The sequence below is a fragment of the Thiocystis minor genome (assembly GCF_016653465.1).
Classification (GTDB): domain Bacteria; phylum Pseudomonadota; class Gammaproteobacteria; order Chromatiales; family Chromatiaceae; genus Chromatium; species Chromatium minus.
Window position 1 is genome coordinate 1 of record NZ_NHSQ01000061.1, and the last position, 50336, is coordinate 50336.

The following is a 50336-nucleotide window of genomic DNA, read 5'->3' on the forward strand; positions in this document are numbered from 1 at the left end:
CAGAAAGCGAGACGCCGCCTGGGTCTCCGCCCAACCATGACACGCGCCCGGAATGCTCGCCGTGGGTCGCTCGGCCAGACGCTCCACCAATTGAACCACCCGCCGATCGCGGCGCGCGTCGCCCAGAGCGATCCCGCGAAATTCGTCTTCTGCCCAGCCCATGCGATCCCCAATGAACGTGAATGCTCAAACCTATTTTACCCGCACACGGGGAGTTGTGTGTAATGGGATGGGCTTGACGTCACCCGAGTATACCCGTCTGACCCGCTCGGATGCGGTTCGTACCTCACCGCTTCCTACTTCTACTTTGTTACCTTCAAAAAATCTTTAAGTGTTTAAATTTTATGATAATAAACAAAAATACACATAAACAATAGGGTTCTAGTGGCGCGTTGAGCGCCTATAATCACCCATAAACCGCCAACATCTATCTTCAATAGGGGCATAGTAAATGAAGATTTATTGCGCCTAATAAAAAATAACTTAAAATTCATTAATTTATGCGACAGTCAAAGTTAACAAAGTAGAATTAAGCGGCCCCGCTGGAAATATCTGGCAGAATGAGTGCCGCGCTGTCTGCGGGGTCCGCTCTTTAACCGCTTGTTAGCCGTTGCTTTCAAAGATCCGATGGTTCCAGCCCCGTATATTTTGCAATTCTTGATAGCATCTTCGGGCCAATTTCCTCTCCATCATGAAAGGCAAAGGGCGTTGGTGCATAAAGAAACCGCAGGACAGTATTCCCCTTTCCCCATTTTTTCAGGACGCAGCGACCCCAACCCGCACCGAGATCGGCCTCCCCAGAGAGGTCATTTGATTCATCGCGGCGATTCGGGCGTGGACTTCGTTCACCTGGGCGTCGAACAGGCGTGAGGCGACCGCCTCCCCGACGAGCTGTTTGAGGCGGCGGTACAGGACATTTTCGGCTAGGCTGCGGCGGTGATCGCCGGCGTCCTGTTTCCACTGCACCACGCCCTTCTTCTGGATCTCGGCCAAGGCCAGCGTGCGTTTTTCAGGTTGCCAAGCAGGGTATTGACCCAGTGAAAACGCTCCAACTCGGAACTCTTGCGGACCCCGACGACCACGCGCTCATGTCCCGCCGCCCACTCGCCGGCACTGACGAAGCACGCCAATCCATCGGAGACCAGTAGCGCACTCGGCGTGAGAGCCTGTTGAGCCCATTCCAGCAACGCGGCCTTGCTGAATCCGACAGTGGGTCCAGGCGCAGGAAACGGGGTCGTTGGGATCGGTCTCGACGGCGATGACAAAAGGGACTTTGCCTTCGGCGCCGCGCCCCCGTTGGCCGGCGCGCACGCCACCCAGGTAGGCGTCATCGACTTCGACCCGGCCGTGCAGAATGCGATCCGACTCACGTTCATCCATCACTTGCATAAGCTTGTGTTTCAACCGCCAGGCCGCCTTGTAGTTCACCCCGAGCAGCCGCTTCAATTCCAGGGCCGAGACCCCGTTCTTGGCTTGTGTCAGGTGAAAGGTCGCCTGAAACCAGGTCGTCAGCGGCAGGTGCGTGGACTCGAACACCGTGCCCGCGATCAAAGAGGTCTGGTGACCACAACCGTGGCATTGCCACAGGGTCAGATAACCACGCTGAAAGCGCGACGCGACCCGTCCCTCGCAGCGCGGGCAGACGAAGCCCTCGGGCCAACGCCACCGCTCCAGCGCTGCTTCGCACGGCGCCTCGGTACCGTACTGCTCCAGGAAGGTCGTCAGCGACAACCCCGGTTGCAACTGAATGCGGTTGATGGCCATGGCGTCTCTCCGCGTCGTGCTCCGGATATCTCATTAGATACCCGGCTGGCCGTTTAGTGTCCGGATCAGGGCTTTGGCTGAGGAAGAGGGCTAATCACCTATTTTATTGTTTCCCATGCATTACAGCGTGCCGATCGGATAGGTATTCGATTTAAGCTCCGTACAGGTAGCCGGATCGATGATCACGCTGCCAAAACTATCGCGGTCGGCGCTGGCGGGCTTTTCCGCCTTAGGTTCCGCGTTCCGTGACGTTTCGCCGGAGAGTAAGCCACGACGCAAAACCCGTCAACCCATGAGGGAAAAGTCCGCCACTTCTGGAATCGATAGCTACAAAAGCTCTACGAATCAGGCATTAAACCTCCATCCGACCGCTGGATGGTGATACGTTTGGAGCAGTACATCGCGGCCTATCTAGACCGCAAACTCGCGGCTCAATCTCCCGACAACGTGGATGCCTACCTCGCCGAATTGGGACGCAAAGGTGTTTCTCTATCGGGAGGTGTTGCGGCGCGAGGATCTGAATCCGGGCGAGTTCGCGCGAGCCAAGCACCCGCGACGCCTGCCGACAGTCCTGACGCATGCGGAAGTCGCAGCCCTCCTTCAGCCTGGAATCCGCCTCACTCACCGCAAGTCATGCACCAGCACCCGTTCGCCCGTCGGGTCCAGATCCCGGGCCTGTTCGACCACCCGTTGGTGGTGCGTAAAGAGGATGACCTGGGTTCTGGCGGAAAACTCCATCAAGGCGCCAAGCGTGGCTTGGGCGCGCGCGTCGTCGAACTGGATGAGGATATCGTCGACGATGAATGGCAGCGGATCGGCATCGTTCAGATGATGATCGAGATTGGCGAGCCGCAGGGCCAGATAGAATTGATCGCGGGTGCCGGTGCTCATGCCTTCGACCCGCAGCCAGCCGCCCGTCGCGCGCTGACCGACCAGAACGGGTTGATCGGGCTCGTCGAAGTCGGTCTCGACGGCGCTGAAGGCGTGACAGGTGAGTTGGGCGAAGTAGCCGCTGGCGCGGGTCAGGATCGGGTCGCGGTGCTGACGGCGGAAACGCTCGATTTCATCGCGCAGGATGCGCGATGCCAGTTTGACCCGGACGTACTGCTCCGCCTGGGCGCGCAGGCTCGAGAGTGTCTGCTGCGCCTCCTCGGCCAAGGCCGCGGCCCGATCGTCACCGGCCATGGCGGTGAATTGACGCTCGGCATCCAGTTTGGCTTCGAGCAGGCTGGCTTGTCGCGGACGCAGTTCGTTTTCGATCCGTGCCTCGATGGCTTTCAGATCGGCGAGCACGGCGTCACGGTCGATGCGGCCGGCCTCTTCCCGCAAGGCGTCGATCCCGAGACCGTCTCCCGCGGTCATCAGCCCGGATTCGATCTCGGCGAGTTGCCGCCGCAGTTGGCGTTGCGACTGGGCGCGCTGCTCGACGGCCACCAGTTGCTCGGGGGTCTCGCAGCCGGCCTCGCGGCAAAGTTCGGCGAGGAGCGCGGTGGCAATCTGGATGTCGGCCTCGGCCCGTCGGATTTCTTCCTCGGCTCCCCGCAACTGCCGCTGCAGCTCGTCGAGTCGGCTCCGGTCTTCGCGTTGCCTGACAAGCCGCTCGTTCAATTGGTTGACGCCTTCCTCGATCGGCCGCTCCAAGAGATCGGGCGCGAGTCTCGCCAGCAGCGCGCCGGCGCGCCGCTGGAAGTCAGCCGCGTCGGCGTCGATCCCCTCGATCCGGGCGCGGAATTCCTCGGCATCCTGGATCTGTTTCAGGCTGTCATCAAGGGTCTTGAGATAATCGGAGGCATCTCCGGGGCTCGCATCGCTGGGCAAACCGAGTTCGTCCATCAGCGCCGCCCACGCCGTCGACCAGACCGCCTGCTCGTCTTCCCTGGCCTTGACCTCCAGTTCGAGGCGCATCTGACTGTCCTGAAGCTCCGCGATCGTCTTTTCCAGCAGGGCGCGCTGACGCTGGGTCTCCATGAGCGCGTCCAGATGCGTCTCGGCCTGGTTGAGCAGCAGGTTCAGCCCCGGATCCGGCACCGCCACGGTGACGGCTAACCCGAGCAGGGTCAGTGCGGCGGACAGGCTTTCGGCATGCATCTCCCGAGCCTTCCCAGCATCGATCAGATCCGCCCGGAGTTGATCGCCCTGCCCCGCCCGCTCGTTCAATCGCGATGCCTTGGCGAGCCAGTGCAGCATCTCGCGGGGCGGTAGCGGTTCGAGTCCGCTCGGCGACCAGGCCGCCCGCCAGGATTCCTGGAGGACCGTCCGGGTCTCGTTCAGCGACGCCAGCACCTGTTCAGTCTCGGCGAGCCCTTGTTCACAGGTCTCCAGCCGCGCCTGGGCCGTGGCGCGTTCATGGACCCGCTTGGTCTCGCGGCGGAGCCGGTCGGCGACCTCGTCGGCCGTCGACACCGCGGTTTCAAAGGTATCCGCCTGCGTCGCCCCGGCTCCCTGGCTCTTGAGTTCGGCGCTCATCTCCGCGCCTTCCAGCCACTGTCGTCTGATGCGTCGCCAGTCCTGGTCGCGACGGGCGCGCGCCTGGTCAAGGTCGCCCTCCGACGGCACGGCGCCGGCGAGTTGGAAGACGCGCAGCGACTCCTCGATCCGCTGGCGCTCGGCTTGCGCCTCCGCGCGGGTTTTCTCCAGGGTCCGTCTGGCCTCGTCCAGGCCCTGGAATTCCGCGACGAAGCGTTCGACGGTCTCCGCGCTTGGCAGAGGCGCGCGGCGCAGCGCGGCCAGGTCGGTCTTCCAGAGACCCAGCGCGGCCAGCTCACGCCCGCATTCCTCGTCGTGACGCTGAATCCGGGCCAAGGTCTCCGCCATCGAGCGATCCAGATCGCCCGCGCGCCGAGCCTCCTCGATGGCGCGGTGCAACCCTTCCAGCGACGGACTGGCTGGCCGTTCCGCGAGCGCCGCGCATTTGCCGGCCAGCGTGCGCGCGGTCTCGGCCAATTTGGTTCGCGCCTGCTCGACGGCGACGGCGCGGGCCTCCCGGCTCCCCCCTAGTTCGGTCACTCGGCGCCGGCGATTGAGCAAGTGAGTCAGTCCAGGCGCCTCGGACAGGGTCAGGCCGGGGCGAATCTGGGCCAGCAGCGCGGCGGCCCGCCCCTCTCCCGTGCCGCGCTTGATCACGAGCGCCGGTCGGTCCTGGGCGGCCTTGCGGTGGCTGCCCAGACGCGCGCGCAAATCGTCGATGACCACGGCCTCGGCCAGCAGATCCTCGGAGACGGCGAGGGTTGCGGCCTTGCCCTGGAGGTCGGCGCAACGCGCCCGAGCGCCTGACTGGCTCGCGGCCGCGAGCACGCGCTTGGCGATCGCGGTCTCGCGTCGCCGGGGGAAATCTTCGGACAGGTTCGGCGTCTCCCCGAGCGAGGCGAGCTGTTCGAGCAGCCCGTCGCGCCGGGCCAGGTCCGGCAAGGTGCGACGAATGCGTTCCAGACGACTGCGCTGTCGGGTCGCCTGGGCCAGTTCGTCGTCCAGCTCGGACAGGCGATGCCGGGCCTGATCGACGGCTTTACGCGTCTCGTCCCAGTCGCGGGCCGAGAGCTGTGCCGCGCGCTGCTCACGTTCGATCGCGGCCAGTCGAGTCAATCCGGCGTTGATCGACGGCTTGGATCCGCGCGGCACGAACAGGTCACCGGCCTCCTGATCGAGCCGTTTGAGAATCGCATGGAGATCGACACTCCCCAATCCGCTCCCGAACAGCGCCTCGGCCTCCCGGCCCCGCTCGGCTAACAGCGCCTGACCGCCGGAGACCAGACTCTCATGATCGATCCCGCACAGACGCTCAAACAGTCGCTCATCGACACCGCCGAGCAGGCGCGCCAGGCTGTCGTCGGCGATCGGCTTGTCCTCGCCGTTCAGGAGCGAGTTCTTGCGCTTTTTACGGCGAAAACAGAGGAGTTCGTTGCCATCCGGTCCCCGAAAACGTCCACCAACGAGCAAGTTCTGTCTGGGATGCAGAAAATCGTCCTGAGTGCGCTCCGGGATCCCGAAGAGCAGCGCCTTGAGCGCGCGTAGCGCCGAGCTTTTCCCGGCCTCGTTGGGTCCGAAGATCAGGTGCAGACCATGCTGGCCGCCGCTCAGATCCAGATGGCGATCAGTGAATGGCCCGAAGGCGCGCAGATGCAGATCCAGGATCTTCACTCGGTCCCCCCGTGATCGCCATCCTGGCCCAGGAGACGATCGAGCAGCAGCGATTTGATGTCCTCCAGGCAGGCTTGGAGGGCCGGTGTCTGAGTCGGATCGAAGGCGTCCTCCCCGGCCCGCAGCTCCGCCGGCAGCTTGGCGCCCAGTTCGGCAACGTCTTCCAGCAGGGACGCGAGGCGCTCGGGTTGCAGTTCCAGATCCCGGATCGCGCGCAACAGCCCGCCGAAGGCGTCGTTGCGCGCTAGAGAGGGCAACTCGGACAGAGTGCCCTGGGTGTCGATCTGCACTTTTTCCACCCAGAGATCGCCGGTTCCGACGCTGTCCGCCAGTGCGCGGCAGGCGTTGACCACCTGCTCCCGCTTGGCGCGGAGCCGGGCATGGATGGCGCAGGGACCGATGAGCCGGAGACGCGCCGCCAGCAGGCGGTTCCCGGCGTGACTGGCGGCGGCTCGCAAGACGGGCTCGACCCGGTCATAGACCTCGTCCAGGGTCGCGGCATCGGTCAAATCCACTGGACACGCCGCCCAGCGCACCACGTCCATCGACAGGTGCTCGATGCCGGCGACCCGTCCATCCTCGACGCGCACCAACGAACAACCCTTGGATCCGGTCTCACGGGCGTGGCGCCCCTGGAGATTCCCCGGAAAGACCACCCAGGGATCCTCCACGACGATCTCGCGCTGGTGGACATGCCCGAGCGCCCAGTACTGATAGCCACGCGACAGCAGCCCGTCAAGACCGCAGGGGGCATAGGGCTCGTGACCGGGGCGACCGTCCAGCGAGGTATGCAGCAAACCGATGTTGAACAGATCCGGATCCGCCAGGGGATAGGCGCGCGTCAGATCCTCGGTGACCGAGCGGGTCGCAAAACCCTGGCCATGCACGGCCACTCCGAGCGATTCCAGAATCAGGGTCTCGGGCTCGCGGGTCGAGAAGATCTTCACGTTCTCCGGCGGGCGCAGCATGCGGGTGATCTGACTTGCCGCGTCATGATTGCCGGCGATTACCAGCACCTGAATCCCAGCCTCGCGCAGCCGGGCCATCTGGCGCGAGAAAAAGAGACCGGTGTTGTAATCCTTCCAATCGCCATCGTAGAGATCGCCCGCGAGCAACACGAAATCGACTGCCTCGTTGAGCGCCAGGTCCGCCAGATTCTCGAAGGCCCGCCGGGTCGCCCCGCGCAAGTCTTCCACGGGAGCGCCTTCATAGCGTTCGAGTCCGCGTAACGGGCTGTCGAGATGAACGTCCGCCGCATGAATGAACTTCAACGATTCCTCCCCGCGAGGGTCTGATTGAATGTCGAACACGACGCATAATAGTGCCATCGCGCCATTCGCGCGCTATCCTAGACACCATTGAGAAATCACAATGCCATTTGGGTGCCCGCGAAACCGGGGAATCACAGCGATGACGAATGACCAGACACCAAGACATCCCTTCACCCTGAGCTTGTTCAAGGTTGCACTTGGCTCCATGCTCATCCTGACGCTGACGGCCTGCGACGGGCTCGCCCGTTTTGTCGCCAAGCCGGAACAAAAGCCAGCCGAGTCCGCGGTGGCCGAACAACCGTCTCCACCGCCGGCCGCCGAGCAGGAACCCATCGAGAAAGTCAAGCTGAAACCCAGCCCTCTTTACGAGTGGAATGGCGATGGCCGCCGGGTGACGCGGATCGTGGTCGACACCGACAAGCAAAAGGCCCGCTTCTATGCGGGCGACGATGAGATTGGCTGGAGTACGGTCGCCACGGGCGTTGCCAAATACCCAACCCCGACCGGGCAGTTTTCGGTCATCGAGAAGGTTGAGAACAAGCGTTCCAATCTCTATGGCAAGGTCGTCGGGAAAGGCGGCCAGGTGATGAAATCGAGCGTCAAGGTCGGGCGTGATTCGATCCCCGCCGGCGGCCGTTTCGAGGGTTCCAGCATGCCCTTTTTTATGCGTCTGACCCATGACGGCGTCGGTCTGCACGCGGGGCCGATCCCGCGTCCCGGACAGCCGGCGTCCCATGGTTGCATTCGCATGCCACGTAAGCTGGCACCGGTGCTGTTCAATCATGTGACCCCGGGCACCCAGGTCGCGATCGTGGGACGCGGCCCGGATTACGGCAATTATCTTGAAAAGCAGCGTGCCATCGCCGCAAAACAAGCCACCGAACAACGGCGGATCGCCGCGAAGAAGGCCACCGAGGCGACCAGGGTGCGGCCGGTCGCCGCTAACACCCAGCCAGCACCAACACCTGCGGATTCCGCGACAACCGCGCCCCTCGCCATGACGCCCGCTGGCGAAGCCATCGAGTCACAGGCCGTAGCGAAAGAGGCGACCGTCCAGCCTGCCGCGCCGCCTGCGGCAAGCGAAACCCACTTGCGTGTCGATCCCGTCTCCCCGGCATCCGGTCAGCCAGTACCGTCGGTTTCCGATGTCTCGCCAATCCCGGCGACGACCGGCTTGCCTGCGTCCGCTCTGGCACCGATTGCGCCTCCCGCTCCGCCGCCAGTCTCCCCGATCTCCCCTGCGCCGACTCAGGCGGTGTCAACCCCCGTCGCGCCGGTCGGCCCAACAGCTCCGTTACCAACCGCCGCGCCGACGGAACCGACCAGTCCCTCGCCAGCGGCACCGGCACCGGCCAATCCCGCGCAGGTCGCGCCAACGACTCCGCCGCCTGTCGCGCCGTCCGGCCCGGCGTCACCGGCGCCCACGCCCGAGCACGCGGCTCCCGCCCCGGCCCCCAGCGCACCCGTGCAAACTGCTCCAACGCCGGCATCGGTCGCCCCGGCTCCGGCCAGCACGCCGGAAAACCCAGCGGGATGAGATCAGAATTTCAGCTCGAACCCGATCTCTGCCACCTGAATCATGCCGCTGTCGGACCCTGGCCCAGACGGGCGGCGGAGGCGGTCGCGCGGTTCGCCGAGGAGAACTTCCATCAGGGGTCGCTCGACTATCCGCGCTGGCTCGTCACCGAGCAGCGACTGCGCGAGCGTCTGGCCCGGCTGATCGCGGCGGACTCGCCCGACGACATCGCGCTGGCCAAGAATACCTCGGAGGCGCTGTCGATCATCGCGCACGGGCTCCCGTGGCAAGACGGCGACAACCTGGTCGGCATCGCGCAGGAATTCCCGTCCAACCGTATCGTCTGGGAGTCATTGGCTGACCGGGGAGTGACCTGGCGTGCCCTGGATCTGGAACGGTCCAGCGATCCCGAGGCCGAGCTCATGGCGCTCTGCGACCGGCGCACGCGGATGATTGCCGTGAGTTGGGTGCAATATGGTCGCGGGCTGCGGCTCGACCTGGAGCGGATCGGGGCCTTCTGTCGCGCCAGAGACATTCTGTTCTGCGTCGACGCCATCCAGGGGCTCGGCGCCCTGCCCTTCGATCTCACGTCCAGTCAGGCGGATTTCGTGGTGGCCGACGGTCACAAATGGATGCTGGGACCAGAAGGTGTCGCCCTGCTCTATGTCCGACCCGAACGGCGCGCGACCCTGACCCTGCGTCAGTTTGGCTGGCGCATGGTCGAGCATCCCGGCGACTTCGAGCGTCCTGACTGGACACCCGCCGCCGATGCCCGGCGCTTTGAGTGCGGCAGCCCGAACCTGCTGGGCATCCATGCCCTGGAGGCCAGTCTGTCGTTGTTGGAAGAGGTCGGTCTGGAGCGGGTCTGGAGTCTGCTGCAAGCACGCACAGAACAGTTGATCGCGCTGATCGACCAGCGCGGCTTCGAGCTACTCACCCCGCGCGACCCCGATCGACGTGCCGGCATTGTCACCTTCCGCGTGCCGGGCGCGCCCGCCGACCGGCTGTATCGCGATCTTATGCAGCGACGGGTGCTTTGTGCTCAACGGGGCGGCGGGATTCGTTTTTCGCCGCACTTCCATACCCCGCTTGACGTCATCGAAAGGGCCATGACCATCGTCGACGATCTGCTGGACCTTTAATCCCAGAAAGAGCATTCAGCCGCCAGCGACCAGCCTCCAGCCATTGGTTTATCGAGGTTTTCGCTGGTTGATGCGTTCACCCAATGGGTGAACCTCGGCAGCTCTTGCCCAATGGCGAATGTGATGATTTCCAAGAGCTGGAGGCTGGAAGCTGGAAGCTCTTTTCAGGTCAATCGGTCTGATTCCGCTCTTCCTCCAGATCCTGGAGCAGGGTCAGCGGATCCATGACGATGCAGGAGCCGTCCGGCGCCGGGAACACGGCAACCAGACGGCCATCCCGGGTCATGCCGGTCAGCCAGCGTTCCATGAAGACTGCGAGCGCCAGCGGCTCCGCCTCGCAATCCGACCAGTCGTCATTGGCCAGGGCATCGGCAAACTCAGGAGCGGGCCAGAAGGGAAAACAGTCCCTGCCCTCTTCATCGCTGAAAGTCACGAAACCGCCAGCGCCCTTGAGTGTCCAGACCTTGTCTTGCAAGGTCGCCTCGGTCAGAAAAAAAGTATAGCGATCAGGAGCCGGCTGGCTGAACACGCCAGATAACTCAGAGGCGGACAATGGAGCGCTCATCGAACGGGTTACCCTTTATTGCAGGTTGCGGACGCCGTGGTCACGGCATTTGACCCCGCACTGTATCAGCCGTGCGGCACGCGAGAAAGATGAACGGACCATGCACACGTCATCCATTGCCGATCCCATCCCTTGCGCCAATCGCATCCCGAGGCTTGTCTATCCGAACCCCGGAGCCCCACAATACCGCCATCCGATCAAGAGCAAGATGAAGGTGAAGCCGTGAAATGGTATGGAATCCTGCTTGGGGCGATCCTGGGCATCCTCGTAGGAACGGTGATCGGTTATCTGCTGGTTCCTGGCATGCTCAAATAACACGTCGATGACAACATGCTGGAGCAGACACGATGAGGCTCGAAGGATACCGCGTCCGGACCGGAACCTGGGACAATGCCGGCGCCACCGTCGTTGAGGGTGGCGTCAATTTCTGTGTCTTCTCGCGCTACACCGAGACCATGGAACTCTTGCTGTTCGAGCGCGACGACAGCATCGCGCCAGCGACAATCATTCGTCTCGATCCCGAGATCAACCGCACCTTCTTTTTCTGGCACATTCTGATCGAGGATCTGCCCGACGGAATCTATTACAACTGGCGCGCGGACGGGCGCTGCGAGACCCGCGAGACCGGCTGTCGCATCGATGGCGAAAAAGCCCTGCTGGATCCCTGGGCGACGACCGTCAGCAATCGGCTGTGGAATCGGGAAGCGGCCTGTCGTCCAGGGAACAACCTGGCCACCGCGATGCGCGCGCAGGTGGTGCGCGACGATTACGATTGGGAGGGCGACCAGACAATCCATATCCCGCTCAATCATTCCATCGTCTACGAGATGCATGTCGGCGGTTTCACCCGCCATCCCTCGTCCGGCGTGACGCATCCGGGAACCTTCGCGGGAGTGATCGAGAAGATTCCTTACCTGCGGGATCTTGGCATCACGCATGTGGAACTGATGCCGGTCATGGCCTTCGATCATCAGGACGTGCCGCCCGCGACCGCCCGTCTCGGACTGGAGAATTACTGGGGTTACAGCACCCACAGTTTCTTCGCGCCACACCCCTCCTTTACCGTTACGCCTAGCCGCGCCCGCGACGAATTCAGAGACATGGTCAAGGCGTTCCACCGGGCCGGGATCGGCGTGATCCTGGACGTGGTCTTCAACCACACCGCCGAGGGCGGCGAGGACGGGCCGACCATCAGCTTCAAGGCGCTCGGCAACGAGATGTTCTACCACCTGGACTTCGAGGACCGGCGGCGCTATCGGGACTACACAGGCTGCGGTAACACGGTGAACTGCAATCACCCGATGGTCACGCGCTTTCTGGTCGATGCACTGCTCTACTGGGTGCGACGGATGCATGTGGATGGGTTCCGCTTCGATCTCGCCAGCGCGCTGGCCCGCGGCGAGGACGGTAACCCGCAGTATCATGCCCCGGTGCTCTGGGCCACCGAACTCTCGCCCAGCCTGAGCCGGGCGCACATCATCGCCGAGGCCTGGGACGCCGCCGGTCTGTACCAGGTCGGCGACTTCCCCGGCTATCGCTGGGCCGAGTGGAACGGCCGCTATCGGGATGTGATCCGCGGCTTCGTCCGGGGCGACCCCGGACTGGTTCCCGAGGTCGCCACCCGACTGACCGGCTCCAGCGACATGTACGGAAGTCGTGGACGACTCCCCCTGAATTCCATCAACTTCGTCACCTGTCACGATGGCTTCACCCTTCACGATCTGGTGAGTTATGACGAAAAACACAACGCCGCCAACGGCGAGGACAATCGCGACGGCAGCGACCACAATATCAGTTGGAACTGCGGCCAAGAGGGACCGACCGATGATCCCGCGATCCTGACCCTGCGCCGGCGCCAGGCACGCAATTTCGTCAGTCTCCTGATGCTGAGTCAGGGCGTCCCCATGCTGCTCTCCGGCGACGAAGTGATGCGCAGCAAGCTAGGCAACAACAACAGCTACTGCCAGAACAACGAACTTTCCTGGTCGGATTGGGGGCTGGTGGAAACCAACCGCGACATGCTGAAGTTCGTGCGCGCCATGATCGCCCTGCGCCGGCGCCATCCGACCCTGACCCGCAACCGTTTCCTGACCGGCAAGCCGGCCAACGGGCAGACCCTGCCTGACATTACCTGGCATGGTGTCGGACTCGAAGCGCCGAACTGGGACGACCCCGACAACCGCGCGCTGGCCTTCACCCTGGCGGGGATCGACGCGGACGAACCGCCGTTGCACATCATGATGAACATGGGGCTGAAGTCGCTGGAATTCGCGCTGCCAGCCGTGGCGGGTTTGCGCTGGTGCCTAGCGGTCGACACCGCGTCCGAACCGAGCGTCGTCGAACCGGACGCTCAGCGCCCCCTGCCGGCTGGCCGCCTCAAACTCGGTTCGCGTTCCGTTGTCGTGCTCGAAGCAAGGGATCGTGCTTAAACCGCGCCCGGCGCGGTATGCGATGTTTATGGATTGAATCGACCCCGGAAACCGCCTTAAAACCGTCTCGCAGGCAAGCGGAATTCTGCTTACTTCAGGTTCATCCACATTTCAGGAGCAACAGGCTTATGCAAATCGGAATGATCGGCCTTGGCCGGATGGGCTCGAACATGGTGCTCCGTCTGTTACGCGCGGGCCACCAGTGCGTCGTCTACGCCCGCAAGCCTGCTTCCCTGGAAGGATTGGTCGCGGAAGGCGCCATCGGCACCTCGGATCTAGCGGATTTCTGCACCAAACTGGAGAAACCGCGCCATCTCTGGATCATGGTTCCCGCCGGTGCCGTGGACTCCGTCATCAAGGGACTGCTACCTCATCTGTCGCCCGGCGACACCCTGATCGATGGCGGCAACTCCCATTATCGCGAGGATCTGGTCCGCGCCGAGCGCCTCGCGCTGGCGGGCATCCACTACGTCGACTGCGGCACCAGCGGCGGCGTCTGGGGGCTGGAGCGCGGCTACTGCCTGATGATCGGCGGCGAGATGCCGGTCGTCGAGCGGCTCGATCCCATCTTCGCGTCCCTGGCACCCGGCGCCGGCGGCATCGAGCGCACCGCGGGCCGCTCCGGACCGGTCAGCCGCTCTGAGATGGGGTATCTCCACTGTGGACCCAATGGGGCCGGACACTTCGTCAAGATGGTCCATAATGGCATCGAATACGCCCTCATGGGTGCCTATGCGGAAGGTCTCAATCTCCTCAAGCATGCCGGGGTCGGCCGACAGGATCGCGCGACCGACGCCGAGACCGCTCCGCTCAGCCATCCGGAACACTACCAATACGACCTCGATCTCGCCGAGGTCGCCGAGGTCTGGCGCCGCGGCAGCGTGGTCGCCTCCTGGCTGCTCGACCTGACCGCCAACGCACTGGCGGAGGATCCAGAACTGAAAGGCTTCGGCGGGCGCGTCTCGGACTCCGGCGAGGGTCGCTGGACCTGTCTCGCGGCACTCGAAACCGGAACTCCCGCCCCCTTGCTCACCACTGCGCTCTATGAGCGTTTCAGCTCCCGCGGCGAAGGCGATTTCGCCAATCAGATCCTGTCCGCGATGCGCTATCAGTTCGGCGGGCATCACGAGAAGCCGGCGGATTGATACAGCCCAATTTGGCGCGGCGGAAAAGAGAGATTCGGAGCGCGATCATGAATCCCATCGAAACCCTTCGGCTCGACTGTCCCTGGTGCGCCGCGCCGATCGACATCGACGTCGACCTCAGCCCCGGCAATCAAAGCTACGTGGAAGATTGTCAGGTCTGTTGCGCGCCCATCGTCGTGACTGTTCGACTCGGCGAAGATCCCGACGCGGAACTCCTGGTCACGCTCGCGCGGGAAGGTGACTGAATGCACACCACTCAACCACCGCTGGTGCTAGCCTCGACCTCTCCCTATCGCCGCGCGCTGCTCGCGCGGTTGGGCCTGACCTTTCGCACCGCCTCACCGGATGTGGATGAGCGGCGCCGACCGGACGAGCCGCCTCAGGTGCTGGTTCTGCGCTTGGCCGAGGCCAAGGCGCGCGCGGTCGCCCCGGCGCATCCGGATGCGTTCATCATCGGCTCGGATCAGGTCGCCTGTCTCGACGACGCTGTCCTTGGAAAGCCGCTCGGCCGCGACGCGGCGATCGCGCAACTTGAGCGCGCTTCGGGACGGAGCGTGCTTTTTCAAACCGGTCTCTGTCTGCTGGATGCCCGCAGTGGTCAGGCGCAAACGCTGGTCGAACCCTTCCGGGTGCATTTCCGCCCTCTCGGGCGGCAGCGGATCGAGGGCTATCTGGACCGCGAACAGCCCTACGACTGCGCGGGCAGTTTCAAATCGGAGGGGCTTGGGATCGCCTTGTTCGAGCGACTGGAAGGCGAGGATCCCAACGCGCTGATCGGACTGCCGATGATTCGCCTGATCCACTTGCTGGAGTCCGTCGGAATCTTCCCACTGGGCGCATGATTTGACGCGGCTGATTGGGGATTCACATTGCCAAACGTGGCATTGTGAACGATACTTCATGCTGCTTATGAGGGGCCCGATAGCGGGTCTTGACACCTCAAGAGGAGCCGCGAACATGCGTCCTGAATCCATTCATGCCCGTTATGCCTGGGTATTCCCCATCTCGCTTCTGGTCCTGATCGTCCTGAACGGCTGCGCCGGCTCTGGCGGCGGCGAACGCGACAATAGCGGGCGAGACACCGTTCAGATTCAGCGCGATCCGGGCGACTCGTCAACCTTCCCGGTTCCGCCGGAGATTCAGGACAACGTGGATTTCTGGCGCCACGTCTACGGCATCTGGAGCCGGGGCGAGGTCGCGATCCACGATGACGAACACCTGGGCGTGATCTACGAGGTCAGCAGGATCCCCGGACCGATCCAGGCCGGCTACAGCGCCTCCCAAAAAGCCTGGCTGGATTCGCGCACCGGCTATCACGCCAGTCGGCTCAAGATGCTGGAGGAGCGGGTGCGGACCGGCCAGACTTTGACTCCAAGCGATAAGGAATTACTCGCCAAGTACGAGAAGGACGGCGGCGTCGCCGCGCTCTACGGGGCATCGGATCGGCTGCGTGCCCAGCGCGGTCTGCGCGAGCGTTTTCGGCGGAGCGTCGAGATCAGCGGCCGTTACGAACCCGCCTTTCGCGAGATCATGAAAAGCCACGGCCTGCCCGAGGATCTGGCCTATATTCCGCATGTGGAATCGTCCTATCAAACCAATGCCAAATCCAGCGCGGGCGCTTGCGGCGTGTGGCAGTTCATGCCCGCCACCGGGCGCAGCTTCATGACCGTCAACGATCGCGTCGACGAGCGCTACGACCCCATCCTGGCCGCTGACGGCGCCGCACGTTATCTGTCGCAGGCGCATCGCAGACTGGGTAGCTGGCCCCTCGCCATCACTTCCTACAATCACGGCCAGGGCGGTATGGCGAAGGCCAGGTCGCAACACGGCAACGATATCGGTCGCATTGTCGAAAACTATGACGGCAAGGCATTCGGCTTTGCCTCGCGGAACTACTATGCCGAGTTCATCGCTGCCCGCGAAGTGGCCAGTAACGCCAAACGTTACTTCCCCGAAGGCGTCAACTATGAAGCGCCTTGGGCCTATGACCGTCTGGTTCTGCATCACAGCATGCCAGCCGAGCATGTGGCGCAGCACTATGGGGCGTCCGCCAGCCGCCTTGCGGATCTGAACCTGCATTGGCGTGGCGCGGTCCGCGATGGAAGCGCCTTCCTGCCCGCCGGCAGCACCGTCTGGCTACCGCAAGGCTCCATGAAGCGCGTTGCAAGCCAGCCTCCGCCGATCTCGGCTCCGATCCTGCTGGCGCGTGAGCCCAAGGCGGCGCCGAGGCAGGAAAAATTCCAACCCACCGTTGCGATGGCCAAAACATCTCCATCCAAAACGAAACCGACGCCCGCGACACGAACGGCGTCAAACACAAAGAAGCCCGCGCCAGAGCCACGGATCGCGGCCAACAAGGCGAAACCGAAGCCTGAGACACGGACAACCAACGAGGTCCGTTATCATGTCGTGAAACCGCAGGAAACGCTCTATCGGGTGGCGCTGCTGAACGGCCTGTCTGTCGCCGAACTGCGTCGCCTCAACAAAATGAGTTCGAACGACAACAACATTCAAGCAGGGCAGAAGCTGAAAGTCGGCATTTGAACCACGCCCACCCGACCGGCGTTAGAAACGCCTCCCTGACAAGCCTCGATTGATCGTCCGTCAGTAGATAAAGGGGCGCCTGGCGCCCCTTTATCCCGACGATCCGAATGGTGACCGGGATGGTCAGGCATCAAGATTATCGAGCGCTTTCTGGAAGCGGTTTGCATGGGAACGTTCCGCTTTCGCGAGTGTCTCGAACCAATCGGCAACTTCGTCGAAACCCTCTTCACGCGCCGTTTTGGCCATCCCTGGATACATATCGGTATATTCGTGGGTCTCTCCGGCGATCGCCGCTTTCAGGTTCGCGCCAGTGGGACCGATCGGTAAGCCGGTTGCAGGATCGCCGACGGCTTCGAGATATTCCAGATGACCATGTGCATGACCGGTTTCGCCCTCCGCCGTGGAACGGAAGACGGCAGCCACATCGTTATAGCCTTCAACATCCGCCTTCGCTGCAAAATAGAGATAACGCCGATTCGCCTGCGACTCCCCCGCGAACGCTTCTTTGAGGCTGTTCTCAGTTTTGCTGCCTTTGAGTTCCATGTTTGATTTCCTCGTGATGGACGACATTTAGGTGGCGTTGCGATGGGTACAATAGGGGTCGGCGTCGGATGAAAGAAATTGTTTGTTCCAATGACGCCGATAGACTTACTTTATAAAGCATCGAGCAACAGACTGTCCCTATCGCACCCTGGCGAATTGAACTGGAAGCACACATGTCGGAAACCAAGCCATCGCAATTGTCGCCTACTCGGGAAGCAGGCGTGCTCCAGGCTTTTCATGCCGACAAGGCTCCTCCCGCGCCTTCGCGATTGTTGCAACTGACCGACCTCCATCTATTCGCGGAACCCACGGGGCGTCTGCTTGGAATCACGACCCGGTCAAGCTTCCAGGCCGTGATGGCACTGGCGCTTTCAGGAGGGCAGGCGGCGCATGCCCTGATCCTGACTGGCGATCTCGTCCACGATGAATCCCCTGCCGGTTACCGTTATCTGCGCCAAGCTCTCGACGAAACCGGATTACCCTATTACTGCATTGCGGGAAACCATGATCGTCGGGATCTCATGAAAAAATATCTCGGCAGCGCGGCGGTGGATCCCCTTGGCATCCGGCGACTCAATTCCTGGAATCTCATCTTTCTGGATTCACTGGACCCCGGTCGCAACAGCGGGCATCTGGGTCGGGAACAACTGGACCGTCTTATCGATCTGCTATCGGACAACAAGGCACCAACACTGCTCTTTCTCCATCATCACCCGATGCCTATTCAGAGTGCCTGGATGGATACCATGGGCGCTGAAAACGGTGCCGACTTGCTCGGGATCTGCGAGCGCAACCCCCAGGTCAAGGCGGTGGTTTTCGGTCACATTCATCAGGCGTTTTCAGATTTTCGAGGCGGTTGCCGGATTCTTGGAACCCCCTCTACCTGCATTCAGTTTCTGCCGGGGAGCATTGATTTCGCAGCCGATAATCGTTCACCCGGTTATCGGGAACTGACGATCTATCCGGATGGCCGCCTCGCGACCCATGTCGAGCGACTTGCTGGATTACACGAGTTACCCCTTGCGCACGCCAAGGGGTATTGAACCGCTTTCGCACATGGAGAGTAGTGCGGATGCCGATCCCGATACAACCGCACACGAAAACCAGACGGCGTCATCGCCGAATCGTTTAATCGATCACGAACCCTGCGCGCGGATGATAATCAAGAGGCTCGCAGGCGACACCTGTCACCCTGGCTGTTGCGGGACCGGTACGCAGCCAGTCACGCAACTGCGCAACCACCGCGGCATCTCCACAGAGAAGCACTTCCACTCGCCCATCCGCAAGATTCTGGGCATATCCAGTCACCCCAAGTCGCATCGCCTGCTCGCGGGTCGCGGCTCGAAAGAACACTCCCTGCACTTGACCGCCAATGAGACAGCGGTAGCAAACTCTGTGTTCCGGCTGAAAATCGTCCATACTCTGTTTCCTCTGGGTCGCGGCTCGCAAGCGCTCAGATTAAAGTGAATCCCGAAGATGCGCGCAATCGACCAATCCTTATTGCGCGGGAGCGGCTTGACGTTCGCGCTTGTATTGCTGGAAAGTGGTGTTCTTATATTGATCTTCGACCACATAATTTCCGAGCCACATGAACTCGCTTGAGTTACGGGTTGCGCCGATGAATTTGGTCATCAGATTCCCCTCTACATCGAAAAACGCGAATACTGGCGTTGCCCTGACCCGATAAGACTTGAGCGCAAAGTCTTTTTGGCTCATTGCCGCGCCGGAAAAGTCGGTGATTTCAACATCCCCTTCGATATCGACGGGAAAGATTTTGAAATATTTCTTGAAATATTCACGCACCCCGGGCTCATTGAGAACTGTCGCTTTCATGCGCTGGCAAAAGGGGCACTCGTCCATTTCAAACATGAGCAGGACGCCCTTCTTACCCTCGGCTTTGGCCGTCTTGGCTTCCTCGGAGAAGTCGCCGAAGGTCGCGTCGAAAAAAGACTGATCAGGATCACCGGCCGCCGCCGTCGAGACACTGCTGACCAAGAGCAGGAGAAAGCACAAATTTCGCCAGAATAGGGAGCGATTCGATAATCGATGGCCAGAATCGGATAATGCAATCATCATGGTTCCACCTTCAATAGACTCAAGACGTGATCAGACAGAATTATGAGTTACATACTGGTCTTGTACTACAGCCGCCATGGTGCCACAGCGGAAATGGCGAGACAGATTGCCCGCGGCATCGAGTCCGGCGGCATGGAGGCGCGCCTGCGCACCCTGCCCGCGGTTTCAACAGTGTGCGAGGCCGCCGAGGACAACATCCCAACCAGCGGAGCACCCTATGCGGAGCACGAGGATCTGCGTCACTGCGCCGGACTCGCGCTCGGGAGTCCAACCCGATTTGGGAATATGGCTGCACCCGTCAAATATTTCCTGGATGGAACCAGCAGTCTCTGGTTGGCTGGCGCCCTTGCCGGCAAGCCCGCCGGCGTTTTCACCTCCACATCCAGTCTGCATGGTGGACAGGAGACCACACTGCTCAGCATGATGTTGCCTCTTCTACATCACGGCATGCTGTTATTGGGGCTGCCCTACAGCGAAACGGATCTTTTACATACCCGTAGTGGCGGGACACCCTATGGACCGTCGCATCTGGCCGGTCCCGAGAACAATCTCCCCATCACCGACGAGGAGCGGCGACTCTGTCGCGCGCTGGGGAAACGATTGGCCGAAACGGCGGTCAGGTTAGCCTAACCCTACGTGAACCTTCGCGTGCAGCATGAAACCCTGAACATGAATTGGCATCGTTAGGCATCTCCAAGCGGGTCGCATGGTCTTGAACGCCACCCTTCAGCAACTCCATCTCCCGCTCGAATGGGTCAGGGAACCGACCCTGAGCGAATATCTATCGGGACCCAATGCGGAAGCCGTCGCCCTCGTTTCGGCCATGGCGGCAGGCGTTGGCGAGCCCTTCCTGTTCCTGTTCGGCAACACCGGTACTGGCAAGACCCACCTGTTGCAAGCCGCCTGCATTGCAGCGACCGAGCAAGGTCGGCAGACACACTTTGTTCCATTGGGAGCCGCAGGCCTGGAACCGATCCTCTTCGAGGATCTGGAGCGACTCGATCTGGTAGCGATCGACGATGTGCAAACCATCGCTGGCGACGCGGTTTGGGAGCACGCCCTCTTCGATCTGTTCAACCGGATGCGAGAAAAAGGCCGCCACCTTCTCGCCGCGGCCAAATCGGCTCCGGACGCACTCCCATTGGGACTTCCCGATCTGCGTTCGCGTCTCCAATGGGGGCCTCGGTATTGCTTGACACCTCTCACGGATGCGGACTGCGAACAACTGTTGATCGAATCGGCCCATCGCCGCGGCATGGATCTGAACGACCAACAGGTGCGTTACATCATGAATTACCACGCCCGCGATCCAGCGTCTCTACTAACGCTGGTTGCACAAATCGATAGCCTGAGCCTTTGCGAACAACGCCAACCGACGATTCCGCTCATCCGACGCGCCATGCGGGGAGACGTCAAAACCGAGCCGACTCTGTCGCCGCCTGGCTCAAGCGCGGCTGATGCCAGAGACGAATAATGTCATCATGGCGCGGCTTAATCTTCCTTCAATCCACTGCGTATCGCCTTACGGCCCCAGATCCAGACATACTGCAAGCCACTGACCGCGACCGTGAGAAAACAGGCCCAGATCAGTGGCGGCAACAAACCCACCGGTAGGGGATAGGGACCCGCATCCATGATAATCGCCACCAACAGCAGGATTTGTAACAGCGTATTGAGCTTACTGATTGGAAGCGGCGCGGCCTCAACCTCCTCGACCCGATAATTGTAGAGGACAGCGCCTCCGACGATCACCAAGTCCCGGAAGACCACCGCCAAGACCAACCAGATTGGAATTAAGCCAAGGGCGCCCAAAACCAGAAAACAGCACACCAGCAGAGTCTTGTCCGCGAGTGGATCCAGGATGCCTCCAAGCCGACTCTGCCAACCATAGTGCTTGGCCAGAAAGCCATCAAGACCGTCCGAGGCGCCAGCGGCGGCGAACAAGACCAATGCCCAACCGAATTCATCCACGAGCAGCAGATAAACCACGGGGATCACGGCGATCAGCCGCAGGACGCTAATGATGTTGGGCAGATCTTTGAGCTTCACGAACAGAACCTTGACGCTATGCAATGACTGGTTTCCAAGATCCTAGCCAGGCATCCGCCAGCTGTCCAAGCATCTCGGTATACAATCGTCCTATCAACCTATCCCTGGAGCCACCATGTCGCAGGACTTTCGCCAAACTTCACTCAGCTATCGTGACGCTGGCGTCGATATTGACGCCGGCGCCCGTCTTGTGGAGCGCATCAAGCCGCTCGCCGCCGCAACCGCTCGCCCGGGAGTCATCGCCGGACTCGGCGGCTTCGGCGCACTCTTCGAACTGCCACTGGCGGAGTATCGCCAACCCATCCTCGTCTCGGGTACCGATGGCGTTGGCACCAAGCTCAAGTTGGCGATCGAGCTTGGGCGACACGATAGCATCGGCATCGATCTGGTCGCCATGTGCGCAAACGACATCCTGGTCAGCGGTGCCGAACCGCTGTTCTTTCTCGACTATTACGCCACCGGTCGGCTTGACGTGGAGGTCGCCGCCTCGGTCATCGCCGGCATTGCCCGCGGCTGCGAGCTGGCAGGCTGCGCTCTGACCGGCGGCGAAACCGCTGAAATGCCCGGGCTCTACAGTGACGGCGACTATGACTTGGCGGGATTCTGTGTCGGTATCGCCGAGAAAGCGGAGCTGATTTTACCCGAGCGGGTCGCTCCACGCGATGTCCTGCTCGGGATCCGCTCATCGGGTCCCCACTCGAACGGTTACTCGCTGATCCGCAAGGTGATCGAGGTCAGTGGAGCGGATTCGGCCGGAACGCTCGCGCAACGGCTTTCCCAAGATCTCGATGGGGCTTCGCTGGGTGACCGGTTGCTGGCGCCGACGCGGATTTATGTTCGCTCGGTGCTTCCTCTCACACGCGCACTGCCGGTCCATGCGCTCGCGCACATCACCGGTGGCGGGCTGACCGAAAACCTGCCGCGAGTATTGCCCCACGGTACCCGCGCGCATGTGGATCTGGACACTTGGCGCCCGTCGCCCATTTTTGACTGGATCCAAAACGAGGGTGGCATCTCCAACGCCGAAATGCTCCGTACCTTCAACTGTGGCGTCGGGATGATCGTCTGCGTCGCACCCAATGATGTTCAAATAGCGCTTGAACGGCTCCAGACCGCCGGCGAAGAGGCATGGGTGCTAGGCCATATTGAAAGCAGCGAAGGCGAGCCCGAGGTCATCTACCGTGGCGGGAGCATGAATGCCTGAAGACAAGCGGCTCAAGATCGTCGCGCTCATCTCGGGCGGCGGCAGCAACCTGCAAGCCCTGATCGACGCCCAGAGACAGGGTCTGCCGATTCGCATCGTCGCTGTCGTCAGCAATCGGGCGGACGCCCCAGGACTCGAACGTGCTCGGCGCCACGGGATTCCATCGGAGATTCTGGGGCACGGCGACTACTCCAATCGCCATGCCTATGACGAGGATCTCAAGCGTCTGATCGATCGTTACGATCCTGGACTCGTCATCCTGGCGGGCTTTATGCGAATTTTAACCCCCGAATTCGTCACCCACTACCACGGGAGGATGCTCAATATCCATCCGTCTCTGCTGCCGAAATTTCGTGGCTTGCACACCCACCAGAGGGTGTTGGACGCAGGCGAGACACGGCATGGCGCGAGCGTCCATTTCGTCACCGCCGAACTCGACGGGGGGCCTGTCATCCTTCAGGCAGAAGTACCCGTGCTACCCCAGGACGACAGCGCGACCCTCGCGGCGCGCGTCCTCGAACAGGAACACCTCATTTATCCTGCCGTCGTGCGCTGGTTTGCGGAAGGGCGCCTGGAATTCGGCGAGGACGGACGCCCCTGGCTGGATGGCAAGCCAATGGAGAAACCATGCCTCATTTAAAGAACATTGATCGAAAAAGTTTGCGTCGTCAGCTGCCCTTCGGTGTCGAACACCTTCAGCGTTACGTTGTATAACCCTTTTAGGCCAGAGTAGGCGGGATCATTGCTGTCAAAATAATAATTTGACAAATCATGATTGACACCAATGATCGTTTTACGAAAACCGAGAAGGCCTATCCCTTTAGGCCCGCTCACTTTCATAACGATTTGTTTGAGCCCCTTCTCATCCCGCGCCATTCCGGAAAAAAATTTTTTTCCGCCCAAGCGGACATTTAATGCCAATGCAGGGGTTGGACAGAATGTCGGAGGGGCATTCTCGTCGACCGAATGCCGACGCACCGGCCTGTAATTTTTTAATGACGACCAGCTCCACTCTCTATAACGCGCCGTTCGAGGCGTCTGTTCCATCGCGAGAATCCCGGATGCCGTTCTTGCCTTGAACAAGACAATGTGAACGCCGCTTCGATTGAGCGCATCGCCAATACGTAGATCGACGTTTTGCCCCGTTCCCTGATTGCCAAGGCAAGTGACATAGTCGCCATCAGTCGTTGCGTCCCCCTCGAAATCGACGGTGAAATACCGCATGGGCAACTTCCAGGCGATACTCACGAATCCGGAGCAGTCGTTTCCCAATTCCGTTTGTCCACCAGCAGTGGTTGCAACTGCGTCAAGAAATTCCGTTTTATTCTCCGGGGGATAGTCATCGCTCTCCTCGAATCCCGAACTGTACGCCTCTCCTGAATAATAGACGCCTTTCCAAAAAGTATAATAGATCGCGTCATATCCAAAGTTCTGGATTGTTTTATTCGGGGTCCATTTGAAGTCAATCATGGCTGCCGCTTCATCATGGATTTGCGATCTCGTGATCACTCCCCATTCATCGCCCTCCCAAGTCAGCGCAACGGTCGTATAAATAACGCACGCGACACTGACGACAACGGACTGCGTCGAGAATTTTTTTTGAATATTCATGCAGACCATCCTTACATGAGTTGGCATATGGCGACATATCCACGATCCACCACTCCAAGTGTAATTTGTTTGAATGAGATTTTTTATCCGTGTAATTACTCAGCCCGGACGCAATCGCGACCGATGATCGCCGCGTGACAATCCAAGCTTTTTATTGCAATTCGACGGACTGGGCGTAAGCCTAATACCAACGAACGTTGGCTAAAGATGATCGCGTACCAGACGGACATAGGCGGAATCGCGCCGCGTGCCATAGTCGACGGCACCGTGGCCGAAGTGCAGGGTCCAGGCGCTACCCGGGTAATAGCTCGATGGCGTTGAGGACCAGAAACGGTCCGGCGGGGTATTCGGAAAATTGACAGCGTCGATATCAAGACCATAACAGCGACGCTGAAGCAAGGACGATAACTCAGTTTGATCCGGCAGGCGCCAATCGGAGTAACCCGCAAAGACGGCGTCGCGGCCCTGCCGAACGGCCCACTTCCATTTAAACGGCAAAGCATCGCCAACGACGCAACCGACCCCGCTCAACCCCTCGGTACACTGCTTCCACATCAAGCCAGTCGTACGGTCGATCACCGTGCCATCCCGGTTGGCGACAAAACGGCTATCCGGCCGCATGACCGGAAGATCGTCGAGACAGGTCTGAGCGAAACAGCTCGGAACAACCGCCGACATGCTAATAAGCAACGGCAATGCCAGGAGCAAGCGGGCCTGTTTAAACCGCGTCCAGCATGACATGGGTTGTTTCGTGCGATCCCCGGCTTCGCGATCACCAGCACCGAGCGGTGAAACGCGGTTGAAAGATGGAATGGCTACTTCTTCCCGGTCGTCGCTTCCGGCGCCGCCGCAGTCGAACCGGATATGCCGGCGACGTTCGTTAGCATTTTCTGGAACAGATCCCAGGAAGCCATGGTCCCCGCCATATAGGGCTGGAACAACTTGATGGGATCGTAGCCCTCGGCTCCGGACATCATGCGTTCGCGGATATCATCCATCATCTGGCGCTGGAACGCCTCCACATCCGGCAAGCCAAACAATTTACGAACCTCGTCCGGGGTAATATCGAAATCGACGGTCACCTTCATAGCGCTCTCCCGAGGGGCACGGCAACAGGCCGCGGCTGTGTTCAACGACTCTTTTCGACTCTCTGGCCGTGCCTCAATGACGGCTGGCGCGCGCAACCGGTTCGGCTGGCGTCGGTTCCTCGATCGTCATGGCGCGACGAACCCGCCGGCCAATCAGGGTACAAGCCCGCTCGAAGGCGCGCGATGCCTCGCGCGCGGTCCAGTCCCACTCGGAGGGATGCGACGTGGACGGGCATTGCCAGTGACCCGTGGTCAGCAGCGACCCGATTCGAATTTCCAGGGTCCAGTCATGCCAGAGGGTTTCAGGTTGATCCTCCTCGACGAATTCCTGCTCGGCAAGACGAATATAGTTTCCGGCGTGATCGTCCATGGCGACCAGATTGGATAACAGCAGGGTATCGTCGATACAACTGGTCCAACCCGTATGGACCGCAGTGGCCGTGCCCATGAGCGAATGGATGAGTAAGGCCGGGGTGATGGTCAGCGACAGGGGCGTGTCCCAATCCGGTTCCGTGGCATCGTCGGTTTCTGGTGTCATAATCGCTTTCGAACCCAAGCCGCTGGGCCATTTCAATCATACATTTCACATGGTCTAAGTCTACGACCGGCGACCCGGACGCGGCAATCCCACGTGCGGTGTCCGGCCAGGATGGTTCTCGTCACGTCAACCTGGAGTCAGCAGTATGTCAGTGATCCTCGATCTCGCCATCTTCCCCACCGATCAAGGGATCAGCGTCAGCGATTCGAGTTCTCCTCCCGGCCCGATCCCGGTATGGTGTCGATATTGCCACGTAATGGAAATCCAATCATGAAGGTCGCAATCTTTTCGGATGTGCAGGCCAACCTTCCCGCCATGGAGACGGCGGTGGAGCGGATCCTCGCCTGGAATCCGGACCTGGTGGTGATGGCCGGCGATCTGGTCAACCGCGGCCCCACCAGCCTGGGCTGCCTGGAGTTGTTCGACCAACTGCGCCGGGAGCGCGGCTGGCTCCCGGTCCAGGGCAATCACGAGACCTGGATCCTGCGTTGCGCCCGCGAGGCGCCTAAAACCGAGTTGGAGGAACAGATGCGGCGCTTCGCCGACTGGACCTATCGCCAACTTCAACCGAGAATCGCGGCGATGGAAGATTGGCCGGACCATCTGTGTTTCCACGGCGGCCGCGACGACACCTGGGTCCACGTGACCCATGGCACCATGGCCAGCAACCGTCAGGGCATCTCGCTCAATGTCCCGGACGAGGATCTGCGGGGTGCCCTGCCCCCGGATATCGCGCTGTTCGTCACCGCCCACACGCACCGCCCGCTCGAGCGCGTGCTCGACGGCACGCCCATCCTGAACGTCGGTTCGGTCGGCTCACCCTTCGATGGCGACCCGCGTGGCAGCTATGCCCTGCTGGAACTGCGCGCCGGCCGCTGGCGCTGGGAGATCGTCCGCTTCGAGTATGATCGCGCGCGGGCCGAACGGGACTTCCGGAATTCCGGATTCATCGACGAAGGTGGACCGCTGGCCCGCATCCTGTTCGAGGAATGGCGCCGGGCCAGCCTCCTGATGCCGCGCTGGCGCCGGGACTACGAACCGGCCGTGCTGACCGGCGAACGCCTGCTGGAACCCGCCGTCGCGGAATTCCTCGCGGCACTGGACTGACGAGCACTGGCCACTCGTGCAGCTGTGCGAAAGTCCCAAGACCGTCTCAGGTCGTTGTCGTTGTCGTAATCGAACATTCGCCATATCGAAACCACGATCACGACAACGATCACGACAACGACAACGACAACGAGGATGTCCCGGTCTCGGAACCTGGGCAGCGAAGAACTAACCACTAACCACTGACCACTCGAATGACCGACTCCGATTCACTCTCGCGTTTTCTGTTCGAGCACACCGGCATTCGCGGCAACCTGGTGCATCTGGACGCCAGTTGGCGCGCGGTGCTGGCGACCCACGCCTACCCGAACAGCGTGCGCGGTCCGCTCGGCGAGTCGCTGGCCGCGGTCGCGCTGCTCGCCGCCACCATCAAGTTCGACGGATCGCTCATCCTGCAAGCTCAGGGTACTGGACCCATGCGAACCCTGGTTGCCCAGGCGACCCATGAACGCACGGTACGCGGACTCGCCACCTGGGTGGACGACGTGCCCGCGACGGGCGAACTGACCGACCTGTTCGGCCCGGGGCGTCTCGTGTTGACTATCAAACGTCGTCAGGGCGAACCCTATCAGGGCATCGTCCCCCTCGAAGGATGCAATCTGTCGGCGGCCATCGAACGCTATTTCAGCGATTCCGAACAACTTCCGACCCGCTTGTGGCTCGCGGCGACCGACCGGCGCGCCGCCGGCCTGCTGCTCCAGCGGCTCCCGAGCGACAGCCTGGGCAACGAGGACTGGGAACGCATCTGCCTGCTCGCGGATACCTTGACGCCGGCGGAACTGATCGATCTCCCTGGCGGCCAACTGCTCTACCGACTCTTCCATCAAGAGCCGGTGCGCCTGTTCGAACCGGATCCCCTCGCCTTCCGTTGCGGCTGTTCGCGGGCGCGCATCGAGGAGGTGATCCGGTTACTGGGCGAGGTCGAAGTCAACGAGATCCTCGCCGAACAGGGCGCGATCCAGGTCAACTGCGAATTCTGCAATCGCGAGTATCGCCTGGACAGGGTGGACGCCCGCCAACTCTTCGCCGAGCATACCCATCACACGCCACCCGTCGCGTGGCAATAGCGTTCTCCTTGAATTTGCGCGCTCCCGCTCAGGAATCCGTTTCATTCGACTTGGCCAACCTGACCCGGAACCAAAGCGAATAGAGCGCCGGTAGGAAGAGCAGCGTGATGCCGGTTCCGACGATGATCCCGCCAATCAGTACATAGGCGAGCGGCCCCCAAAAGGTATCGGTGGTCAGCGGCGTGAAGGCGAAGACGGCGGCGGCGGCGGTCAGAATCACCGGTCGCGCCCGTCGGACCGTCGCTTCCACCACGGCCGCGGATGACTCCATGCCCTGCCCCAGATTGTCCTCGATCTGCTTGGCCAGGATCAGGGTGTTGCGCATCAGGATACCGGCCAGACCGATCAACCCCAGCAGGGCGACGAATCCGAAGGGCTTGTCCGCGATCAGCAGGGCCAGGGTCGCGCCAATAACGCCCAGCGGGGCGGTGGCGACCACCATGACGGTGCCGGAAAAGCTGCGCATCTGCAGCATGATGACCGTCAGCATCAGCACCAGCATGATCGGCTGTACCCGCTGGATGGAGGCATCGGCCTTGCCGGACTGCTCCACCGCGCCGCCGATGTCGATGCGGTAGCCGTCCGGCAGTTGTGCCCGCAGCGCTTCGAGCTGGTTCCAGATCGCCAGGGTCACGTCCGGCGGCTGGGCGCCCGCGACCTCGGCATGCACGGCGATGAAGGGATCGCGGTTGTAACGCTTGAGCACCGGATCCTCGAACTCGATGGAGAGCGTACCCGCCTGGGCCAGTGGGACATTGCGCCCGTTCTGGGTCTTGAGGTTGATGTCCGCCAGGGCGCCGGGGCGAACTGCCTCGCCCGCCCGACCGCGCAGCACGAGTTGAACATTGCGCACATCCTCGCGAATCTCGGTCGCGACCAGACCCGACAGCTCATCGTTCAATTGCTGGGCGAGTTCGCGGGGCGTCAGGCCGATCAGACGCAGACGGTCCGGATCGAGCGCGAGCCGCGCCACCGGCACCCGCTCGCCCCAGTCCAGATGGGCATCCAGCGCGTTGGGATGGGCGGCGACCCGGTCGCGCACCTGGTCGGCGATCCGCCGCAGGGTCACTGGATCCGGCCCCACCACCCGGAAGCTCACCGGCCAGATGACCGGCGGACCATAGAGCAGTTTGTGGACCCGCACCCGCGCCTCGGGAAACTCGCCCGCGTCCACCTGGGCCTGGAGTCGGGCGATGAGCGTATCGCGCGTGGCCGGACTCTCGGCCACCGCGATCAGCTTGGCGAAGGCCGGATTGGACAGCTCGGGATTGAGCGCGAGGAAAAAGCGCGGCGCACCGGCGCCCAGATAGCTGGAGAGCGAGCGCACGCCGGGCGCATTCTTGAGGGTCGCCTCGACGCGCTCGGCCACCGCCGTCGTGGCACGGATTCCGCTGCCCTCCGGCAGATAGATGTCGACCAGCACTTCGGGGCGGTCCGAACTCGGAAAAAATTGTTTCTGCACCGGGCCAACCAGCCCGGCGATGGAGAGCGCCAGCAGACCGAAAGTCGCCGCCACCACCAGCCGTTTATGGCGCACGCAGCCGCGAATCAGCGCGCGCAGCCGCCGGTAGAGGCGCGAATCGTAGAGCGCCTCGGGGGCGACGTCGGTCGATTTGGGCGGGGATAGCAGAACCGTGCCCAGATAGGGCGTGAAGGTGACGGCCACCAGCCAGGAGACCAGCAGCGCGAAGGCCAGCACCCAGAAGATATTGCCGGCATATTCGCCCACGCCGGAGCGCGCGAAACCGATAGGGACGAAGCCGACGACCGTCACCAGCGTACCGCTCAACATGGGCGCGGCGGTGACTGTCCAGGCATGGGCGGCGGCGCGCCGTCGATCCCAGCCCTCCTCCATCTTCACCAGCATCATCTCGATGGCGATGATGGCGTCGTCCACCAGCAGACCCAGCGCGATAATCAGCGCACCGAGCGTGACCCGGTCCAGATTGACGCCACGAATCAACATCAGCAGGAAGGTCAGGCCCAGGGTCAGCGGAATGGCGATGCCAACGATCAGCCCGGCGCGCCAGCCCAGTGCCACGAAGCTCACCAGCATCACCACGCCGACGGCAACCAGAAATTTGAGCTGAAACAGCTCCACGGCGTGCGAGATGGCGTCGGCCTGATTGGTGATCGGCGAGAACCGCATCCCCAGCGGCAAATCGGTCTCCAGGCTGGCCGTGAACTCGGCCAGGCGCGCGCCCAGATCCAGGCCGTTTTCGCCGCGCCGCATGACCACGCCAAGCAGCACCGACTCCTCGCCGCCGGCGCGGATCAGATAACCGGGCGGATCCTCGTAGCCGCGCTTGACCTCGGCGATCTCGCCGAGTCGAATCAGCCGCTCGCCCGCGCGGATCGGCACCGCCCGGATGGCGTCCAGATCGTCGAGTTCGCTGTCCAGACGCAGATAGAGACGCGGCCCCTGAGTCTCGACCAGACCGGCTGGCAGCAGCCGGTTCTGCGCATCCAGCGCCTCCCGCACCGCGTCCGCGGTCAGACCCAGATTGGCCAGGCGGGCCGGATCGAATTCGACGAAGATCCGTTGCGGGCGCTCGCCGAGCACCCGGACCTTCTGTACCCCTTCGATGCGGGCGAGCCGATCGCGGATGCGTTCGGCCTCGCGCACCAGCAGACGGGGCGGCAGATCCGGCGCGGACAGGGCATAGAGCGCGAAATAGACATCGGAGAATTCGTCGTTGACAAATGGACCTTGAACGCCGACCGGCAGCTTTGGCGTCTCGTCCAGCATGCGCTTGCGCACCTGGTAGAACAATTCAAGTACGAGCGGAGACGGGGTGTAATCCTGGAACTCCACCAGCATGTCCACCCGTCCCGGACGCGCGGTGGTCTCGACCCGATAAAAATAGTCCACCTCGGAGATGCGCTTCTCCAGCGGATCGGCGACCAGGTCCTGCATCTGCCGCGCGCTCGCCCCCGGCCAGACCGCCGACACGACCATGACCCGCATGGTAAAGGCCGGATCTTCCGCCCGTCCCAGTTGCAGAAAGGCCAGGAGACCGGCGGCAGCCGTCAGCAGGATGAAAAACAGCGTCACGGAGCGCTCGCGCACGGCGAGCGCCGAGAGGTTGAAGCGGGATTCGGCGGGACGCGGACGCTCGCTCATGGCTGACGCACCCGAACCGCCTGCCCCGCCTGCAGCCGATTCACGCCCAGCGCCACCACGGGCGTGCCCGGTGCCAAAGCGGTCTGGATCCTTGCATATTCGCCGTCAAGACCGAGCAGAGTGACCGGTTCGGGTTGGACATGACCATCCGCCAGACGCCACACCAGCGGTCCCTCGGCGCGTTCCAGCACGGCCCCCAGGGGCACGCGCAACGCCGGCGGCTCGGAAGCGGGACCAGACTCGAAATGCAGGGTCACGGTCGTCCCCAACGCCAGATCGGAGGGCGTCTCGCTCAACCGATAACGCGCGCGCCAGGTGCGGGCGACCGGATCGGCGGTCCCGGCGATCTCCCGCAGGGTTGCCGTCAGTGCCGGCCCGATTCCAAACGGCTCCGCGATGGCCTGGCTCGGCAAGCGGTCGCGCCGATCCTCGGGGACATGGACTTCCACCTCGCGCGGGCCGTCTTCCGCCAGCATGGCGAGCGTCTGACCGGCGGTCACCACCTGCCCGACCTGACCGTTGGCCTCCAGAACGACACCAGCCGTCGGGGCCGTCAATGAAGCATAGCCGATCGCGTTCAGCGCCTGTTCGAGGGTTGCCTGGGCGGCTCTCAGACGCTCGCTGGCCGCGCGCGAGGCGGTGGCCGCGCGCTCGAAATCCTGCTGACTGGCGAGTCGTTTTTGCAGCAGATCGGCCAGGCGGTCGCGTTCGCGCTCCGCGTTCTCGTTCTCGGCGCGGGCGCTCGCTTCGGCCGCCTCGGCCGCGATCCGCTGTTGCACGACATCGCGGGGATCGAGCCGGAAGAGTAACTGTCCCGCCGCGACCTGGTCGCCCGCATCGATGCGGCGCTCCAGGATTTCCCCGCCGATCCGAAAGGACAGCGGGATCTCATGGCGAGCCTGCACGGCGCCGGTCAGGCTCCAGGTCGCGACGGAGGACACTTCGAGGGGAACCGTCAGCACCCAGGGCGGCAACGCTTCCGGCATTTCCTCGGCGCCCGGCTGGCAGGCGGACAGCAACAACAGGGTCGGACTGACCAGCGACAGGAACATCGGCAGGGCGAAAGGCCGCACGGGTTTGGTCTCCTTAAGGATCGACGAACCCATGCATTATTACTGTACGGAATCGTTTAGTAAATGCTAATCTTGCGCCAATTCGACGTCTACCGTACAACCAACATCAACCCGACAATCCGCTGACCGCAGACCATGAGCAACCCGAACCCCACCGGCATGACCGCCGCATCCGACCCGCCGCGGCGCGCCCGCGGCCGGCCGCCCGACGAGACCAAGCACGCGGCCATCCTCGCCGCGGCGCGCGCACTGTTCTTTTCCGGGGGGCTTCAGAGTCTGAGCATCGAGGCGGTCGCGCGCGCCGCGCATGTCTCCAAGGTCACCGTCTACGCGCATTTCACCGATCTGCCGGGACTGATCCGCAAGGTCATCCTGGCCCAGCGCACCGACATGACCGCCGCCCTGGAAGGCTTGCCCAAAACGCCCGGCGGACTGCGTCAGGCGTTGATCGAGTTCGGTCTTTGTCTGATGGACTTTTTGACCGGCGACGAGTTTCTCACCCTGCAACGCATGCTGGCGACCCAGGCCGGCCAGCAACCCTGGCTCGGGCCGCTGATCTATCGGGAAGGCGCCGAGGCCACCTGCGCGAAATTGGCGCGGCTGCTGGAGGCGTCGGTGGAGCGCGGCGATCTGCGCCCCCATGACAGTCTTCAGGCGGCGGAACAGCTTTTGGGCATGTGGCAGGGCATTCAGACGACCGGGCTGTTGATCGGCGGCTGTCCGCCGCCGACCCCCGAGGTTCTGCGCCGGCGCATAGAGTGCGGCGTCGACCTCATCCTGTCGGCGCATGCGCCGGCGTCTCCAGCGGAAGATAGTGCGTCCAGGGATTCTTGATCCTTCCCGTCACGAAGGAGCGCGACGGATCGACCAGCGCACGGTCGACGAGCGCGGTGCGTCCGAGGAGCATGCGAAACAACATGGTCTCGCGGTTGGCGAGGGTCAGCTCGATCGGCCACGCGCGCCCGGACAGCGCCAAGCGGGTCAGAATCACGTAACGCTCCTCGCGATGCCCGCCGGAATCGGAGACATGCCGCCGGTCGAAAACGGGCGCCTCGCCATGCACGACGACATCGGCGCGATGCTGCAAGGGATGCACGCCGAACCGGACATGGAGCTTGCCGCGACGCTGGAAGGTGTCGACATAAAAGGCGTGCAGGGTGGAGGTACGGGCGCCGGTGTCGACCTTCGCCTTGATTGGCCCCAGCCCCAGATCCGGCAGGGACAGCCATTCGCGCCAGCCCAGCATCAAGGGTTCCGATTCGTTCTCGGGATGCGTCATACCGCTGCTCACGCCGGCTCCGTCGGGACAAAAAAGACCGGCGCTCGCGCGGCAATCATTCGACGCCACGACACCGGCTGCCTACAATTGACGTCAGTGTAACATTCTTGAACCGAACGACTTTTGGAGCATCCAATGCGCGGTCTGATCTTTGCGTTGCCGTTGACTCTTTCGATTCTGGCCCAGCCGCTCGCCGCCGAGGTCGGCATCGCCAAGATTCTTGCCCCCTGGGAGGCCAATGGCCAATTATTCCAGGTTGCCGTGGACCGGCTCCAGTTCATCGGCACCTTCGAGGGCATCATGTACATCGAGAGTGGCGACGGTTTGCTCGATGCCGCGCTCTTCACCTGCCCATCCACCCAGATTATCCACATTCTCAGCAACGAGTTGCAGGGCCACGGCTACTGCACGATCGAGAGTCCCACGGGCGATTATGTCTATGCCGAGTTCAACTGCAATGGTCAGCCGGGCTCCTGTAAAGGCACATTCACGCTGACCGGCGGCACCGGCAAGCTAACGGGGATTACCGGCGAAAGCGCGATGATCGTGCGCACCGCGCTAAGCGGCACGAGTATCGATCAGGCGAGTGGTGGCACCGTGTCCGCTGCCAAGGGGCTGGCGATCTGGCCAGAGATGCGCTTCGAGGTGCCGGGCGGAAACCCCAGGTTCGGCATGCTGGGAACCGGTCCAGGCAACGCCGACAAGACCGACGAAACACAGCAGCCGGATGAATCCAGCCCGTCCAACGACTTGGGCGAATCCGCCAATCCCGTCGATCCTTGATCCTTACGCTGCGCCAGTGGTAATGCGGTTCAGGCGTTTTTCAGGATCGCTCTGCTTCGGGCTGGAACGCCAGCGAGACCGAATTGATGCAGTAACGCAGCCCGGTCGGACGCGGACCGTCCGGGAAGACGTGACCAAGATGCGCGCCGCAACCCTGACAAACGACCTCAATGCGGCGCATCCCGTGACTGGCGTCCACCTGCTCCGCGACCGCATCGGGATCGGCGGGCTGCCAGAAACTCGGCCAGCCGGTACCCGAATCGAATTTCTCTTCCGAGTTGAACAGCGGTTCGCCACAACAACTGCAACGGTAGATGCCCCGCTCCTTGAAGGCGTGATATTGGCCGGTAAAGGCGGGTTCGGTGCCTTTCTCGCGGCAGACGTGGTATTGCTGTCCGGTGAGTTCCGCCCGCCATTCGGCCTCTGTTTTTTCGATTTTCCCGCGCATGTCGCTTCTCTCTTGAATCCAATCCGACAAAATTCAGCGTCGTCTTGAGCCGCGTCGGTCGCGGCCCCTATACTGCGCGATCGCTTCCATCGCTTCTTAATGGGGACTGGTTCCGCCGATGTCCAGCCACGGGCGAAAGCTGAACACGCCGCGGAAGCGATTTTTTTTCGAGGACCAAACGGATGTTTTTGCGTAACCGGCACCGTCTGTGGATTCGTATCGTCTTTGTGTTGGGCGCCATCTCGCTCTTCATTTTCGGGTATCAATGGGGCAATCGTTATCAACAGCAACCATCGGAAACGCTCGCCATCGACGGCGTACTGGTGCGACCGCCCGTCACCCTGCCTGACTTTCAACTGAAGGATCCATTCGGACGCGCGTTCGACCGCAAGACCCTGGAGAGCGGCTGGAGCCTGCTCGCCTTCGGCGACCTCTCGCGTGCCTCCGGCCAACTCGCCGTGCAGCGTCTGATCGATGTCCGCAATCGCGTCGCCGATCAGGCGGCGCTCGGACAGGCGCTGCGGCTGGTCCTGATCGCGACCGCCGAGACTCCAACGCTGGCGCGCGACTTCGCCGGTCTTGCAACCTCGCTCTTCATCCTTGGCGGAGAGTCCTCGCGGATCGCACCGCTCCGCGATGCCTTGAGTTCGCTGGACGACGAAACACCGACGATCTATGTCATCGGCCCTGGCGCCCGGCTGCTGGCCCTGTTCCCGGACACGGAGACGGGCGCCGCCATGGCCGAGGATCTCAAAGCGCTCTTTTACGCGCACGAACCGCAGTGATCTAAAAACTCATGACCGACCACCCGACCCCCTCTCCGCGCGAGCGCCTGTTCGTCGCGCTTCAGCATGTCCTGCCGCAGCACGGGCTTTCAACCTTGATGCACCGGCTCGCGCGCGTGCGCTGGCGCCCGCTCAAGGCGCTCCTGATTCGCGCATTCGCGCGACTCTATCGGATCGACATGAGCCTGGCGGTGGAGCCCGAACTGTCCGCCTATCCCCATTTCAACGCTTTCTTCACCCGCGCGCTGCGCCCGGACGCCCGACCGCTCGATCCGGATCCACGCGCGGTCCTCTGCCCGGTGGACGGCACCATCAGCCAGATCGGCCGGATCGCGGCGGGCCGGCTGATTCAGGCCAAGGGACACGACTACGGGGCGGACGCGCTGCTGGGGCTGGCGAACGGTGTGGCGCATCCGTTCGATGGCGGCGTCTTCGCCACCATCTATCTGTCGCCGAGCGATTACCATCGGATTCACATGCCGCTCGCCGGCGCGCTCGCCGAAATGACTTATGCGCCGGGTCGACTCTTCAGCGTCAACAACAGCACGGCCAAGCTCGTGCCTGGGCTGTTCGCGCGCAACGAGCGGGTGGTCTGCCGCTTCGCGACCGAGGCGGGCGAGATGGCCCTCGTGCTGGTGGGCGCGATCTTCGTCGGCGGCATCGAGACCGTCTGGGCGGGCGCGATCACGCCGCCGCACTCGGGGCGCGCGCTCCAGCATTGGGACCATCGCAACGATACCGATCCCATCCGCCTGGAACGCGGCGCCGAGATGGGCCGCTTCAATCTTGGATCGACCGTGGTTCTGCTCTTTCCGCCCGGGCGGATCGAATGGGAGTCAAACCTTGCTCCCGGGCAGCAGGTTCGGCTGGGTCAGCGGCTTGGGGTTTTGCAGTCGTATAGCCTTCGCACCTGATAAATGGTCACTGTCAGCCAAATTCATCATGAGTCTATTGAGCATGAATATCGAGGACATCAAGCAGCAGCTCTCAATCTACGAGCGCAAATTTCCCGAGGCGGCCGTGCGGGCCGCCATGGAACAACGGGAGGCGATGACGCCGATTCTCTTGGACTGTCTGCAGGAGACAGCCGACGATCCGTGGATGGTCGCGGAGAACGAGGATGGCATGCTCCAAGTGTATGCGATGTACCTGCTGGCGCAGTTTCGAGAGCGGGCCGCCTACCCGATGCTGGTGAAGCTGTTCTCCACGCCGGGCGAGGTGTGTTTCGATCTGGCTGGCGATGTAGTGACGGACGGACTGGATCGCATCCTGGCCACGCTGTACGACGGCGACGTGGATTCGATCAAGCGCATGATCGAGAACCGCGAGGTGAACGAGTATGTGCGAAGCACCTGCATGCGAGTGCTGGTCACGCTCGTCGCCTGGGGGGATCTGGAACGCGAGGCTGTCGTCGAGTATTTCCGAAGTTTGTTCGATGGCAGGCTGGAACGCGACGCGGATTTCCTGTGGGGATCGCTGGTGAGCAGTTGTTGCGATCTCTACCCTGAAGAACTCTTGCCGGACATCGAGCGCGCCTTCGCGGACGATCTGGTGGATACCTTCTACATCGGGATGGACAGTGTTGAGGAGTCGATGGCCCAAGGCAAGGAGCAGGCGATACGACAAGGGACTCGTCATGGACCAATCGAAGATACCGTGGCAGAGATGAGTTGGTGGGCATATTTCAAGGAGGAGGAGCCTAAAACGACGATTCCCGTTCCGGCGATCTCGCAAGGGACTCGGGTCAAGGCGGCGACTCCCGCTCCGGTGACCGCACAAAGAACTCTGGTCAAGGCGCCCAAGGTCGGTCGCAACGATCCCTGCCCCTGTGGCAGCGGGAAAAAATTCAAGAAATGCTGCGGGCGCTGACGGAAGGGCCGGTCAGAAGAAGCCGAGCCGGGACCGTCAGTGGATGCGTGAAACGGCGTACTCCCGGCTCGACGGGACGCGAGGGCTCGGTCGTCATTCGAGTCAGAATTGCTGCTTGGATCTACATTTAGCGCGCCGCCAACCTGTCGGCGGTCCCAGGCAACCAGGCTTTAGATGATTTCCTGAAAACAATCGACCCACAGAGGCAGTTAATGGACAGGGTTTCGCAGGATGAACAGGATTTCGTAAAAAGCTGTTTTTGAATCCTGTGAATATTGAAACATCCTGTTAATCCTGTCCATTTGAAGCCTTGGGCATGGGCATGAACTTTCACAGAAATCGCCTTAGGCGATTTTCGGCTCCAAAGCGCAGGCATCGCCAGTGCCGATCCAGAATCCAAAACTCTTGCTCAAAAACTCCTCCCAGCGCATGTAGTGCGAGCCGTCGCAGGAGAAATTCAGTCCGACGATACCGTTGAAAATGTTGAGCGAGCCGGAGCGCAAATAGATGTTTTCGTCCATGAAACGCAACGCGCGGAACGTGCGGAAGACCTCGCCGACACGCTCCAGCGGAATCGCGGCATCCGCCGGATAGTCTCGCTGGGGGTAGGCCAGACAGATCCCGGGATTGGCCAGATCCTCATAATCCAGAATGCGGAACCGAAAGGGATCCTCGATCAGCCACAGGGTCGCGCGCGAACTGGAAAAATGCAGTTTGCCGTGAAAGACGCCATGGACGGCGACCAGCTCGACCAGCAGATCCAGAATCTCGTCGATCCGCCGATCCATCAGGCTCTCCACCCGCTCCTGCTGAAACAGCCCGCCGCGAATCGCCGGATCGCCCTTGAGCTGAAGCCAGCGGTCCGGCTGCTGGTAGATCTCGCGGGTCAGTGGCAGTTCGCGCAGATCGAAATCGGCGCCGAGAAAGCCGAGCAGACCGCCCTCTTCGTCATCGATGCGCTGAATCGCGGTCAGCGAGGGCCGCCGGGCGTTGCGGCTGAGATAGACCGGCGACAGCGAAAACCGCGCCCCGGCGAGCGCCTCCGCCAGATAGGGCCGCTCGCGACGGTTGCGCCCCAGATGCTCGGGAAGCCAGCCCTGGGGCGAGAGATTGGCGGTCAACTGATTGGCTTCGCCATCGAGCACGTAGAGATATTTGCAGGAGGGCAGATTGGGCAGCGCATCCGCCAGAATCCGCTCCAGACCCGCGCGCTCGGGCCAGACCGAGCGGCAATCGCCGATGAGGCGTTCGAGCAGCCCGGCGAGCCGGCCCTGCAATAACATGCGCTGGCGCGCGACAGCGGTTTGAAGGGCCTGGCTCATTCCACCAGCTCGCCCTGTAACACCCGCTCGAAGGCGAGCTGCCCGTCCCCCATGGTCACCTCGATCAGATCGCCGGGACCGAACTTGCCGGACAGAATCTCCTGCGCCAGCGGATTTTCGAGCTGGGTGCGGATGGCGCGCTTGAGCGGACGCGCGCCATAGACCGGATCGAAACCGGCCTCGCCCAGATGATCGAGCGCGCGGTCGTCGACCGTGAGGCGCATGTCCCGATCGGCCAGACGCTGTTGCAGAAAGTCGATCTGAATCCGGGCGATGGCGCGGATCTGCGACGGTTGCAGCGGATGGAAGACGACGATTTCATCGAGCCGGTTGATGAATTCGGGCCGGAAGGCATGGTGTACTTCCTCCATGACGGCCTCTTTCATCGCCGCGTAATTGGCCTCGCCCGCGCGTTGCTGGATGATGCTGGAGCCGAGATTGGAGGTCATGACGATGACCGTGTTGCGAAAATCCACGGTGCGCCCCTGACCGTCGGTGAGCCGCCCGTCGTCGAGCACCTGAAGCAGCACGTTAAAGACATCCGGATGGGCCTTTTCCACCTCGTCGAGCAGGATCAGGCTGTAGGGACGGCGACGGATCGCCTCGGTCAGATAGCCGCCCTCCTCGTAGCCGACATAGCCGGGCGGCGCGCCGATGAGACGCGCGACCGAGTGCCGCTCCATGAATTCGGACATATCGATGCGAACCATCGCCTCCTCGGTGTCGAACAGGAAGGCGGCCAGCGCCTTGCAAAGCTCGGTCTTGCCGACGCCGGTCGGCCCCAGGAAGAGGAAGGAGCCGATCGGCCGTCCAGGATCAGACAGCCCGGCGCGCGAGCGGCGCACCGCATCGCTGACCGAACGCACCGCCTCGATCTGACCGACCACGCGGCGCTCGATCTCGGACTCCATGCGCAGCAGCTTGTCGCGCTCGCCTTCGAGCATTCGCGAGACCGGAATCCCGGTCCATTTCGAGACGATCTCGGCGATTTCCTCCTCGGTGACCTTGGTGCGCAGCAGACGATTCTCGCCCTGACCGCCCTCGCCCGCCCGCGCGAGCTGCTTTTCCAGTTCCGGGATGCGTCCGTACTGAAGCTCGGACATGCGGGCCAGATCGCTGGCGCGGCGCGCGGTTTCCATCTCCATCCGCGCGCGGTCCAGCGCCTCCTTGATGTGCGCGGTGCCCTGTACGGCGGCTTTCTCGGATTTCCAGATCGCGTCGAGGTCGGCGAACTCGCGTTCCAGCCGCTCGATCTGGCCCTCAAGGTCGGAGAGACGCTTGCGCGATGCCTCGTCGGATTCCTTTTTCAGGGCCATGCGTTCGATCTTGAGCTGGATCAGACGCCGGCTGAGCTTGTCCATCTCCTCGGGCATGGAATCGATTTCCATGCGGATCTGCGAGGCCGCCTCGTCAATCAGGTCGATGGCCTTGTCCGGGAGTTGCCGATCCGCGATGTAGCGATGCGACAACACCGCCGCCGCGACGATGGCCGGATCGGTGATCTCGACCGCGTGATGGACCTCGTAACGCTCCTTGAGTCCGCGCAGGATGGCGATGGTGTCTTCCACATTGGGTTCATCCACTAAAACCTTCTGGAAACGGCGCTCCAGGGCCGCGTCCTTTTCGACATATTTGCGATATTCGTCCAGTGTGGTGGCACCGACACAGTGCAGCTCGCCCCGCGCCAGGGCGGGCTTGAGCATATTGCCCGCATCCATCGAACCCTCGGCCTTGCCGGCGCCGACCATGGTATGCAACTCGTCGATGAAGAGGATGATGTTGCCTTCCTGCCGGCCGATGTCGTTCAGCACCGCCTTGAGACGCTCCTCGAACTCGCCGCGGAACTTGGCCCCGGCGATCAGCGCGGCCATGTCGAGCGACAGCAAACGCTTGGTCTTCAGTCCTTCCGGCACCTCGCCGTTGACGATGCGCTGGGCCAATCCTTCGACGATGGCGGTCTTGCCGACGCCGGGCTCGCCGATCAGCACCGGATTGTTCTTGGTGCGCCGCTGCAACACCTGGATGGTTCGCCGAATCTCGTCGTCGCGCCCGATCACCGGGTCCAGCTTGCCCTGCTCGGCGCGTTCGGTCAGATCGATGGTGTACTTTTGGAGCGCCTGACGCTGCTCCTCGGCATTGGGGTCATTCACGGATTGCTGACCGCCGCGCACCTCCTGGATGGCCTTCTCGATAGCCGACTTGCTGGCGCCCGCCTCGCGCAGCGCATTGCCCAGGACGCCCTTGTCTTCCAGCGCCGCGAGCACGAAGAGTTCGGAGGAGATGTATTGATCGTTGCGCTGTTGCGCCAGCTTGTCGGTCAGATTCAGCAATCGATTCAGATCGTTGCCGAGATGCACGTCGCCGCCAGCGCCCTGTACCGTCGCCAGGCGGTCGAGCGCTTCGCCCAGCGTCGAGCGCAGACGATTGGCGTTGACATCGGCGCGGGTCAGCAGATGGCGAACGCCGCCGCCTTCCTGATCCAACAGCGCGACCATGAGGTGCATGGGTTCGATGAATTGATGATCGCGACCCAGGGCCAGACTCTGAGCGTCGGCCAGGGCCATCTGAAATTTCGCGGTCAGTTTGTCCTGTCTCATGGGTGCAATCCTGTCTAAATTTCCGGTTGATTTGTTGTGGAAATTGGGGCTTAACGACGACCGAATCAAGCCGCCGCCGATCGCATCAGGGATCGACCGGAGGCAGACGCGCGCTGAGTTCGTCCCAGGCGATGACCACGCCGGGCAGGATGCCGACCGGGGTTTCGCCGACCAGTTCGCCAACCTCGGGCTTGCCGAATTGACCGTCCGCCAGACGATAGATCGTCAACATACGATCGATCGGATGCACCAGCCAGTATTCGCGCACCCCGGCACGCTCGTAGACCTGACGCTTGCGCCAGTGGTCATGGCTGGCGGTCCCCGGCGAGAGCACTTCGACCACCAGATCCGGCGCGCCGCGCACCCCGCGCCGGTCGAGTTTGGCGGGATCGCAGACCACCAGCACGTCGGGCTGCACCACGGTGTCGATGCGTTCGTCCACCTCGCCAGCCTTGGGCAGACGCACATCGAGTGGGGCAATGAAGGGGCGGCAGGGTTGGTGGCGCAAGGCATTGGCAATCTGGCGATAGATCTCGCCCGCCACGTCCTGATGCTCCAGGGTCGGCGCCGGAGCCATCGCCCAGGCCACACCGTCGATGAGTTCGTAACGAACCTCGTCGGGCCAGGCCAGATAATCGGCGTAGGTGTGAGCGTCGGTGTCGCGTTGCGCCAGGGCCATGATTCGGGTCTCCGGTTGGTTGATGCGCTGATCCACGCAGGCTCGCTTCGACACGATCATAGACGCTGCCAGTGCACGTCAGTCAGCGCGCCAGCATCGATTTCCGCTATCATGCACGGGTGAACCTTCGCGATCTCAAATATATCCTCGCCGTCGCCGAGACGCGCCATTTCGGGCGCGCCGCAGAGCGTTGTTTCGTCAGTCAACCGACACTGAGCGGTCAGATCAAGAAACTGGAGGACGAACTCGATGTCGTCATCTTCGAGCGAACCAACCGTTCCGTCGAGGTGACTCCCGTCGGCGAGGTCATCCTGAATCATGCCCGTCTGGCCCTGGAACAGGCGGAGGCGATCGAACAGGTCGCTCGCGCCCATCAAGATCCCCTCGCCGGTCCGCTGCGAATCGGCGCCATTCCGACCCTCGCCCCCTATCTGATGCCCCTGGTTCTGATTCCCCTGAAGCGCACCTATCCGAAACTCCGGCTGGTGCTGTCCGAGGAGATCACCGACTCGCTGCTGAGCCGTCTCGCGCATCATGAAATCGATGCCGCCCTGCTCGCCACGCCGGTGGACGAGACCGATTTCGACACCATGCCCCTGTTTGACGAGCCCTTTTGGCTCGCGCACCCCATGGATCATCCGCTCAACGAACGCGACGAAATCCGCGCCCAGGATCTGGAGAACATTGACCTGCTGTTGTTGGCCGATGGCCACTGTCTCACCCATCAGGTCATGGATGTCTGCCGTCTCGCCGAACGCCCGACGCATGGCGAAATGGCGGATCTACGGGCCGCGAGCCTGGAAACCCTGTTGCAATTGGTCGGCGCCGGCTTCGGTTGCACCTTGGTACCGGCACTGGCGATCCGTGGCGGCTGGATGGCCGACAGCGGCATCATTGCCCGCCCCCTTGATCTGCCGGATGCTTATCGTCGCATCTCGCTGGTCTACCGCCGCAGCTTTCCCCGTCGTCGCGCGCTGGAGGTCTTCGCCGAGATCGTGCGCGAACACCTGCCGAAAACGGTTAGACGCATCAACTGACCGATATCAACGGATTGAACGAAACGAATAGCGAATTCGCCAATCTGTCGGTTTTCGACCAAATCGAATCTCCCGCCGCCCTTGACGAAAGGTGGGTTTATCTGCTAGTTGTTTACTAGGCCACACGTTGCGGAAAGGAGAAAAATGGTTCGCGAACCTCGCTGAAATGCCTGATTCGCGCTACCATTTACCCTACTAAACGATAGGATTGCGAGTCGCAATGTTGTTCGCTCGCAACTGACTTCGTGGGTCCACGGATGGTTTTCATGGCACTACGTTTGCTTAATTTAAATTAGCCAGAAGCTAAATCAGCAATCATTGTCCCGTCGATACATCACGCTATAGGGGATATTTATCATGAGCACCAAACAATCGCTCGCTATCTGGGAACTCTGCCGGCAAGGATTTCCGCTCTCCGCGGACGACGCCGCCAAGTGCTGGCAAAGCGGCCATCGTTTCGACTTACGTGAAAAATTCACCGTCGAACTGGGTCGATCGCTGGAGGATCTGATCGATCAGTGTAATTGGGAAATCGAAAAGAAAAGAGAAACCGCTTGATTCAAAAAGAAAATAACAATATTTGCTGACCAAGACGAACGGCGCGTTAGCGCCGTCCGCTCTCTTCAGACGGCGTATCGCTCCTCGCTTTCTGAGTTGCCCTGCCTCCAGAAGATCAATATGGTGAGCGCAGAATTCCCTCACTCGCCTCGCCCAGCCACCGCGATCCCCAACTCTTTGTCGGGGTATGCGCGGTACGCCGGTCCAGATTGATGCATCGGAAGGCGGTTATCCAAGGATTTAGTCGATTGCCAACTATTTCGAAGGAAGGCCCAGATGTCAGCAACTCTTCTGATCGTCGACGACGTACCGGAAAACCTAGCCATTCTCGGCCAGTTGCTACGCGCGGCCGGTTACCGCGTCAGGGCGGCCAACCGCGGAGCCGTCGCGCTGAAATATGCCACGCTGGAACCGCCGCCTGACCTAATCCTGCTCGACCTGATGATGCCCGAAATGGACGGGCACGAGGTGCTGGACCATCTGCGCGCCGACCCGCGAACCCGCGAGATTCCGGTCATCTTCGTCACGGCCATGGACAGCGCCGAGACCGAGACGCTGTGTCTGGAGCAGGGCGCCGCGGATTTCGTCACCAAACCCATCGTCGCCTCGGTCGTGCTGGCGCGGGTGCGCAACCAACTGGAACTGCGGCGCGCGCGCGCCTGGCTACTCGATCAGAACGCCTTTCTGGAAACCGAAGTCGCGCGCCGCGTCGCCGAAGTCCAGGCCATCCGGGACGAGAGCGAACGCAAAGCGAATTTTGACGACCTGACCGGACTGCCCAACCGCAATCTGCTCGACGACCGTCTGGCGCAAGCCATCGAGCGCAGTCGCGCCGACGCCAGCCCGCTGATCGTCCTGATGTTGAGCCTCGACCGTTTCAAAAGCGTCAATGCGCATCTCGGGCGCGGCGCCGGCGACCGCGCGCTGCGGTTGGTGGCGGAGCGTCTGGCGCGTCTGACGGCGGCGACGGACACCCTGGCACGCGTCGAAGGCGACGAATTCATCCTGGTGATGAAAGCCGACGAGCGCGAGGCGGTCACCCGTTACGCCCAGCCGATGCTCGATGCCGTGATGGCGCCGCTGAGCATCGACGAACATGAAATCGTGCTCTCCGCCAGCATCGGCATGGCCACGTTCCCCAAGGATGGCGACACGGCCGACCGGCTGCTGCGCCATGCCACGGTGGCCCTGTCCAAAATCAAGATCGCCGGGGGACAGGGATTCCGCTTTTATGCCCCGGCCATGAACGTGCGCGCCCTGGAACGTCTCGATCTGGAGCGCGATCTGCGCGAGGCAATCCAGAAGGGCGGGCTGTCGCTCCATTATCAGCCGCAGATCGACCTGCGTAACGGTCAGATCATCGGCGCCGAGGCGCTGGCACGCTGGCAGCACCCGCGACGCGACTGGATTTCTCCGGGCGACTTCATCCCGCTGGCGGAAGAATCCGGACTCATCGGCCCGCTGGGCAAGTGGGTTCTCCACGAAGCCTGCCGCCAGAACCAAGCCTGGCAGACAGCCGGACTGCCGCCGGTGACGGTCGCGGTCAATGTATCGGCGCTCCAGTTTGCCGCCTACGATGTCGTGGACTTGACCGCAACCATCCTGCGCGAGACCGGACTCGCCCCCGAATATCTGGAACTCGAACTGACCGAAAGCGCCGCGATGGCCGATACGCTGGCCTTCATCGAGGCCACGCATCGCCTGAAGGAACTCGCGATCTCGCTCTCCATCGACGATTTCGGCACCGGTTTTTCCTCGCTCAGCTATCTGCGCCGATTCCGCATCGATCGGCTGAAGATTGACCAGACCTTCGTCCGGGATATCGTGCAGGATCCCAGCAGCGCGGCGATCGTCGCGGCGATTATCAACCTGGCGCACAGCCTCAATCTGGCCGCCATCGCCGAGGGGGTGGAAACCGAGGCGCAACTCCGGTTTCTGCGCGCGCAGGATTGCGACGAGATGCAGGGCTATTATTTCAGTCGACCGCTCCCCGCGTCCGAGTTCGAGGCCCTGCTGCGCTCGGAGCGCCTGCTGGCGTTTCCGACCGAGACCGTCGCCGCCAGCCGTACTCTGTTGCTGGTCGACGACGACCCGCAAATTCGCTTTATGCTCGAACGTCTGTTCGCTCACGAGGGCTATCGTGTTCTGACCGCCGGCGACGGCTACGCCGCGCTGGAACTGCTCGCCCTGAACGCGGTGGACGTCGTGGTCTCTGACGCCGACATGCCGCGGATGGACGGTGCCGAGTTTCTCGTCCGGGTCAGCGCCATGTATCCCGGGACCATGCGGATCCTGCTCTCCGGCACCATCGATCCAAAACTCATCGCCAAATCCGTCAATCAAGGAGAGATCTTCAAGTTTCTGACCAAGCCGTGGAAGACCGCCGAGCTGCGCGAGGCGGTCCGGGAAGCCTTCCGGATCATCGAGCATCGCGCCAAGCGGCATCCGCTCGCCCTCCCTGGCGGCGGCATGGACTCGAAGCCCGTGTAGCGGACGCCTTTCCGAGAAGCGACCATGACCAAATTGTCACCGAACCAGACCGAGAAGGCGACAGCAATCCGGCTTTCCGACGGCAGCGCCCCCTGCCACAAGGAAGCGGAGAAGATGGCGGCGCTGTCAGCCGTTGTCAGACACAGCGACGCCATTATCGTGATCAAGGATCTGGAACTCCGGGTGATCGCCACCAATGCCGCCTTTGCCAGGGCGGCGGGCCATGCCTCGGACGAGGATTTGATCGGCAAGACGGATGCGGAAATCTTCGGGGTATCGCCCGACAGCGAGCCCGTTCGTTCCTATCGGCAGGACGATCTGCGCGCGCAACGTCTCCTGCCCGGCGAATTGATCGTGCGGGAAGAACCCGTGATCACGCACGATGGGCGGACGCTGCACTACCTCACCAAGAAATATCCCATCTACGATCCGGAAGGCCATCTGATCGGCACCGGCAATATCTCGGTGGACATCACCGCGCGCCGGGAGGCGGAGCGGCAACTGCGGGAAACCAACCACGCGCTCGCGGTCGCCATGGCGGAGGCCCACGAACTGGCCACGCGAGCGGAGGCGGCCAGTCGTGCCAAGAGCGCCTTTCTGGCCAACATGAGCCACGAGGTTCGCACCCCGATGAACGCCATCGTCGGCCTGACTCAGTTGCTGCGCCAAGAGATCGCCGGGGCTTCACGGCCCGCTCCAGACGACGCACCCGGAGCGCAATCCAGGAACAACGAGGCAGGAATCGGTGCCCTGGACCGACGTTTGGAAAAGATCGAGACGGCGGCCCATCATCTGCTGGAGATCATCGATAACGTCCTCGATCTATCGAAGATCGAGGCGGATCGATTGCAACTGGCGGAGACCGATTTCGCCCTTGCCGACGTGCTGGACGCGATCCGCTCGCTGATCGACGCCGCGGCGAGCGCCAAGGGGCTCGCGATCGAGATCGACAGTCAGGCGCCGGGCTGGCTGCGCGGCGATCCGGCGCGTCTGCGTCAGGCGCTGCTCAAGTACGCCGAGAACGCGATCAAGTTCACCGAACGGGGGAACATCCGCCTGTGCGTCAGGGTACTGGAAGAGCGGGACGAACGTTTATTGCTGCGTTTCGCGGTCAGCGATACCGGACCCGGCATAGCGCCCGAGACCATCTCCAGACTCTTCGATGCCTTCGAGCAGGCCGATAATTCGACCACGCGCGAGTTTGGCGGTATCGGCCTGGGACTGGCGATCGCGCGCCATCTGGCGCACCTGATGGGAGGCGAGGCCGGGGTTGAGAGTACCCCTGGACAGGGCAGTACCTTCTGGTTGACCGCCTGGCTGTCCCATGGCAAGGGGGCCGTGCCGACAACCGCCGCGCTGGATTTGGGTGCGGTCGAGAGAGGCATGTCGCCGGACACCGGAACGGTCCCGCGAGCGGATAACGCGACCAGCCGGCGCGGGTTTCCGATCGCTGTCGTCGCGGGCGCGACACCTGACGATCCCGTTGACGCGAGCGAGTTGATCAAACGCATCAAGACCCTGCTCGCGCAAGGCGACATGGCCATCAACGAATTGCTCCAGCCTGAACCGCCCCTGCTCCGTACCGCGCTCGGGCGTGAGCGTGGAGATTTCCTGCGTCTGATCGAAGGCTTCGATTATCCGGGGGCGCTGGCGTTGCTGGAAAGACTCTCGCCGCCAGACGACCCTGCATGACCCGATTGAATCGCCACCTGCTATGAGACGGATCGATGCCGCTTTCCGGAGCTGGATATCGAGTCGTCTCTGTTCGCAAATTTCGGGGGAAAGACAACATCCCTGTCGTCCCATGTTGAGTTAAAGGTCAGCACTCCCAGGGTGACGGAGAGAAGCGGCGTTCCGGACATCGCCTCCGGGCATAAAGCCCCCTGGCGCGTCGCCCGGCTGCGCAACCGGGACACTTGGCGGGGTTAGAAATTCCTCGCGGGAGACTGAACCGCTGCCGTCGGTGTCCTGTGACGCGAATTGATGCAGCACCATCCCCTCGGGATCCCGTAACGCGGCCAGAGCCTCGGCGCTCAGACCGGCGGTCTCCTCGACGGCGAGGTTGAACAGCCGCGTGGCGACGGCGGCATCGGTGGCGGGTGAGCCATCGACAAATTCTGCCAGACTGATCTGTCCATCGCCGTCCTGATCCAGGCTCAGAAAGGACTGTTCCTGGCGAGCGGCGCGCTGCTGCGCGTGATGCGCCTGTAATTCGGCCAAACTCAGGACGCCATTGCGGTCGACATCGGCGGCGTCGAACAGGGTCGCGCCATAGCTTTCCGCCTCGTCGCGGGTCACGCGGCCATCGCCGTCCTGATCGGCTTCGGGCGGAAAGGGTCCAGCCCCCGGCCCGTTACCCGGAAAAGCGGCAACCGCGCCACCGAACAATATCAGCAGGGCGGCCAGTCCCAGCGTGTTTGCGTGTTTCATGACAAGTTCTCCATCGTTGGTTGATTGAGGATGCTGTCGACGTGCCGCGACAGCCATGTCAGTCTCGCCGCGAAAAGTGTTGTCATCATGGAGAAAGCCGAGCGGTTTTCGCGAAGATTGCGGGCATTTTGAGTCAGCCCGCGTCGGCGCTATGGCGGCCGTTCGAGCTTGTAGCCCACGCCATAGATGGAGCGGATCAGATCCCAGTCTGGGCGCAGGCGCTGAATCTTGCGGCGCAGATTCTTGATGTGGGTATCGACGGTGCGGTCGCTGACCACCCGTTCATCGGTGTAGGCATGGTCCATCAGCCGGGCGCGCGAGAACACGCGACCGGGCTGTTCGTGCAGGCATTTGAGCAGACGGAACTCGACCGGCGTCAAATCGATGGACTCGCCGTCGATGCGCGCTTCATAGCGTTCGCCATCCACGTCAAGCCCCATGACCGCGGGCTCGGGATCGGTCATGCCGAGCCAGGCCACGCGCCGCAGTTGGGAGCGCACCCGCGCGACGACTTCGCGCGGATGATAGGGTTTGCAGACATAATCGTCGGCGCCCAGCTCAAGCCCAAGCAGGCGATCGACCTCCTCGATCCGAGCCGTCATCATGATGATGGGCACTTGGGTGAAGGTGCGCAGCTCACGGCAGAGATCCAGTCCGTCGCGGCCGGGCAGCATCAGATCGAGCAGGATCAGGGCCGGCGGGTCGGCGCGCACGGCGGGAATGACGTCCAGCCCGTCCGCGATGATCCGGGTGCGAAAGGCGCTGGCGTGCAGATAGTCCGCCAGCAGACTGGCGAGCTTGGGCTCGTCTTCCACGATCAGAATCTGTTGCCCGGTCATGATGAATGGCCACCCTTGTTCTGGATTGATGCGCCCACGTTCAGGAGGATTCGAGCACCGGCAGGGTCACCGCAATCTCAAGACCGCCCAGTGGCGAGTGTGCCGCCTGGATCCGCCCGCCATGCGCCGTGACGATGTTCGTGCAGATGGCCAGCCCGAGCCCAGCGCCGCCGTGCGCCCGGCTACGTGAACGCTCTTCGCGAAACAGCCGCTCGAACAGCCGTGGCAGCGCGTCATCGGCCACACCGGGCGCGCTATCGCTCAGCACCAGCCTGACCCAGGCTCCCTGGCGCTGGGTGCGCAGCCGCACCTGCCCGCCGGCATGGGTGTAGCGTCGGCTGTTTTCGAGCAGATTGTCGATCAACTGCGTCAGGCGCGCCGCATCGCCAAGGATCGAGTTGGGTGGCTGCTGGAGGTCGCTGTCGAGCCGCAGGCCGGCGCGGGCGAAGCCTGGCGCGCCGCGTTCGAGCGCCATGGCCAGCAGCGGTTCAAGCTCCAGCGGCTCTTTCCGGTAGCTCAGCGCCCCCAGGTCCGAGAGCGCCAGTTGATAGAGATCGTCGACCAGCTTGCTGAGATTGCCCACCTCGCTTTGCAAGGAGCCGATCGCCCGCGCGCTCACGGGGCGCACGCCTTCCGCCAGGGCATCCAGCTCGCCGCTCAGCACCGCGAGCGGTGTGCGCAGCTCATGCGAGACATCGGCGATCCAGTGCCTCCGCAGTGCCTCGTTGTGTTCCAGGGTTTGCGCCAATTGATTGAAACCGTTGGCCAGTTCGTTCAGCTCATCACCGCGGCGAATGTTGACGCGCACGCTGTAGTGACCACCGGTCAAGGTTCGCAGTCCGCCGGTCAGGGTGCGCAGCGGTCCGACCAGATGCCGCGCGAGGGGCACGGCCGCCAGCAGCGCGATGGCCAGACCGAGCAGGGCCGACATCCCGATCATGCGCGTTTGCCGGCGCTGAAACTCCAGATCCAGTGCGTCCGTGAGACCGGGACGGATGCCAAGTTGCAGCACGCCGACCAGCGCATCCTCGACGCGCAACGGCCGTTCGAGGACATCGGCGTCGGGAGGAAGATGGCCGATCACGGGCTGCCGATGGGCATCGAGCAAGCGCAGCCGGTGCATGAACGGATCCGGTGGCGGCGGCGGATCGGGGATCGGCGCCAGTGCATTATCGCCGTCTCCAAACAGGCTCGCTCCCCACGCGGGGGGAGCGAGCCTGTTTGGAG

Annotated in this window: 48 protein-coding genes; 23 read left to right on the top strand and 25 right to left on the bottom strand. The window is 62.4% G+C overall.

What is annotated here, in order from left to right:
• The 6 genes from CCR95_RS06845 to CCR95_RS06865 all read right to left on the bottom strand — a co-directional run.
• A partial coding sequence (locus tag CCR95_RS06845; RefSeq protein ID WP_201092084.1) for an IS4/Tn5 family transposase DNA-binding protein occupies positions 1-162 on the bottom strand: 162 nt, incomplete at its 3' end.
• 594 nt (positions 163-756) lie between these two features.
• A complete protein-coding gene (locus CCR95_RS06850) occupies positions 757-993 on the bottom strand; it encodes a hypothetical protein (protein WP_201093001.1) in 237 nt (78 codons plus the stop codon).
• Positions 924-1187, bottom strand: coding sequence for a transposase (locus CCR95_RS26305; RefSeq protein WP_420825647.1), 264 nt, complete (start codon positions 1185-1187; stop codon positions 924-926). Before CCR95_RS26305 ends, CCR95_RS06850 begins: the two co-directional genes overlap by 70 nt.
• Positions 1087-1764: an IS1595 family transposase gene (locus CCR95_RS25795; protein ID WP_201093002.1), complete on the bottom strand. Its 678-nt coding sequence runs from the start codon at positions 1762-1764 to the stop codon at positions 1087-1089. The genes CCR95_RS26305 and CCR95_RS25795 overlap by 101 nt, the downstream gene beginning before the upstream one ends.
• 621 nt (positions 1765-2385) lie before the next feature.
• Positions 2386-5901 carry an AAA family ATPase gene (locus CCR95_RS06860; protein ID WP_201093003.1) on the bottom strand — a complete coding sequence of 1172 codons (3516 nt, stop codon included), beginning with the start codon at positions 5899-5901 and terminating at the stop codon, positions 2386-2388.
• Positions 5898-7172, bottom strand: coding sequence for a metallophosphoesterase family protein (locus CCR95_RS06865; RefSeq protein WP_201093004.1), 1275 nt, complete (start codon positions 7170-7172; stop codon positions 5898-5900). The genes CCR95_RS06860 and CCR95_RS06865 overlap by 4 nt, the downstream gene beginning before the upstream one ends.
• Before the next feature lie 139 nt (positions 7173-7311).
• Between CCR95_RS06865 and CCR95_RS06870 the strand changes: the two genes are divergently transcribed.
• On the top strand, positions 7312-8709 hold the full coding sequence (locus CCR95_RS06870; protein ID WP_201093006.1) for a L,D-transpeptidase: 1398 nt from the start codon (positions 7312-7314) through the stop codon (positions 8707-8709).
• Positions 8706-9830, top strand: coding sequence for an aminotransferase class V-fold PLP-dependent enzyme (locus CCR95_RS06875; protein ID WP_201093008.1), 1125 nt, complete (start codon positions 8706-8708; stop codon positions 9828-9830). The genes CCR95_RS06870 and CCR95_RS06875 overlap by 4 nt, the downstream gene beginning before the upstream one ends.
• A 169-nt stretch (positions 9831-9999) precedes the next feature.
• On the opposite strand, the gene CCR95_RS06880 is transcribed toward CCR95_RS06875, so the two are convergent.
• Positions 10000-10383 carry a DUF2750 domain-containing protein gene (locus tag CCR95_RS06880; RefSeq protein WP_338115361.1) on the bottom strand — a complete coding sequence of 128 codons (384 nt, stop codon included), beginning with the start codon at positions 10381-10383 and terminating at the stop codon, positions 10000-10002.
• Positions 10384-10742: 359 nt separating this feature from the next.
• Here CCR95_RS06880 and glgX point away from each other — a divergent pair, with 359 nt between their 5' ends.
• The 5 genes from glgX (at position 10743) to CCR95_RS06905 (ending at position 16513) form a co-directional block, all read left to right on the top strand.
• Positions 10743-12824, top strand: coding sequence for a glycogen debranching protein GlgX (glgX, locus tag CCR95_RS06885; protein WP_201093012.1), 2082 nt, complete (start codon positions 10743-10745; stop codon positions 12822-12824).
• 128 nt (positions 12825-12952) lie between these two features.
• Complete coding sequence (gene gnd, locus CCR95_RS06890; protein WP_201093014.1) at positions 12953-13969, top strand: phosphogluconate dehydrogenase (NAD(+)-dependent, decarboxylating); 1017 nt, start codon at positions 12953-12955, stop codon at positions 13967-13969.
• A 47-nt stretch (positions 13970-14016) separates the two neighbouring features.
• Entirely contained in the window at positions 14017-14214 is a 198-nt protein-coding gene (locus CCR95_RS06895) for a CPXCG motif-containing cysteine-rich protein (RefSeq protein WP_201093016.1), read from the top strand.
• A complete protein-coding gene (locus CCR95_RS06900; protein WP_201093018.1) occupies positions 14215-14811 on the top strand; it encodes a Maf family protein in 597 nt (198 codons plus the stop codon).
• Positions 14812-14926: 115 nt separating this feature from the next.
• Positions 14927-16513 carry a lytic transglycosylase domain-containing protein gene (locus tag CCR95_RS06905; protein WP_201093020.1) on the top strand — a complete coding sequence of 529 codons (1587 nt, stop codon included), beginning with the start codon at positions 14927-14929 and terminating at the stop codon, positions 16511-16513.
• A 123-nt stretch (positions 16514-16636) separates the two neighbouring features.
• On the opposite strand, the gene CCR95_RS06910 is transcribed toward CCR95_RS06905, so the two are convergent.
• The gene (locus CCR95_RS06910) at positions 16637-17056 is read right to left on the bottom strand and encodes a rubrerythrin family protein (RefSeq protein ID WP_201093022.1); all 420 of its coding nucleotides are present in this window, start codon (positions 17054-17056) and stop codon (positions 16637-16639) included.
• A 173-nt stretch (positions 17057-17229) separates the two neighbouring features.
• Between CCR95_RS06910 and CCR95_RS06915 the strand changes: the two genes are divergently transcribed.
• A complete protein-coding gene (locus CCR95_RS06915) occupies positions 17230-18099 on the top strand; it encodes a metallophosphoesterase (RefSeq protein ID WP_201093024.1) in 870 nt (289 codons plus the stop codon).
• 85 nt (positions 18100-18184) lie between these two features.
• Here the strand turns inward: CCR95_RS06915 and CCR95_RS06920 are convergent, their stop codons facing one another.
• Both CCR95_RS06920 and CCR95_RS06925 read right to left on the bottom strand, forming a co-directional pair.
• Entirely contained in the window at positions 18185-18475 is a 291-nt protein-coding gene (locus tag CCR95_RS06920; RefSeq protein ID WP_201093026.1) for an acylphosphatase, read from the bottom strand.
• A 78-nt stretch (positions 18476-18553) separates the two neighbouring features.
• Positions 18554-19129: a thioredoxin family protein gene (locus tag CCR95_RS06925; RefSeq protein ID WP_201093077.1), complete on the bottom strand. Its 576-nt coding sequence runs from the start codon at positions 19127-19129 to the stop codon at positions 18554-18556.
• Between the two features lie 45 nt (positions 19130-19174).
• On the opposite strand from CCR95_RS06925, the gene wrbA reads away from it, so the two are divergent.
• Both wrbA and hda read left to right on the top strand, forming a co-directional pair.
• Entirely contained in the window at positions 19175-19762 is a 588-nt protein-coding gene (wrbA, locus tag CCR95_RS06930) for an NAD(P)H:quinone oxidoreductase (RefSeq protein ID WP_201093028.1), read from the top strand.
• A 76-nt stretch (positions 19763-19838) separates the two neighbouring features.
• Positions 19839-20606 (top strand): DnaA regulatory inactivator Hda, encoded by a 768-nt coding sequence (hda, locus tag CCR95_RS06935; RefSeq protein ID WP_201093030.1) that lies wholly within the window; start codon positions 19839-19841, stop codon positions 20604-20606.
• A gap of 17 nt (positions 20607-20623) precedes the next feature.
• Here hda and CCR95_RS06940 read toward each other — a convergent pair whose 3' ends face one another.
• Positions 20624-21181, bottom strand: a complete 558-nt coding sequence (locus tag CCR95_RS06940; RefSeq protein WP_201093079.1) for a CDP-alcohol phosphatidyltransferase family protein — start codon at positions 21179-21181, stop codon at positions 20624-20626.
• Between the two features lie 115 nt (positions 21182-21296).
• Here CCR95_RS06940 and purM point away from each other — a divergent pair, with 115 nt between their 5' ends.
• Both purM and purN read left to right on the top strand, forming a co-directional pair.
• Entirely contained in the window at positions 21297-22385 is a 1089-nt protein-coding gene (purM, locus tag CCR95_RS06945) for a phosphoribosylformylglycinamidine cyclo-ligase (protein WP_201093032.1), read from the top strand.
• On the top strand, positions 22378-23025 hold the full coding sequence (gene purN, locus CCR95_RS06950) for a phosphoribosylglycinamide formyltransferase (RefSeq protein ID WP_201093034.1): 648 nt from the start codon (positions 22378-22380) through the stop codon (positions 23023-23025). The genes purM and purN overlap by 8 nt, the downstream gene beginning before the upstream one ends.
• Here the strand turns inward: purN and CCR95_RS06955 are convergent.
• The 4 genes from CCR95_RS06955 to CCR95_RS06970 form a co-directional block, all read right to left on the bottom strand.
• The gene (locus CCR95_RS06955) at positions 23022-23996 is read right to left on the bottom strand and encodes a hypothetical protein (RefSeq protein WP_201093036.1); all 975 of its coding nucleotides are present in this window, start codon (positions 23994-23996) and stop codon (positions 23022-23024) included. The genes purN and CCR95_RS06955 overlap by 4 nt on opposite strands.
• A 201-nt stretch (positions 23997-24197) precedes the next feature.
• The gene (locus CCR95_RS06960; RefSeq protein WP_201093038.1) at positions 24198-24737 is read right to left on the bottom strand and encodes an Lcl C-terminal domain-containing protein; all 540 of its coding nucleotides are present in this window, start codon (positions 24735-24737) and stop codon (positions 24198-24200) included.
• A 74-nt stretch (positions 24738-24811) separates the two neighbouring features.
• Positions 24812-25084, bottom strand: coding sequence for a DUF6489 family protein (locus CCR95_RS06965; RefSeq protein WP_201093040.1), 273 nt, complete (start codon positions 25082-25084; stop codon positions 24812-24814).
• Positions 25085-25157: 73 nt separating this feature from the next.
• Positions 25158-25622: a hypothetical protein gene (locus tag CCR95_RS06970; protein WP_201093042.1), complete on the bottom strand. Its 465-nt coding sequence runs from the start codon at positions 25620-25622 to the stop codon at positions 25158-25160.
• 270 nt (positions 25623-25892) lie between these two features.
• Between CCR95_RS06970 and CCR95_RS06975 the strand changes: the two genes are divergently transcribed.
• Positions 25893-26729: a metallophosphoesterase family protein gene (locus CCR95_RS06975; RefSeq protein WP_201093044.1), complete on the top strand. Its 837-nt coding sequence runs from the start codon at positions 25893-25895 to the stop codon at positions 26727-26729.
• A gap of 194 nt (positions 26730-26923) precedes the next feature.
• The gene (gene hslO / locus CCR95_RS06980; protein WP_201093046.1) at positions 26924-27796 is read left to right on the top strand and encodes an Hsp33 family molecular chaperone HslO; all 873 of its coding nucleotides are present in this window, start codon (positions 26924-26926) and stop codon (positions 27794-27796) included.
• Between the two features lie 28 nt (positions 27797-27824).
• Here the strand turns inward: hslO and CCR95_RS06985 are convergent, their stop codons facing one another.
• Positions 27825-30920, bottom strand: a complete 3096-nt coding sequence (locus CCR95_RS06985; protein ID WP_201093048.1) for an efflux RND transporter permease subunit — start codon at positions 30918-30920, stop codon at positions 27825-27827.
• Positions 30917-31993, bottom strand: coding sequence for an efflux RND transporter periplasmic adaptor subunit (locus CCR95_RS06990; RefSeq protein ID WP_201093050.1), 1077 nt, complete (start codon positions 31991-31993; stop codon positions 30917-30919). The genes CCR95_RS06985 and CCR95_RS06990 overlap by 4 nt, the downstream gene beginning before the upstream one ends.
• Positions 31994-32128: 135 nt before the next feature.
• Between CCR95_RS06990 and CCR95_RS06995 the strand changes: the two genes are divergently transcribed.
• Positions 32129-32827, top strand: coding sequence for a TetR/AcrR family transcriptional regulator (locus tag CCR95_RS06995; protein WP_201093052.1), 699 nt, complete (start codon positions 32129-32131; stop codon positions 32825-32827).
• On the opposite strand, the gene CCR95_RS07000 is transcribed toward CCR95_RS06995, so the two are convergent.
• Positions 32766-33272: an ATP-dependent zinc protease family protein gene (locus tag CCR95_RS07000; RefSeq protein WP_201093081.1), complete on the bottom strand. Its 507-nt coding sequence runs from the start codon at positions 33270-33272 to the stop codon at positions 32766-32768. The two genes, CCR95_RS06995 and CCR95_RS07000, sit on opposite strands and share 62 nt — an antisense overlap.
• A 135-nt stretch (positions 33273-33407) precedes the next feature.
• Between CCR95_RS07000 and CCR95_RS07005 the strand changes: the two genes are divergently transcribed.
• A complete protein-coding gene (locus CCR95_RS07005; RefSeq protein ID WP_201093054.1) occupies positions 33408-34055 on the top strand; it encodes a hypothetical protein in 648 nt (215 codons plus the stop codon).
• 40 nt (positions 34056-34095) lie between these two features.
• Here CCR95_RS07005 and msrB read toward each other — a convergent pair whose 3' ends face one another.
• Entirely contained in the window at positions 34096-34503 is a 408-nt protein-coding gene (gene msrB, locus CCR95_RS07010; protein ID WP_201093056.1) for a peptide-methionine (R)-S-oxide reductase MsrB, read from the bottom strand.
• Positions 34504-34685: 182 nt separating this feature from the next.
• Between msrB and CCR95_RS07015 the strand changes: the two genes are divergently transcribed.
• The 3 genes from CCR95_RS07015 to CCR95_RS07025 are packed head-to-tail and all read left to right on the top strand — an operon-like array spanning position 34686 to position 37157.
• Positions 34686-35288, top strand: a complete 603-nt coding sequence (locus CCR95_RS07015; protein WP_201093058.1) for a hypothetical protein — start codon at positions 34686-34688, stop codon at positions 35286-35288.
• Positions 35289-35299: 11 nt separating this feature from the next.
• Entirely contained in the window at positions 35300-36202 is a 903-nt protein-coding gene (asd, locus tag CCR95_RS07020; protein ID WP_201093061.1) for an archaetidylserine decarboxylase, read from the top strand.
• 43 nt (positions 36203-36245) lie between these two features.
• Entirely contained in the window at positions 36246-37157 is a 912-nt protein-coding gene (locus CCR95_RS07025) for a DUF1186 domain-containing protein (RefSeq protein WP_201093063.1), read from the top strand.
• A gap of 344 nt (positions 37158-37501) precedes the next feature.
• On the opposite strand, the gene CCR95_RS07030 is transcribed toward CCR95_RS07025, so the two are convergent.
• The 3 genes from CCR95_RS07030 to CCR95_RS07040 all read right to left on the bottom strand — a co-directional run bounded on the left by CCR95_RS07030 (position 37502) and on the right by CCR95_RS07040 (position 41755).
• A complete protein-coding gene (locus CCR95_RS07030) occupies positions 37502-38479 on the bottom strand; it encodes a PDC sensor domain-containing protein (RefSeq protein ID WP_201093064.1) in 978 nt (325 codons plus the stop codon).
• Positions 38476-41076 (bottom strand): ATP-dependent chaperone ClpB, encoded by a 2601-nt coding sequence (gene clpB / locus CCR95_RS07035; protein WP_201093065.1) that lies wholly within the window; start codon positions 41074-41076, stop codon positions 38476-38478. Before clpB ends, CCR95_RS07030 begins: the two co-directional genes overlap by 4 nt.
• 85 nt (positions 41077-41161) lie before the next feature.
• Entirely contained in the window at positions 41162-41755 is a 594-nt protein-coding gene (locus CCR95_RS07040; protein ID WP_201093066.1) for a Uma2 family endonuclease, read from the bottom strand.
• A gap of 119 nt (positions 41756-41874) precedes the next feature.
• On the opposite strand from CCR95_RS07040, the gene CCR95_RS07045 reads away from it, so the two are divergent.
• The 4 genes from CCR95_RS07045 (at position 41875) to CCR95_RS07060 (ending at position 47532) form a co-directional block, all read left to right on the top strand.
• Positions 41875-42792: a LysR substrate-binding domain-containing protein gene (locus CCR95_RS07045; protein WP_201093083.1), complete on the top strand. Its 918-nt coding sequence runs from the start codon at positions 41875-41877 to the stop codon at positions 42790-42792.
• A gap of 357 nt (positions 42793-43149) precedes the next feature.
• A complete protein-coding gene (locus CCR95_RS07050; protein ID WP_201093067.1) occupies positions 43150-43350 on the top strand; it encodes a hypothetical protein in 201 nt (66 codons plus the stop codon).
• Between the two features lie 276 nt (positions 43351-43626).
• A complete protein-coding gene (locus CCR95_RS07055; RefSeq protein ID WP_201093068.1) occupies positions 43627-45840 on the top strand; it encodes an EAL domain-containing protein in 2214 nt (737 codons plus the stop codon).
• Between the two features lie 24 nt (positions 45841-45864).
• Positions 45865-47532 carry a sensor histidine kinase gene (locus tag CCR95_RS07060; protein WP_201093069.1) on the top strand — a complete coding sequence of 556 codons (1668 nt, stop codon included), beginning with the start codon at positions 45865-45867 and terminating at the stop codon, positions 47530-47532.
• Positions 47533-47652: 120 nt separating this feature from the next.
• Here the strand turns inward: CCR95_RS07060 and CCR95_RS07065 are convergent, their stop codons facing one another.
• The 3 genes from CCR95_RS07065 to CCR95_RS07075 form a co-directional block, all read right to left on the bottom strand.
• Positions 47653-48270: an EF-hand domain-containing protein gene (locus CCR95_RS07065; RefSeq protein ID WP_201093071.1), complete on the bottom strand. Its 618-nt coding sequence runs from the start codon at positions 48268-48270 to the stop codon at positions 47653-47655.
• A gap of 149 nt (positions 48271-48419) precedes the next feature.
• A complete protein-coding gene (locus CCR95_RS07070; protein WP_201093073.1) occupies positions 48420-49109 on the bottom strand; it encodes a response regulator in 690 nt (229 codons plus the stop codon).
• A gap of 40 nt (positions 49110-49149) precedes the next feature.
• On the bottom strand, positions 49150-50336 hold a 1187-nt coding region (locus CCR95_RS07075), incomplete at its 5' end, for an ATP-binding protein (protein ID WP_201093075.1).

What these genes read in the sequence shown, in the direction of transcription:
- CCR95_RS25795 (WP_201093002.1), bottom strand. Translation starts at nt 1,764, where the DNA reads ATGGCCATCAACCGCATTCAGTTGCAACCGGGGTTGTCGCTGACGACC.
- CCR95_RS06870 (WP_201093006.1), top strand. Translation starts at nt 7,312, where the DNA reads ATGACGAATGACCAGACACCAAGACATCCCTTCACCCTGAGCTTGTTC.
- CCR95_RS06875 (WP_201093008.1), top strand. Translation starts at nt 8,706, where the DNA reads ATGAGATCAGAATTTCAGCTCGAACCCGATCTCTGCCACCTGAATCAT.
- glgX (WP_201093012.1), top strand. Translation starts at nt 10,743, where the DNA reads ATGAGGCTCGAAGGATACCGCGTCCGGACCGGAACCTGGGACAATGCC.
- gnd (WP_201093014.1), top strand. Translation starts at nt 12,953, where the DNA reads ATGCAAATCGGAATGATCGGCCTTGGCCGGATGGGCTCGAACATGGTG.
- CCR95_RS06895 (WP_201093016.1), top strand. Translation starts at nt 14,017, where the DNA reads ATGAATCCCATCGAAACCCTTCGGCTCGACTGTCCCTGGTGCGCCGCG.
- CCR95_RS06900 (WP_201093018.1), top strand. Translation starts at nt 14,215, where the DNA reads ATGCACACCACTCAACCACCGCTGGTGCTAGCCTCGACCTCTCCCTAT.
- CCR95_RS06905 (WP_201093020.1), top strand. Translation starts at nt 14,927, where the DNA reads ATGCGTCCTGAATCCATTCATGCCCGTTATGCCTGGGTATTCCCCATC.
- CCR95_RS06910 (WP_201093022.1), bottom strand. Translation starts at nt 17,056, where the DNA reads ATGGAACTCAAAGGCAGCAAAACTGAGAACAGCCTCAAAGAAGCGTTC.
- CCR95_RS06915 (WP_201093024.1), top strand. Translation starts at nt 17,230, where the DNA reads ATGTCGGAAACCAAGCCATCGCAATTGTCGCCTACTCGGGAAGCAGGC.
- CCR95_RS06920 (WP_201093026.1), bottom strand. Translation starts at nt 18,475, where the DNA reads ATGGACGATTTTCAGCCGGAACACAGAGTTTGCTACCGCTGTCTCATT.
- CCR95_RS06925 (WP_201093077.1), bottom strand. Translation starts at nt 19,129, where the DNA reads ATGATTGCATTATCCGATTCTGGCCATCGATTATCGAATCGCTCCCTA.
- wrbA (WP_201093028.1), top strand. Translation starts at nt 19,175, where the DNA reads ATGAGTTACATACTGGTCTTGTACTACAGCCGCCATGGTGCCACAGCG.
- hda (WP_201093030.1), top strand. Translation starts at nt 19,839, where the DNA reads ATGGTCTTGAACGCCACCCTTCAGCAACTCCATCTCCCGCTCGAATGG.
- purM (WP_201093032.1), top strand. Translation starts at nt 21,297, where the DNA reads ATGTCGCAGGACTTTCGCCAAACTTCACTCAGCTATCGTGACGCTGGC.
- purN (WP_201093034.1), top strand. Translation starts at nt 22,378, where the DNA reads ATGCCTGAAGACAAGCGGCTCAAGATCGTCGCGCTCATCTCGGGCGGC.
- CCR95_RS06955 (WP_201093036.1), bottom strand. Translation starts at nt 23,996, where the DNA reads ATGAATATTCAAAAAAAATTCTCGACGCAGTCCGTTGTCGTCAGTGTC.
- CCR95_RS06960 (WP_201093038.1), bottom strand. Translation starts at nt 24,737, where the DNA reads ATGTCATGCTGGACGCGGTTTAAACAGGCCCGCTTGCTCCTGGCATTG.
- CCR95_RS06965 (WP_201093040.1), bottom strand. Translation starts at nt 25,084, where the DNA reads ATGAAGGTGACCGTCGATTTCGATATTACCCCGGACGAGGTTCGTAAA.
- CCR95_RS06970 (WP_201093042.1), bottom strand. Translation starts at nt 25,622, where the DNA reads ATGACACCAGAAACCGACGATGCCACGGAACCGGATTGGGACACGCCC.
- CCR95_RS06975 (WP_201093044.1), top strand. Translation starts at nt 25,893, where the DNA reads ATGAAGGTCGCAATCTTTTCGGATGTGCAGGCCAACCTTCCCGCCATG.
- hslO (WP_201093046.1), top strand. Translation starts at nt 26,924, where the DNA reads ATGACCGACTCCGATTCACTCTCGCGTTTTCTGTTCGAGCACACCGGC.
- CCR95_RS06985 (WP_201093048.1), bottom strand. Translation starts at nt 30,920, where the DNA reads ATGAGCGAGCGTCCGCGTCCCGCCGAATCCCGCTTCAACCTCTCGGCG.
- CCR95_RS06995 (WP_201093052.1), top strand. Translation starts at nt 32,129, where the DNA reads ATGAGCAACCCGAACCCCACCGGCATGACCGCCGCATCCGACCCGCCG.
- CCR95_RS07000 (WP_201093081.1), bottom strand. Translation starts at nt 33,272, where the DNA reads ATGACGCATCCCGAGAACGAATCGGAACCCTTGATGCTGGGCTGGCGC.
- CCR95_RS07005 (WP_201093054.1), top strand. Translation starts at nt 33,408, where the DNA reads ATGCGCGGTCTGATCTTTGCGTTGCCGTTGACTCTTTCGATTCTGGCC.
- msrB (WP_201093056.1), bottom strand. Translation starts at nt 34,503, where the DNA reads ATGCGCGGGAAAATCGAAAAAACAGAGGCCGAATGGCGGGCGGAACTC.
- CCR95_RS07015 (WP_201093058.1), top strand. Translation starts at nt 34,686, where the DNA reads ATGTTTTTGCGTAACCGGCACCGTCTGTGGATTCGTATCGTCTTTGTG.
- asd (WP_201093061.1), top strand. Translation starts at nt 35,300, where the DNA reads ATGACCGACCACCCGACCCCCTCTCCGCGCGAGCGCCTGTTCGTCGCG.
- CCR95_RS07025 (WP_201093063.1), top strand. Translation starts at nt 36,246, where the DNA reads ATGAATATCGAGGACATCAAGCAGCAGCTCTCAATCTACGAGCGCAAA.
- CCR95_RS07030 (WP_201093064.1), bottom strand. Translation starts at nt 38,479, where the DNA reads ATGAGCCAGGCCCTTCAAACCGCTGTCGCGCGCCAGCGCATGTTATTG.
- clpB (WP_201093065.1), bottom strand. Translation starts at nt 41,076, where the DNA reads ATGAGACAGGACAAACTGACCGCGAAATTTCAGATGGCCCTGGCCGAC.
- CCR95_RS07040 (WP_201093066.1), bottom strand. Translation starts at nt 41,755, where the DNA reads ATGGCCCTGGCGCAACGCGACACCGACGCTCACACCTACGCCGATTAT.
- CCR95_RS07050 (WP_201093067.1), top strand. Translation starts at nt 43,150, where the DNA reads ATGAGCACCAAACAATCGCTCGCTATCTGGGAACTCTGCCGGCAAGGA.
- CCR95_RS07055 (WP_201093068.1), top strand. Translation starts at nt 43,627, where the DNA reads ATGTCAGCAACTCTTCTGATCGTCGACGACGTACCGGAAAACCTAGCC.
- CCR95_RS07060 (WP_201093069.1), top strand. Translation starts at nt 45,865, where the DNA reads ATGACCAAATTGTCACCGAACCAGACCGAGAAGGCGACAGCAATCCGG.
- CCR95_RS07065 (WP_201093071.1), bottom strand. Translation starts at nt 48,270, where the DNA reads ATGAAACACGCAAACACGCTGGGACTGGCCGCCCTGCTGATATTGTTC.
- CCR95_RS07070 (WP_201093073.1), bottom strand. Translation starts at nt 49,109, where the DNA reads ATGACCGGGCAACAGATTCTGATCGTGGAAGACGAGCCCAAGCTCGCC.